The organism is Pacificibacter marinus (genome assembly GCF_018860665.1).
In the GTDB taxonomy this organism is placed as follows: Bacteria; Pseudomonadota; Alphaproteobacteria; order Rhodobacterales; family Rhodobacteraceae; genus Celeribacter; species Celeribacter marinus_A.
This window is the reverse complement of record NZ_JAHKPK010000060.1, coordinates 134,611-191,077: the sequence shown is the minus strand read 5'-3', so window position 1 is coordinate 191,077 and position 56,467 is coordinate 134,611. Positions and strand designations below refer to the sequence as shown.

Here is a 56,467-nt window from a genome sequence, read left to right as displayed (position 1 = left end):
CAAATTGCCCGAAACCATTTTGAACGATCCCGCGTTCTATGCGCGACACCAAGTCACTTCGGTGCGTATCGAACCGCATGATGACATCGACAGCCAATCGTGGATCGCGGGGATCGGCAAGCCCGCTGCTTCCAATATGATTGAACATCGATAACGCGTGACGACAATCCGCTATATGCTGAGCCATAGCAACGCAAAGCGGCTGCATCAAAAAACAAGCCGTTTGCGCGGTGCCACCCCACGATATGCCGCGCCCATGTAATCGGCCAGCAAGGCCATATCCATTTGGCTCAGATTCACTTGGGACCAACCGTCGTCTTGCGCCTCGGTCACGCCAGAGCGACAAAATTCGAACAAAGCCGTATGTTGTGGGACGCCAAGTTTTAGCAGCCCAACGCCCTTGCCGCGCAGAACGGCAAAGTCATTGTCCTCATGCGAAAAGACCTGATCTCCCTTAACGTTTGATTGCGTGACATCTTTATGGGATGCGGCCAATGCCATGAAAATTTTGTCAGGAACGCCCATTAAAACATAAAGTATCGTTGCGCCATCGGAAGCTCCGATGCGGGTTCACAGGTCAAAAGCTCGCCATTCGCGCGCACTTCATAGGTCTCGGGATTGACCTCGATATGCGGTTTGGCCGTGTTCATCACCATATCAGATTTGCCAATATTACGCGTATTTTTCACCGCCAAGGTCGATTTTGCCAAACCGTATTTTGACGCCACATCAGCGGCTTGCGCCGATTCAGACACAAAAATCACAGCAGAACGTTCCACCGCGCGCGCCATCGCGCCAAACATCTGCCGCGTATAAACAGGTTGCGGCGTCGGAATTGACGCATTCGGATCACCCATCTGTGCCACAGCGATGGACCCGCCCAGCACCACCATATCAGGTTTCACCCCAAAGAACGCAGGCGTCCACATCACCAAATCAGCGCGTTTGCCAACGGCGATCGAGCCGATTTCAGCGCTCATACCATGGGCGATGGCGGGATTGATGGTATATTTTGAAATATAGCGTTTGACGCGGACGTTGTCATTCTCGCCAGTTTCATCCGACAAGCGCCCACGCTGTTTTTTCATCTTATCAGCGGTTTGCCATGTGCGGATCAACACCTCGCCCACGCGCCCCATCGCCTGAGAGTCGGACGCGATGATCGAAAACGCGCCCATGTCGTGCAAGATGTCTTCGGCAGCAATGGTTTCTTTGCGGATACGGCTTTCGGCAAAGGCCACGTCTTCGGGGATGGATTTATCGAGGTGGTGACAAACCATCAACATATCGAGATGTTCTTCGAGCGTGTTCACCGTATAGGGCCGCGTCGGGTTGGTGGAACTTGGGATCACATGTTCTTCGCCCACAACTTTGATAATGTCAGGCGCGTGTCCGCCACCTGCGCCCTCTGTGTGAAACGCGTGAATGGTGCGGCCTTTCATCGCCGCGACAGTGTTTTCAACGAAACCGGATTCATTCAACGTATCGGTGTGGATCATCACTTGGACATCCATGTCATCGGCCACAGACAGACAGCAATCAATCGCGGCAGGTGTCGTTCCCCAGTCCTCGTGCAGTTTCATCGCGCACGCGCCCGCGTCAATCATCTCGACCAAGGCTTGCGGTTGCGAGGCGTTGCCTTTGCCTGTCAAACCGATGTTCATCGGCACACCGTCCAGCGCTTGCATCATCCGCTCGATATGCCACGGGCCGGGCGTACACGTGGTGGCCAAAGTGCCATGCGCAGGGCCAGTGCCGCCACCCAGCATGGTGGTCACACCAGAATGTAGAGCGTCATCAATCTGTTGCGGGCAAATGAAGTGGATGTGACTGTCAAAGCCTCCAGCGGTGATGATGCGCCCCTCGCCCGCCAGAATTTCAGTGCCAGGCCCGATGATGATGTCGACACCCGGCTGGGTATCGGGGTTTCCGGCTTTGCCGATCCCAGCAATGCGCCCGCCTTTGAGGCCGATATCTGCTTTATATATGCCAGTGGAATCCACGATCAGCGCATTGGTGATCACGGTGTCAACAGCCCCTTGGGCGCGCGACAATTGCGATTGGCCCATGCCATCGCGGATCACTTTGCCGCCACCGAATTTGACCTCTTCGCCGTAAGGCCCAGTGAGATCGCGTTCGACTTCGATGATCAGATCGGTGTCAGCCAGCCGCAGTTTGTCGCCCGTTGTGGGACCAAACATATCGGCGTAGGTGGCGCGGGAAATTTTTGCAGGCATGTGAGAGGTCCCTCTTCAGTATTCTTCATAGGCGAGGCGCATGTCTTGGGTGCGGCGCTCGGTGAGCGTGGCCATGCACGCATATTCGATCAGCGGGCGAATAGACCCGCCCTCGTAAAGCTGCCCTTCGGCAGTGCAGGCAGCGTCACGGTAAGGAACCCACGCGCGCTGAGCATCACGAAGGGCCAGATCTGCGCCGTTTTCATAGGCTTTGGCTCGCGCCATGGCCCAGGCGTAGACTTCGTTCAAAGCCAAATCGGCAGCCTGAAAGTCTTGATAGGCACAGGTGTTCATGTCGCGCTGCGTCATTGCATTGTCGCAATCAAGATCAGCGTCTTGAGCGATGCAAGCCCCAGCCCACAGAAGACCGCCAAGCAGCGTTATGCCCCAACGCGACTTCAAAGCGCGCCTGAGATTTTAGAATTGAACCCATAGACTTCGCGTTTGCCAGACAGCGCCACCAAATGCACTTCGCGGGTTTGACCGGGTTCGAATCGCACGGCAGTGCCTGCGGCGATATCCAAACGCTGGCCGCGTGCGGCATCACGATCAAAGGACAAAGCGGCGTTGGTTTCATAGAAATGGTAATGCGAACCGACCTGCACAGGACGATCGCCCGTATTGGACACTTCGAGTGTTGTGACGGGCGCGCCTGCGTTCAGTTCGATCTCGCCCTCTGCGATGATATATTCTCCGGGGATCATAGCGTGCTCCTATCGAATGGGGTGATGAACGGTGACCAATTTGGTGCCGTCAGGGAATGTGGCTTCGACCTGCACGTCGTGGATCATTTCGGAAATGCCCTCCATGCACATATCTTTGGTAACAACATGGGCTGCGGTTTCCATCAGTTCGGACACCATTTTGCCGTCGCGTGCGCCTTCGACCACGAAATCGGTGATCAAAGCGATGGCTTCGGGGTGATTGAGTTTCACCCCCCGCGCCAGCCGCCCGCGCGCCACCATCGCAGCAACTGAAATCAGCAGTTTGTCTTTTTCCCGAGGCGTCAGATTCATGATCGGTCCTTATACTTGCCAAACCCGTGGCAGCGTTGTGCCACGAATTTTTGTCAAAACTTGCGCCACATAGCGACGCAGCGGATAGCCGTCTTGGGCCATCGCACGAATGATGAGTTTGCCATTCCAGCCAGAGACACCAGTCTTTACGCCCTGTTGCGACAGTGGCTTGAGCAGGTCAGCTAAGGCTTCGGCCCCTTGATCAAACAGCCCGATGGTGGCGAAGGCCCGCATGTAGCCAAGTGTCACAGCGCTGTCGCGGCCCGCCAAAACATCGGCATTGATTTCAAAAGGATCTAGAAATTCAAGACGCCCTGCGCGGGTCACCCTGCGCGTGTCTTTTAAGTGCAAGGTCTGAATCGTCTCGCCCATCGCGGCACGACCCAGCACTAAGGATTCCACAAACAAAAGCCGCGCATCAGCAGCAATCGTCGCATGGGTTGTACGCGTCAGGCGGGATTTTTCGAACAAAATCGTCTCTTGCGGCAACCATTCCAATGACGCGCCCTGCCCTGCGATCAAATCGACTTTGACCTCGGCGGCCTCAGATGTCGCAGTCGACGCATAAGCACGCTCAGCGGTTTGCGAGGTGCCGATCAAAGTGGTCTGGTCGAGCGCTTCAAGGTGATATTCAAGGCGATCCCCGCCAGTCAGCCCACCAGAGGTATTCAAAAAAACAACCTCAGGCGTGCCTGTGTGAATTTTCGGCATCATCGCTTTGGCAGACCCTGATTGATGCAAATCCCGCAAGCCCTGCGGGCCAAAAATTACACGCCCACGACCACGTACGCGCTGCATCACTGGCGGGTTTTGTGTGGGCATTTGTGGGGCGGGCGCATCAAGCATCAAAGTCTCCGTTCTTTGCGACGCTAACGCTGCGAGGGGGGCTGCTTCAATGCTTGGCGTGGCGAAACGGTGATGCCGCGCATCATTTTATGACCATTCGCTCAAAAAATAGGCGGCCTATGTGCGCAGCCGCCACTAGCACTTTTGCGGGATAAGCGTTATGCGATTTGCATGACCGATACACTCACACTCCGCCGCCCCGATGATTGGCATTTGCACCTGCGCGATGGCGCGATGATGCAAGCCGTCTTGCCCGAAACCGCACGCCACTTTGCGCGCGCCATCATTATGCCGAACCTTGTGCCCCCTGTGGTGCGCAGTGCCGATGCCGCCGCTTACCGCGATCGCATCTTGGCCGCTTTGCCCGAGGGATCAGATTTCGAGCCACTGATGACGCTCTATCTGACGGAAGATACCGACGCGAATGATGTGGCTGCGGCCCATGCCAGTGGGTTGGTGAAGTCAGTGAAATTATACCCTGCGGGGGCAACAACCAATTCCAATTCCGGCGTGCGCAATTTTGACAATGTGCGCCCTGTGCTTGAAAAGATGGCTGAAATTGGCTTGCCGTTGTGTTTGCACGGCGAAGTGACCACCGCAGATGTTGATATTTTTGACCGCGAGGCTGTGTTCATCGACACGGTGCTAGACCCAATTCGGCGCAGCACCCCTGGTCTGAAAGTTGTGATGGAACATATCACGACGAAAGACGGTGTGGATTATGCGCGCTCTGCCGACACGGGACTGGCGGCAACCATCACAACGCATCACTTGGTGATCAACCGCAACCATATTTTGGTCGGCGGCATCAAACCGCATTACTATTGCCTGCCTGTGGCCAAACGCGAAGAACACCGCCTTGCGCTGGTTGAGGCTGCAACCTCTGGCGATCCGCGCTTCTTCCTTGGCACTGATTCCGCGCCGCATCTGGATCATCTCAAAGAAAATGCTTGCGGCTGTGCGGGCTGTTTCACCGCCACCAACACGCTGTCGATCTTGGCTGAAGTGTTCGAGGCCGAGGGCAAGCTGGACAATCTTGAAGGCTTTACCTCGCTCAACGGTCCACGCCACTACGGTTTGCCGCTGAATGACGGCACGATTACCCTGCGCAAAGGGGCAGCCGTTGCATACCCCAAACACATCGCCACACCCGAAGGCCCCGTCACTGTGTTTGACCCGATGATGCCGCTGCATTGGTCGGTTGAGACCTAACAGTTCAAGACCTATTCGCATTTAAGATCCAAAGGACACTGCCATGATCCCGTCTTCCTTTCCTGACTCCACAGAAATCGCCCGCCTGACGGCCCGTATGTTGCTTGAAATCAAAGCCGTTGATTTCAACGCGGCCGATCCCTTCACATTGGCATCAGGCCTGCCAAGCCCGACCTATGTGGATTGCCGCAAGCTGATTTCCTACCCACGCATTCGTTCGACCCTGATGGATTTTCTGTCTGTCACCGTGATGCGCGATGCGGGTTTTGAAGCGTTTGACAATATCGCAGGTGGCGAAACGGCAGGCATTCCCTTTGCGGCGATGGTGGCAGAACGCCTTGCTTTGCCAATGACCTACGTGCGTAAAAAGCCAAAAGGTTATGGTCGCAATGCACGTATCGAGGGCACGATGTCCGAAGGCGAACGGGTGTTGCTGGTCGAAGACCTGACCACAGATGGCGGATCAAAACTGTCCTTTGTCGACGCTATCCGCGATACGGGTGCTACCTGTGGGCATACGGCGGTGATTTTCTACTACGGTATTTTCCCAGAGACAGAAAAAACATTGGGCGATCACGGTATCCAACTGCACTCTCTGTGCACATGGTGGGATGTCTTGGCTGAAGCAAAATTGCAAAAATCCTTTGATGCAGAAACCTTGGCCGAAGTTGAGAAATTCCTCAACGCGCCACGCGACTGGCAAGAGGCCAACAAAAGGGCCTGAGGCCCACGGCTTTTGCAAGCAGGCCCAAGTACGATAATGCTTAAACGCTGCCTCAAATCGGGCGGCGTTTATTTTTTATTGGGCTTGCGATCAAGATATAGCGCCAACATTTCCGCGTCCCCTACATTCTGTGGCACGCAAAGTTATCCACAAAACATACCATTTGAACCTCGCCCCCGAGTCTCGTTACAAGATGCGAACCAAGCCCAAATGGGTAGGCCCATAACATAGGGCACATGACAGGAAGACCACCGGATGAACGACGATTTCGCCACGCTGAACAACTCGCAAGGGTCTGATGATCCAGGTTACACCGACATGCCCGAGACGGCTGAAGCCTTGCCGAGTGTGCCTGAAACGGGCACCGCAGTGACCGCGCAATCCGGTGCGGTGATCTCGTCTTACGCCGACGCACAGCCGCATAATACCGAGGCCGAACAGCAATTGCTGGGCGCGCTTTTGACCAACAATGATGTCTATGACAAAATTGCATCCGTCATTCAGCCTGAGCATTTCTACGACCCTGTGCACCGCGATATTTTCGAAAAAGCCGCCGAACGCATCGCGAAAAACATGCTGGCCTCGCCTGTGACGCTTAAGGCTTACATGGAAGATCACAAAGGCCTGCAAGAATTGGGTGGGCCTGCGTATTTGGCGCGTTTGGCGGCTTCAGCGATTTCGACTTATGCCGTGCGTGACTATGCGCAATTGATCTATGATCTGTTCATTCGCCGCCAGTTGATCGAGCTTGGCAACGAGATCGCAGGCTCTGCGGCCAGCGGGTTGGAAAGCCGCGAACCGACCGAGCAAATCGTCTCAGCCGAACAAAAGCTGTATTCCTTGTCCGAGCAGGGCAAAGTGGATTCTGGGTTTAAATCCTTCCTATCGGCCGTGACCCAAGCGGTTCTCAACGCCAATGCAGCTTACGAGCGCGGGGGCGGCATGGCGGGGATATCGTCAGGTCTGGTGGATCTCGATAAAAAGATGGGCGGCTTGCACAAATCCGACCTTATCATTCTGGCGGGGCGTCCTTCGATGGGCAAAACCTCACTGGCGACCAACATCGCTTACAACGTGGCCAAAGCCTATAAAAAGGGCGTCATGCCCGATGGCAAAGAGGGCGCGATTGAGGGCGGCGTTGTTGGATTTTACTCGCTCGAGATGAGCGCAGAACAGTTGGCGGCACGTATTTTGGCCGAAGCCGCCGAGATTTCATCGCATAAAATTCGCCAAGGGGATATGGAAGAGGACGAGTTTCGCCGCCTGATCGAAGCCGCGAAAACCCTTGAGACCTGTCCCTTGTATATCGATGACACCCCTGCCTTGCCGATTTCGCAATTGGCGGCCCGTGCGCGGCGTTTGAAACGCACCCATGGTTTGGATGTGTTGATCGTCGACTATTTGCAACTGGTACGCGGCACGCCCAGCACCCAAGGCAACCGTGTGCAAGAGATCGGCGAAATTTCCATGGGCCTGAAAGCCATCGCCAAGGAACTGAACATCCCAGTGATTGCGCTGTCTCAGTTGTCGCGGACAGTGGAAAGCCGAGACGACAAACGCCCGCAGCTGTCGGATTTGCGCGAATCTGGATCGATCGAGCAAGACGCCGACGTGGTGATGTTTGTGTACCGCGGCGAATATTACAAAGAGCGCGAGAAACCGGACGACCACAACCACGAAGCCATCGCAGCATGGCAAGAAGAAATGGAACGTCTGCACGCGAAGGCCGAAGTGATCTTGGGCAAGCAACGTCACGGCCCCATCGGCACAGTGACCCTGTCGTTCACCGCCGAATTCACCCGCTTTGGCAACTTGGCCTATGAGCATCATCTGCCTGGCGCAGAAGAGTACTAAGTTAATCTTGTTTTAAGGAGCATTGATCAGCGGTGGTTTTGGGCTTGCGCCGCGCGCCCCAGCTGGTCAAAACACGTTTATGGGCACGTCTACATTACATATCGATCTTAGCGCTTTGGCACGCAATTGGCGGGCATTGGACGCAAAATCTGCGAAAACCGTTGAAACAGCTGCGGTTGTCAAAGCTGACGGCTATGGCATAGGCGCAGGCAAAGCCGCGCGGGCTTTGGCCAAAGCGGGCGCAAAAACCTTTTTTGTCGCCGCCGCTGAAGAAGGTGTGATCCTGCGCGAGGCCTTGGGGCCGAGCCCGCGCATTTGCGTCTTTGGCGGACATATGTCTGGCGACACGGATATGATTGCGGACATGCAATTGACGCCGATGCTCAATTCGCTGGATCAGATCACCCGCCATTTCGAAGCCCTGCCTGGTCATCCCTTTGGCGTGCAACTGGACACAGGCATGAATCGTTTGGGCATGGAAGCCAATGAATGGGACGCCGTGCGCGATCTGGTGATGACAGCGGAACCGATGTTGATCATGTCGCATCTGGCCTGTGCGGATGAGCCGGATCATCCGATGAACGCGCAGCAATTGGCGGAATTTCACAAGATGACCGACGGTTTGAACGCCCCGCGTGCGCTCTCGGCCACGGGTGGAATTTTGCTTGGGCCTGAGTATCATTTCGACCTAACGCGTCCGGGCATTGGTCTTTATGGCGGCTTGCCGTTTGAGGACGCCGAACCTGTGGTGCGGGTGGAATGTCCGATCATCCAAATTCGCGATGTGGCAGCGGGCGAAACCGTGGGCTATGGCAATGCATGGACCGCCGACCTGCCCTCACGTGTGGCGACAGTCTCGGCGGGTTATGCAGACGGGATCACCAGACATATTTCGGGCAAAGCTGTGCTGTTTGACGGCGATACCCCCTGCCCGCTTTTGGGCCGCGTGTCGATGGATTTGATCACAGTCGATGTCACCCATTTGGATCACACGCCGCGTTCGCTTGATCTATTATGCGCCCATCAAACGGTGGATGATTTGGCTGATATTGGCGGGACGATTGGCTATGAAGTGCTGACCTCGTTGGGGCGGCGGTATAACAGGCGGTATCGCGGATGAACCCTGGCGTGATCACACGGCCACTCGCGGTCCTTGGGCGCGCAAGCCTTGGGGCTTTGGCGGGACTTGGGCGCTTGGTGATTTTTGCGCTGGCGACTGTGCGCCATATGGTGACACCGCCGTTTTATTCACGCGAATTTATGTCGGCGCTATTGAATGTCGGCTATCTGTCCTTGCCCGTCGTTGGTCTGACTGCGTTTTTCACTGGTGGCGCTTTGGCCTTGCAGATTTATTCCGGCGGAGCGCGTTTTTCTGCCGAAGCCGTGGTGCCGCAGATCGTGGCCATCGGCATGGTGCGCGAACTTGGGCCTGTTTTGGTCGGCTTGATGATTGCTGCACGGGTGACCGCATCGGTCGCGGCAGAAATCGCCACGATGAAAGTGACCGAACAGATCGACGCATTGGTCACGCTGTCGACACATCCGATGAAATATCTCACAGTGCCACGGGTTTTGGCAGGGCTTTTGACGGTGCCGCTTTTAGTTGGTATTGGCGATATTATTGGCATCTACGGTGGCTGGCTGGTCTCGACGCAATCGCTTGGCTTCAACCCAGCAAGCTATATGCAAAACACGGTCAACTTTTTGCAGCCGATTGATGTGTTATCTTCGCTCGCCAAAGGGGCTGTCTTTGGCTTTATCGCCACGCTTATGGGGTGCTATTACGGTATGCAATCGGGCCGAGGCGCCCAAGGGGTTGGCGCTGCAACCAAGTCGTCAGTTGTGGCGGCTGCGATCCTCATTTTGGCAGCAAACTTCCTTCTGACACAGGCGTTTTTCTCGATATGATAGAGCTTTCAAACGTCCATAAATCCTTTGGATCGAAACAAATCCTGCGCGGTGTTGACCTGAATGTTGCCCGCGGTGAAAGCCTTGTGATCATTGGCGGCTCTGGCACGGGGAAATCCGTGACCCTCAAATGTGTTTTGGGGCTGATTATGCCCGATCAAGGTGTGATCAAGGTCGACGGCGAAGACGTGACGCAAACAGGGGATCGCGACGCCTTTTTGGCCAAATTTGGCATGTTATTCCAAGGCGGCGCGCTGTTTGATTCGATTCCTGTGTGGCAAAACGTGGCTTTTCGATTGTTGCGCGGCACGCTTAAACGTCCGCGATCTGAGGCCCGCGAAATCGCGATTGAAAAACTGCGCCGCGTAGGCCTGTCGCCTGATGTGGCGGATCAACTGCCAGCAGAACTGTCGGGTGGTATGCAAAAACGTGTGGGACTGGCCCGCGCGATTGCTGCTGATCCCGAGATCATTTTCTTTGATGAGCCTACCACGGGTCTTGATCCGATTATGGCGGGCGTTATCAATGATTTGATCCGTGAAATCGTTGTTGAAATGGGCGCGACAGCCATGACGATCACCCATGACATGACCTCGGTACGGGCCATTTCGGACACCGTGGCGATGCTGCACGGCGGAAAGATTCGCTGGAGCGGCCCTGTCACCGAGATGGATTCGGGCGAAGACCCCTATTTGCAGCAGTTCATCACCGGATCGGCGGATGGTCCGATCGAGACTTTGCGATAATCGAGCAACGATATTCAAAAAGACCGTTTGCAACCTGAGCATTAAGGTAACGAACTGGTTAACTTTGTTTCCCGTGGGGACACAATCCCCGAGTTTCCCCATAAAACATTGATTTTTTGTTATTATATTGCTTCATTCTTGGGCAACGAACGTGGGGTAACGATGATGATACAAGATCAAACAGCACCGGCTTGGACGGCTGGGCGCAATTTGCGCAACATTGTCCAGCTTGCAACTCAGGGCCTTCTGATCGCCCTTGCTTTGACAGCGACCATTGCAACTGTTTTGTCGTTTCTAGGCGTCATCCCATGGCTGTCATTGAACCTGATTTCCGCATCCGACGAGAGCCTAGCTATCGGTATTTGGGTGCAATCCTTGGGCACCGCGCTGTTGATCGGGCTTTGCGCCTTTTTACCCGGCGTGCATCACATCCAACGCTTGGAACGGTCGCACCGCGATTTCAAACTGTCGATGGATGATGTGGCCAGAGCGTACCAAATTTCGCACGCAGAAGATCGCAGTGGCGTATTTGCGCTATCCTCGGAATTTGAAGACATGCGGGACCGTTTGGACAGAATGCGCAAGCACCCTGATTTAGGTCATCTGGAGCCTGAAATTTTGGAATTGGCAGCACAGATGTCACATATGACCCGCGACTTGGCTTTGGTTTATTCAGAACCCAAAGTCGCACGGGCCAAAGAATTTTTACGTCATCGCCAAGAGGAACTGGACAGGTTCAACGAGAACCTCAGTCTTGCCTTGACTGTAACACAGGAATTACAGCGCTGGCAAAATGACGTCGAAGCCTCTGAATTGGAGGCCAACCGCCAGATGGATCGCCTTGAGAAAGATCTCAAAGAAATCTTGCCACAACTTGGGTATGAGATGGACGAAGACCGCCGCGATGACAGCGATCTGGTTGAGGCCAAAGTGGATGATGGCAAAGTCGTGCCTTTGTCATCGGGCAGTGCTGCAAAAAGCCTTACAGAAGCAGACAGACAGGGCAGCGGATTTGAGCGACCAAACTAAGCGCGCTTGACAGTTGTGCGCGGTATCGCCACCTCTAGGCCATGACTGTGCCCCGCCTTTTGAACCTCTCGCTGTTGATTTTATTCCCCATCGCTTGGGCGGCCCCCTTGCTGCGCGCGGGTCTTTTGCCGATCTTTGGCATGACAGAAATTTCGGTCCTGTCAGGCGTGCAAAGCTTGTGGAACACCGACATTTTACTGGCCCTCATTGTCGTGATTCTGGCCCTGATCGCCCCTATCGCCAAGGTGATCGCACTTGAGGGGCTGCTCGGAGGCTGGTTGACCGCCCGCGTGAAGCCCTATCTGTTTCATCTGGCGCGTTTGGCCATGGCAGATGTGTTTTTAATCGCCATTTATATCACCGTCATAAAGGGTCTAGGCATCGGGCGCGTGGATGTCGGCTGGGGGCTGTATCTGTTCACGGGCTGCGTTTTGGCCTCGCTGGGTTTAAGTATTTTCGCCCATAAAAACAAAGCCGCTTGATCGCAGCCGCTGATTAACGCTACAACGGACAAAAGAGAACATAGCACGAACACACCGTGCGATTGACCCGAGCGGAGCACCACATGGCCAAAGCCCAAACCAATTTCACCTGTAGTGCCTGTGCGGCTGTGTACACCAAATGGTCGGGGCGCTGCGACAGTTGCGGCGATTGGAACACGATTGTCGAAGAAAAACCTTTGTCCAAATCCGGTCCGTCCAAGAAAACACTCGGTGGCATGCGCGGCAAGACGGTGCCGTTGAGCGATCTGTCCACCAAAGAAGCCCCGCCCCCCCGCACAGAATGTGGTTTGGGCGAATTGGACCGCGTCTTGGGTGGCGGGCTTGTGCCAGCTTCAGCGATTTTGGTGGGCGGTGATCCAGGCATCGGCAAATCCACCTTGATGTTGCAAGCGGCTGCTAAATTCGCGCAGGCGGGCCTGAAGACGATCTATGTCTCGGGCGAGGAATCTTCGGCCCAAGTGCGGATGCGCGCCCAAAGGCTTGGCCTTGGCGATGCCCCCGTGAAACTGGCCGCTGAAACCAATCTGCGCGATATTTTGACCACATTGGAAGCCGAAGAACCTGATCTGGTGGTCATCGATTCCATTCAAACCATGTGGGCGGACAACGTCGAAAGCGCGCCGGGGTCTGTCAGCCAAGTGCGCGCGGCGGCGCATGAAATCGTGACCTTTGCCAAATCGCGCAACGTGGCGGTGATCATTGTTGGCCATGTCACCAAAGACGGACAACTTGCTGGTCCGCGCGTGGTTGAACATATGGTCGATACGGTTTTGTATTTTGAAGGCGAGCGCGGGCATCATTTCCGTTTGTTGCGCGCAGTGAAAAACCGCTTTGGGCCAGCGCAAGAAATCGGCGTGTTTGAAATGACCGGCGATGGCTTATGCGAAGTGACCAATCCATCGGCGTTGTTTTTGTCGGAACGCGACAAGCCCACGGCGGGGTCTGTGGTTTTTGCAGGCATTGAAGGCACGCGACCTGTCTTGGTTGAGTTCCAAGCACTGGTGGCTCCATCGCCAAATGCCCAAGCGCGGCGCACGGTTGTGGGCTGGGATGGCGGGCGGTTGTCGATGATTTTGGCGGTGCTCGAATCGCGTTGCGGCATCCCATTCGCGGGGTTGGATGTGTACTTGAATGTCGCAGGCGGCATGAAAGTCACCGAACCTGCCGCCGATTTGGCCGTGGCTGCGGCTTTATTATCTGCGCGCGAAGACACGGCAATTCCCAAAGACTGTGTGGTTTTCGGGGAACTGTCGCTGTCTGGAGGGCTGCGTCCGGTCAATCAGACCGAAAACAGGTTGAAAGAAGCGCAAAAACTTGGTTTTTCATCTGCAATCGCACCATCCCGTTCGAAAGCAGGGGATGGAACTGGCATGCAGATTCGTTATATGGACGATCTTGTCGGCTTTGTTGGCGACGTTTTTGGTGCGGGCTAATAGCGCGCATTTTGGTGCGGGCTAAATCAGCACGTGAGAGATCAACGGGTGATGTACACACCCGACATATAGAAAGGCAAAGCATCCATGGAAGGCTTTACCATCGTCGACGCAATCGTGGCCCTCGTGATCATCGTATCCGCGCTTTTGGCCTATTCACGCGGTTTTGTCCGTGAAGGCATGGCCATCGCAGGTTGGATCGTCGCCGCGATTTTAGGTTACATTTTTGCTCCGCAAGCCATGCCATTGGTCAAAGAAATCCCAGTTTTGGGTGGCTATATTTCTGACAGCTGCGAATTGGGCGTCATCGGCGGATTTTTTGCGGTCTTCGCACTGGCGTTGATTGTCGTGTCCGTGTTTACGCCGCTGCTGTCCTCAGCCGTGCAGCGATCGGCGCTTGGCGGTATCGATCAGGGGCTTGGCTTTTTCTTTGGCGTCATTCGCGGCATTCTTTTGGTGGCCATCGCATTGGTGATCGTGGATCGCGTGTCCACGGGGGACCGCATCGCGGTTTTGGAAGATTCGCGCACTGTCAAAGTCTTTGACCGCTCACAATCGCGCATTGACGAAAGCATCCCCGCGGATGCACCAGGCTGGATCACCCAGCGCTATGAGGGCTTGGTTGGCGTCTGCACAGAATAAACGGCGGCTTTTGTCACGTTAAAAGACAGATGAAGGCGGCGCTTGCTTGAATAGCAGGGCCGCCTTTCCCATGTATGCAAGGTCTCTTACACCTTGATCCCAGAAAGCGCAGCATGAAACCTATCGCGACACCATCGCCCACCTTTTGGAATCTCATTGCCAAGAAATACATTGCTGGCGATGTCGCGGATCAGGCGACCTATGAACGTAAACTGGCGCAAACCCAAAGCTTGCTCAAACCTGAGTGGTCTATTTTGGAGGTTGGCTGCGGATCGGGCAACACGGCCATGACGCACGCGCCCTTTGTGACGCAGGTCACGGGGATCGATTTCGCGCATAAAATGGTCGAACATGCACAGTCACAAGCCAAAGCACGCGGCATTGCAAATGTGGTGTTTGAACATAAGGGCTTGGACGATCTTGGCACAGATCAGAGCTATGACGCCGTGTTGATGCTGTCCGTGTTGCATCTGCAACCCGATTGGAAACACGCCATTCGTAAGGCCTACGCGCTGACATCTGCGGGCGGGGTTTTCATTTCATCGACCGCTTGTATCAAAGATATGTCGCCCATGATCGCCAAATTGGCCCCCTTATTCCGAGCCGTTCCGATTTTGCCAAGCTTGGTCAGCTTCACGCAGGATAATCTTTTGGATGAAATGCGATCCGCCGGATTTGAAATCGAAGATTATTGGCGCGCAAATCCCAAAGATGCGACCTTTATTGTGGCCCGCAAGCCTGCCTGAGGTCCATTTTGACCAAATGATTCGAATTCTTTTGTGATCCTTTCGTGACATGGCTGCCGTAAGGGACTAAACGAAAGACGAAATGCAGCCCTTGGATTCGGAGCCTGATGCCATGCGCCAGATGCCCCCTGCTCACCCGTTTGACGACGATAAACTCAAAGAAGAATGCGGCGTCTTTGGCGTTGTTGGTGTTGCAGATGCAGCCAACTTTATCGCACTCGGATTACACGCGCTTCAACACCGCGGCCAAGAAGCAGGCGGGATCGTAACACACGATGCAGACGCCGGCTTTCAATCGGCACGTCGTTTCGGATACGTCCGCGATACATTCACCAGCCAGAAAGTCATGGAAACGCTGCCCGGACCCATCGGGATCGGCCATGTGCGCTATTCCACCGCTGGTTCAAAAGGCTCCACCGCGATCCGCGATGTGCAGCCTTTCTTTGGCGAATTCTCAATGGGTGGTGCAGCCATAGCCCATAACGGCAATATCACCAACGCCGATGCGCTCAAACGCGAGTTGATCGACCGCGGGTCTATTTTTCAATCTTCATCAGATTCAGAATGCATCATTCACTTGATGGCGCGATCTTTGCAGCGCAACATTCCAGAAAGAATGAAAGATGCCTTGCGCCGGGTCGAGGGCGCTTTTTCTGTGGTCGCTATGACCCGCACCAAATTGATCGGTGTGCGCGATCCACGCGGCGTGCGTCCGTTGGTTTTGGGCAAGCTTGGCGACGGCGGCTATGCTTTGTCATCTGAAACCTGCGCGCTGGATATCATCGGTGCAGAGTTCGTACGCGAAATTGAACCCGGTGAAATGGTTGTCATCTCGCAAGGCAAAGTTGAAAGCTTTCACCCGTTCGAACGCACAGACTCGCGCTTTTGCATTTTCGAACACGTTTACTTCTCACGCCCAGACAGTATTTTGGAAGGCCGATCAGTCTATGAGACGCGCCGCCAAATCGGTGTTGAACTGGCCCGTGAAGCGCCTGTGGAGGCCGATCTCGTTTGCCCTGTGCCAGATTCAGGTACACCGGCGGCCATTGGTTATGCGCATGAAAGTGGCATTCCCTACGGCATGGGCATCATCCGCAACCAATACATGGGACGGACGTTTATTGAACCTTCAGAGCAGATCCGAAACATGGGTGTGCGCCTGAAACTCAACGTGAACCGCGCCCTGATCAAAGGTAAACGCATCATCTTGGTTGACGATTCTGTTGTACGCGGCACGACATCACAAAAGATCAAAGACATGTTGCTGGATGCGGGAGCAGCCGAAGTGCATTTCCGCATCGCTTCACCGCCCACCATGTGGCCCTGTTTCTACGGTGTGGACACACCCGACCGTGACAAGCTTTTGGCCGCCAACATGACCGTGGACGAAATGTGTAAGCATTTGGACGTGGACAGCTTGCAGTTTATCTCAATCGATGGGCTGTACCGTGCCGCTGGCGTGGCCTCAGGTCGCGACGCCGCCGCACCACGGTATTGCGACGCCTGTTTCACCGGCGACTACCCTGTGAAACCGACAGACATGATTTCCAAAGGTTTCGAGTTGAAAACAGCCGCTGAATAAGCGCTGATAGACAAAACCTATAAAGCCGCCGCACCATTGATTTGGCGCGGCGGTTTCTTTATGAAACGCATTTATACCCCCATTTTTTAAGGCCTGTTCATGACCTCAATTCTAGACCTCGATCCGCGTTGGCGTGCTTTGCAAGATATGGGCGGGGTTATGGATATCGGCTTTGATCACCCTGCCGCTTGGACCCACGCGCCCCGCAATGAGACGCCTTTTGTCAAAGAGGGTGATGATCAATTGGCCTCAGAGCTGTGCCGTTTTGGCGATCAGCGGTTCATTTGTGCCACGCTGAGCCTGCCCATCCGCGGATCAGACGATCATGTGGTGCTGGCGCTTTGGGTCAAAGTTCAAGACGCGAGCTTTTACGCCTATATCGAAACCTTTGATGGTGGGGATTTACCTGCGGCTTGCGATGGCCAACTGTCATCAGATTTGGGGCCGCTCGCAGCTTTGGGCAGCGCAGTATCGTTGAGCTTTACAGATGCAGCGGCTCGCCCGACCGCGACGCTTGATAATGGTGCAAAAGACATCTCAGTTGACCAGCTGCTTGATCTCTATGAAGCCACAGGGACATTAAGCCGCGACGATTTATCGAAGTCCTAAGGTTTTGCCCTCTTGACCATGCGCCCAATTGATCGCACATCTTGCTTATGACAGATCACCCCAAAACCGCACCGAAAATTGCATTGGTCACTGGCGCCTCACGCGGCCTTGGTTTCCATTTGGCCGAAAGCTTGGCCCCTGAGTATCACGTTGTTGCCGTGGCCAAGACCACGGGCGCGCTTGAAGAGCTTGATGATCGCATCAAAGCCAAGGGGGGCGACGCGACGCTGGCACCGATGGATATCACCAATCCTGACGCTATGGCGCATCTGTGTCGCGGCATTTACGACCGTTGGGGCTATTTGGATTTTTGGGCGCATACCGCGGTTTACGCGCAACTGTTGTCCCCAGCGGATCATTTGGACCCCAAAGATTTGGACCGTACTATCGGCACCAATATCACCGCCACGGGCAAGCTGATCCCCATGGTTGGTCCTTTGCTCAACATGGGGCCACGACGTTCTGACGTGATGTTCTTTGACGATCCGCATGCGGGCGAAAAATTCTATGGTGGCTATGGTGCGTCAAAGGCCGCGCAGATCGCTATGGCGAAAAGCTGGCAAGCGGAAACGCAGAACTCGGACAAAGCGCCGCGCATTCATATCGTGCAACCGAACCCCATGCCCACAGGCACACGGGCGCGGTTCCATCCGGGGGAAGGCAAAGAGGCGCTTGTGCATCCACGGGACGAAGCTCCACGTTTGCTGGCTTTGGCAGGTCTGCTTTAAGCCACTTAGCCCTCTAGCGGCGCAAATAGATCGATGCGGTAGCCATCCGCATCGGCCACAGTCGCATAGCGCTGCCCCCAAAAGGCATCCCAAGGCGCGGTCAAAACCGCAAACCCTGCCGCTTTAATCTGCGCCACGCAGGCATCGACTTCAGCGGGGCTGTCGCAGAGCATGGCAAATACCGAATGGTTCGGCGCACGCGGTGCCTCGCCGTTGAGTTTTTCCATCAAAGCCGCGCTGTCGATCATCAAACGTGGCTCGCCGGATCGGCGTATTGGCTCGATATGGTCATCACTAACGAACCCGCCGTCGAACTCAAACCCAAGCAACGTGTAGAAGGTTTTGGCGCGCGTCATGTCTGTCGCACTAACAGCAACGGCATCTAAGATCGGTTTTGGCATAAAACTCTCCATTCTTTGCCTAAGAGTGCCCACAAACGCTCAAAGGCTACAACCCTGCCTTGCCGTGATTCGCGACCTGCTTTATGGAAGAGGGAACAGACGGGCAAAAGGCAGCGAAATCATGCGCATTCTCATCACCAATGACGACGGTATCAACGCACCGGGACTTGTGACTTTGGAAAGCATCGCAGCCGAGCTGGCAGGCCCCGACGGCGAGGTTTGGGTCGTGGCGCCCGCGTTCGAGCAATCCGGCGTTGGCCACTGCATTTCCTACGCCCATCCCACGATGATTTCCGAACTTGCACCGCGCCGCTGGGCCGCAGAAGGCTCCCCTGCCGATTGCGTTTTGGCCGCTTTGCACGACGTGATGCCCGAACGCCCTGATTTGGTGTTATCCGGCGTCAATCGCGGCAACAACGCGGGCGAAAATGTCATGTATTCCGGCACCATCGGTGGTGCGATGGAAGCGGCCTTGCAAGGCGTTAAAGCCATCGCCATGAGCCAGTTTTTTGGCGCAGACAACAACGATTTAGACGATCCGTTTGAAAGTGCTGCCAAACACGGTGCCACGGTTGTGCGTCGTCTTTTGGCCAAGGCGCCTTGGGATGGGGCGGATTACAATCTGTTTTACAACGTCAACTTTCCGCCTGTGTCAGCAGATGAGACAGGTGAAATTGCGGTGACACGCCAAGGGCGGCGTCAGGGATCGGGCTTTGCGGTTGAGGCGCAGTTGTCCCCGTCAGGTCGGCGGTTTTTATGGGTCACTGGCTCTGCGCAAAATGTGGAAACGGGTGCGGGTACCGATGTCTCGGCGAATTTGGCGGGCGAAATTTCTGTCACACCAATGCGTGCCGATTTAACAGCCCATGATGCACTTTCCGATGTCGAGGCCGCGCTGCAATGACGCCAGCTGACGAACGTAAAATGCAATTTCTCTACACGCTGCGCTCAAAAGGCGTCACCGACAGCCGCACTCTGTCTGCGATGGAGAAAGTCGATCGTGGTCGTTTCGTCCGCGGGCTGTTTGCTGAACGCGCTTATGAAGACATGCCTTTGCCGATTGCTTGCGGCCAGACGATTTCGCAGCCCTCAGTCGTAGGGCTGATGACCCAGGCTTTGAACGTGCAACCGCGCGATAAAGTATTAGAGGTGGGCACTGGATCTGGCTATCAAGCGGCGGTGCTCAGCCAATTGGCGCGGCGCGTCTATACTGTCGATCGGTTTTCGCGTTTGGTGCGCGAGGCCCAAGAGGTGTTCGACGGGCTTGGCATCGTCAATATCACTGCGTTTTCTGCCGATGGCAGCCATGGTTTACCCGAGCAGGCCCCCTTTGATCGCATTATCGTGACCGCTGCCGCCGAAGACCCGCCAGGGCCCCTCTTGGCTCAGCTGCGTGTTGGCGGTATCATGGTGGTGCCTGTGGGTCAGTCTGATACAGTGCAAAGCCTGATCAAGGTCACACGCCTTGAAAAAGGATTTGATTACGAAGAACTGCGCGCCGTGCGTTTTGTGCCCCTGCTTGAGGGAATAGGTCAAGAGTAACCGCCCTCTGTTGGGCCAATTTTTCGGGGCAACACCCCCGCGGGCAACGACCCGAAGATTTGAGGATCGAGCAATGACATATATCCAGTTGGCACCCGTCCGCCCCCGTAAACCACGCCGTTTGGCCCTGCATCGTTTGGCCATGTATGGCTGCGCTGCCTTGGCGTTGAGCGCCTGTGACAAACCACTAGATTTCGATCTGCGCGGCTTAACGGACGCGTTTTCAACCGCGCCAGCAGCCCTTGAGGCCAATACCGCCGCAAAGCCAAAAGCCGATGAAAATGGCGTCATTTCCTATCCAAATTACCAAGTGGCGGTTGCGCGCAAAGGCGATACCATCGACACGCTCGCCAATCGCATCGGAATGTCCCCTGCTGAATTGGCGCAGTACAACGGCATTCCAGACGGTGTAGAATTGCGCAGCGGCGAAGTGATCGCCTTGCCCCGCCGCATCGGAACATCGACGGCAGTGGCCACGGGCACGATTGCATCAGGTGAACGCATTGACGTGAGCTCACTGGCCAATGAGGTTTTGACCGAAACGCCTCTGGATGCCCCTGCGGCGACGTCTTCAATGTCGAAACCAAATACCTCGGATATTTCGACAGAACCCGTGCGCCACCAAGTGCAACGCGGCGAAACCGCCTATTCCATCGCGCGCCAATACGGTGTGTCTGTGCGCGCGCTATCTGACTGGAACGGCCTTGGCTCTGACCTTGCCGTACAAGAAGGCCGCTATGTTTTGATCCCTGTGAAAACAGCACAAAGCACCGCCGCTCCCGTGGCAGACACAGCAACACCCGGAAGCGGCACAGCGACGCCAACACCGACACCGCCTTCGGCGGCAACCCCATTGCCCGACCCCGCAGAGGCGACAGCAGAACCGGTAAAACCAAGTACGCCAGCGCCCAACTTGGGCTCAACACAATCAACATCAAACTCAGAGATGACCAAGCCAGTGTCAGGCCCGATCATTCGTGACTATGATAAAACGAAATCCAAATTCGTGCTGTTCTCTGCCCCCGCCGGCACCACGGTGAAAGCGGCCAAAGCGGGCACTGTGAAACTGGTGTCCACCAATGCGGACGGTGTTCAGATCATGGTGATCGACCACGGTGACGGGTTGCAAACGGCCTATAGCTTTATCGATTCACTGACTGTCAAAAAAGGCGATACGGTCTCGAAAGGCCAAAGCATCGCCAAGGTAACCGCCAATGAATTCAACGCCTTGCAGTTTATGGTGTTCAAAGGCACGCAAACGGTCGACCCAACGCCTTACTTGAACTAAGCACTGTTTCAATCACAGAAAAAAGCCGCTCCAAATTGGGGCGGCTTTTTTGATTGTTATGTTTTGAAACCTGATAAGCAGGGCTGCCCCTACCCCAGAGCCACGCTCTTGCGTCCCGCCAGATCGACAAAGAACTGCCATGCCACACGGCCAGAACGCGAGCCTCGGGTCGCTTGCCATTCGATCGCCTCGGCGCGCAGGGTCTCGTCGTCGATCTCGATCCCGTAGGTGGTACAGTAGCCACGGATCATTGCCAAATAATCATCTTGGCTGCACGGGTGGAAGCCAAGCCACAGACCGAAACGATCTGACAGAGATACTTTTTCCTCGACTGCCTCAGATGGGTTGATGCCCGACGAGCGCTCGTTTTCGATCATATCGCGCGGCATTAAATGGCGGCGATTGGATGTGGCGTAGAACAGCACGTTCTCAGGTCGCCCTTCGATCCCGCCATCCAGAACCGCTTTGAGCGATTTGTAATGTTCGTCATCATGGCCAAAAGACAGATCATCGCAAAACAACACAAAACGATGCTTTGAGGCCCGCAAGTGATCCAGCAAACGCCCCACAGTGGGCAGGTCTTCGCGCTGTAACTCAACCACTTTCAACGCAAATCCCTCAGCACAAACAGCGCCATGAACAGCTTTGACCAGTGATGATTTACCCATGCCCCGCGCGCCCCATAAAAGTGCGTTGTTCGCAGGCAAACCACGGGCAAATTGCAGCGTATTAGCCAGCAAGGTATCGCGCGACCGATTGATGCCGATCAACAGCGACAGATCAACCTTTGAGACCTGTGCGACAGGCACCAAACGGTCCGGTCCTGTGTGCCACACAAAAGCGTCTGCAGCGTCGAAATCAGGGGCAGCCTCAGGTGCCGGCGCCATGCGGTCCAATGCATTTGCAATGCGTTTTAATGTCTTACTGGCCATGTCCTACCCTTACTTATCGTCGTCATCGAAGTCGCCATACAGCTCTTCGTCTTCGTCCAAAATACCAGCCGCACGCAATTCTGCTGTACGCTTTTTCTCGACTTGCGCCACAAGGAAGATCGAAATCTCGTAGAGGCCATAGACCACAACGAATAAAATCAACTGCGTTGTCACATCAGGCGGCGTTACCAAAGCGGCGACCAATAGAATGCCAACAACGGCGTATTTGCGCGTCGAGCGCAGCCCGTGCGCTGTGGCCAAGCCCGCTTTGCCCATGAGCGTCAATAATACAGGCAATTGAAAACACAGCCCGAAAGCCACGATCATTTTCAAAGTGATATCAAGCGTCTCGTTGACCTTGCCGTTGAACACAATATCGATGCCCGTGCTGGCAGTGGCCGCGCTCGTATCCCCACCTGAGGCCACGAGTGCAGCCATGAAAGACGGCAAGTCAGCAAAGCCAAGAAAGAACGCCATCGCCAATGGCACGACGATGTAATGGGCAAAAGCCGCCCCCAGTAAAAACAACACAGGCGAGGCAATCAAAAACGGTAGAAACGCATTCTTTTCATTACGGTATAGGCCCGGCGCAATAAAGCGCCACAACTGATGTCCGATCACGGGGAACGACAGCATCAGCCCGCCAACCATAGAAATGCGGATCAACGTAAAGAAGTATTCTTGCGGCGCTGTGTACTGCATAACAGGATTTGGGTTGCCCAAAGAGCGCATGGTTTTCTCAATCGGCATGAGCAAGAAATCCAAAATCGCGCCGCCAAAGGAAAAACAAATCACCATCGCCACGAAAAAGGCCAACACGGCCCGAATAAGCCGCGTGCGCAATTCTGCCAAATGTTCGATCAAAGGGGCAGTGCTGTCTTCGACCTCGTCTTGGGCTGTGTCTGTTTGGCTCATGCGTCGCCTTCTTTCTTGGTCTTAGCAGGCTTGGTTTTGGGGGGCGTTTTCTTGGCGGCTGCAGTCTTGGTTGCTGCGGTCTTGGTTGCTGTAGTCTTTGCCGGTGCGGTTTTGCGAGCTGTCGCTTTAGCCGCAGTTGCTTTCGCAGAGGTTTTGGCTGGGGTTTTCGAGGCCCGAGCCTTTTTAGCAGGGGCTTTCTTGACTGGCGTTTTCACCACATCTGCGGTCTCTGCATCCGCCGTTTCAACCGCTTTGCGCGCCGTGGCAGATTTCGCAGTGGCGTCACTGATTTTCTTGGCCGCGGCTGCGCGTTCTTCGGTCATTTCAGGCTTGGGGGGCGCTTTGGTGTCCTCCGATTTCATCGGATCCCAATTTTCAAAATCGCTCGCGGCCTCTTTCAGCTTGTCCAACCCAAATTTCTTGGGGTTGGCTGCGGCGTTCAGGCTGCTTTTGATCTCGTTGACCCCCGCCTCATCGGCGGCATTTTCCATCGCACGCGAAAATTCGCGCCCCATAGCCTTGATCTTGGCGGTGAAGCGACCAAGCGTGCGAAACATCCCCGGCAGATCTTTTGGGCCCACCACAATAAGAGCCACAATCCCGATGATCAGGAGTTCGGACATACCGATGTCAAACATGTGGAATCGCCTTTCAATGCGTCACAAAACAGCAGGGGCGATCTGGCAAACCAGTCCCGCCCCGAAATCCAACAGCCAGCGAATTAGACTTTGTCTTTTTCAACTGTCTCAGTGACGTCTTTTGCTGCCTCTGCAGTTTCGTCTTCGATCTCTTTGGTGCCGTCATTGACGCCCTTTTTGAACGCTGTGATGCCTTTGCCCACTTCGCCCATAAGACCCGACACTTTGCCGCGACCAAAAAGAACCAAAACCACGACAGCGATCAGCAGAAGGCCCGGAATACCGATATTGTTAAGCATAGTCTTTCTCCTGTTCGCGGACACCCTGCGTCCGCCTAAAAATTCATCTGATATAGACTTAACGTGGAATTTGCCGAGGAAAAGCACCAAATTTACAAAATCTGATGGATGCACAACATTGGCGCGTTCCATTCGTCTAGAATTTCCATACTGACAGGTATATGTCAGTTGAGAAAGCACAAAACTGAGGTCCTTCAGTCGAATCGGAGCGCATGATGGAAAATATTCAAATTATTGAAACTGTTGGTTTTCGTGCCAACATGCGCCCCGCCCCCTTTGCGCGCGCCCAAGCGATATAAACTGTGGCAAAGGGCAAACAATCAAGAATACAGCGCAGCGACCGCCTGTTTGATATCATTCAAATCATGCGCGATGGTGCATTGCACACAGCGGGCGATTTGGCCAAACATTTGGACGTGTCTGAACGCACAATCTGGCGCGATATGGCAACTTTGCGGGCCTCTGGTGTGCCTGTAGAGGGCGAACGTGGCGTTGGGTATACAATCACAGCGCCGATCACCTTGCCGCCAATGAACCTGACCATGGGCGAATTGGAAGCGCTGCATTTGGCCGTGGCGATTTTGGGAGAGGCCACCGATCCTGATCTGTCGACATCGGCGCAAAGTTTAGCGGCCAAAATCGATGCGGTTCTGCCAGAAAACGCAGGTCCACCCGGCACAGGCTGGGGGTTCGCGGTCTATCCCTTTGCGGATGCCGCCGCTGGATTTAAGCATATGCCGCTGTTGCGCGACGCCGTGCGCGAGAAAAAACTCATCCGTATGAATTACTTAGATCTGGATGATACGACTTCAACACGTCTTATCCGCCCGTTACAATTGGAATATTGGGGACGGGTTTGGACCATGACGGCTTGGTGCGCATTACGACATGGCTTTCAGGTGTTTCGGGTGGACCGCATCGAGGCGCTGATCGACACTGGCGCAACGTTTACAGATGAAGCGGGGCAAAGCTTGCAAGATTACTTGGCTCAGGTTGACGAAATCAAAGCGAAAAAACGCCTCTGAATCCCCCAGCGCTTAAGTCACGGGGAATACAAAACACCGCTCGCGGCGCAGCATCAACCACAATGGCGTGCCAACTTTGGGCAAGAACACCGAGGGCACCGTGGCGCGCAAAATGGACCCATCAAAATCCATGCGAAATTCGACCAGACTTTCACGCCCCATAAAACGCGCGCGCTCCACGATACCACGCGCAGGCGTGCCATCTTGCGGCGTTGGATTTGGGCCGCGCCCTGCACGATCAAAGTCGATGCGCAAGTGCTGTGGGCGGATAACGATGTCTACAGGCGTACCATCGGCGTGACCGGGGCAAAGAAACTCGCCAAAAGCGGTGGACACCAATGCCCCCTCAACCTTTCCACCTATCACATTGATATCGCTAAAAAAGGCTGCAGATTTTTTGTCCTTTGGCGCATTGTAAATATTATAGGGCGCGCCTTGCTGGACAATTTTTCCGTCCCGCATCAACGCAATCTCATCGGCCATGCGCATAGCCTCGTCAGGTTCATGCGTCACCAAAAGCACCGCCGTGCCTTCGGCTTTCAGCACTTCCAAAGTGCTGTCACGAATTTCATCTTTTAGCCGTTCATCAAGGCCGGAAAACGGTTCGTCCATCAACATCACAGAGGGACGCGGCGCAAGAGCGCGCGCCAAAGCCACGCGCTGTTGTTCGCCACCTGAGAGTTCATGCGGGAATTTGTTGAGGGCAGACAACAGCCCCACTTTGTTCAAAAGCTCTTCGACGCGGGTGCGTTTTTCGTCCTTTGATCCCTTCAGGCCAAATGCGACATTGGCCGCAACTGACAAATGTGGAAAGAGCGCAAAATCTTGGAACATCAAACCAATAGAGCGCCCTTCGGGCGGCACGCGGTGTAAGGTATCGCAGACCAAATCGCCATCGACGTAAATTTCACCAGAATCTTGCATATCAACGCCAGCGATCATCCGCAGGGTCGTAGATTTGCCGCAGCCCGATGGCCCCAAAAGGCAAGTCACCTGCCCCGGCATCACTTTAAGCGAGACATCACTCACGACATCTCTGCCTTGAAATCTGCGACGCAAATTGCGGATTTCCAAACGCGGATGCGCAGGCGTCGTCTGAGCTGGGGTGTGGGCGTTCACAAGATGTATCCGACAAAAACTCTAAGGCCAGTTCGTCCTAACAGCCTAAACCGGCCTTAGCAACTGCTTGGCATTTTACAGCAGGGCCGCTCTTCAAACGTGTAACAGGCAATGGTTATACATCAGCCTAGGCATCAAGGTCGTACCGTAGTCGTCGTACACATCAGCATGGCGCATCGCGGGATGCAGCCGAAAGCGCAAGGCAACAGGGATCACTTGCCGGTTGCCTTGCGCGAGCTTAATTGACTGGATCAGGACCCAGTGTCCGAACCCGATTACATGGTAGAGACTGTTGCGCCACCATCCAGCAACACGTTTTGACCAACCATAAAGCCCGCATGTTGAGAACACATGAACGCGCATGTCGCGCCAAATTCGGCGGCCGATCCGTAACGCCCCGCGGGAATACTCGCATATTTCTCCGCACGTATGTCGTCAAAGCTTTTGCCTGTTGTCTCGACGGCCATTTTGTCAAGCGACACCATACGATCCGTGTCATGCAAACCCGGCAAGAGGTTGTTGATGGTCACACCGCTGCCAGCCACTTGACGCGAGGTGCCCGCCACATAACCGGTCAACCCAGTGCGCGCAGCATTGGACAGGCCCAGTACAGGAATCGGCGCTTTTACGGACACAGAGGTGATATTAACCACACGCCCCCAGCCACGGTCCATCATCGACGGCACCAAGGCTTTAATCAATGCAATCGGCGTGAGCATATTGGCATCAAGCGCATCAATAAAGTCGTCGCGATCCCAATCGGTCCACATGCCAGGAGGTGGGCCACCTGCATTGGTCACAAGAATGTCCACTTGGCCCGCGATTTCCAAAACTTCAGCGCGCCCCTCTTCTGACGTGATATCCGCCGCCACTGTTTCGACGTTAACCTTATAAAGGGACCGAATTTCAGCGGCTGTTGCCTCTAACGCTTCAGCCCCACGAGCATTGAGTACCAAATCCACACCGGCTTCGGCCAAAGCGAATGCGCATCCACGCCCCAACCCTTTGGATGAGGCACATACCAGCGCGCGTTTTCCACTAATTCCAAGGTCCATCACGTATCCTCCTGAAGAATCGATCAATTTTGTCTGTTTATTCCTAAGTCTTGCGGCAAGGTGACGCCAATACCGCCCCCGTGCAAGCCCATCCTGTCTGTGTGGGTTTCAGACTGTCTAAGTTTTATCGGTCGATAGTCAGACACCCCAAAGTCAGGCATGCATTGACATTTCTTGTCCTGCCTCTTGTCCTGACGTTGCAGAGACCGCGCACGAAAACGACTTGAAACTGAGCGGATTTGTGGGAAATGTGGCAAAAACTGTGCTTAAAAAACCTGCATCATTACCAATCTTGCCCAATTCCCGCCATTGTTGGCAACTAATCCTAATGGGAACGGTAATCGGTAAAGGTATTGCGATGTCTCGTAGCGTAACAGTATACAATCACGCCATTTTCTGGCATAATATAGGTTATGTGACTGCATATTTTGTGAATGACTGCGATTCCTTTGGGGGAAAAAGCCAACCTATCCGCAAGATCAATGCCAAGACACGGAAACTGCAACCAAATGATTGAATCCATGCACAACTCGCCTTCTCAGATCAGCCTCAACACAGGTGCCGTACCGACACAGGTTTTGCCTGCCTATCGTGCGGAGTCTTTTCGCGTGATCAATGGGGCCAACTTTGGCGATGCAATGTCCCATGCTGACGAGATCGAGTTGGCCGATATCTATCGACTTGAAAACGATGCGCCCCGCGTGCACCTGTCTGTTGCTGTGCATGACAATGCGATCACCATCGCGGAGGGCTCCGAAATGGGCACAGTGGGGGCCAATGTTCACCTTGATTGCGTTGTGACATTGATGGCGCCGGATGGATCAACAGTTGAGGTTATGATCCTTATCGAGTTGGATGATACTGGCATGGTCGAGGATACATATTTACTGCCGCTTGCAGCCCTGTACGAGAAACAAGACTACGCCGCTATCACGTTGGATCGCGAAAGTCCGCGCACCCGCTTGGCCGAGGTGGCCTGCGTGTCCTTCACCCGTGGCACATTGATTACGCTGGCAAATGGCATGCAAAAGCCCATTGAGCAGCTCAACATCGGTGATCGCGTATTGACCAGAGACCACGGCCCACGCGAGATCCGCTGGATTGGCCATCAAACGATGCGCGCCACGGGATCTTTTGCACCGATCATCATAAAAAAAGGCACGCTGAACAACGAAAATGACCTGACTGTCAGCCCTAACCACCGTCTTTTCATCTATCAACGCAAAGACCGCCTGCGGGCGGGGCGCGCCGAGATTTTGGTCAAGGCGAAGCTTTTGGTCAATGGTATAAATGTTGTGCAATCTGACGGCGGCTTTGTCGAATATTACCAACTTTTGTTCGACAACCATGAGATCATCTATGCGGAAGGCATCGCGGCCGAAAGCATGTTTGTCGACACCCAAGTCAAGCCCTACCTGCCCGCAGACATTCAAGCGCGCCTGTCAAATGTCACCGATTTTCAGGACGTCCCACGGGCCTATGAAATTGTTGATGGCGCACTTGCCCCCGAAGATGCAGCGCATTTGTTGCGGATCGCGCCAGCCAGCTAGCTGATGTTAGACCCAATGCGTTAGGTCTCATCACGGACGAAAGCAAAAACGCGCCTGTCATTAGGGGCGTTTTTCTCATTTTTAGCTTCAGATTTGTGCAGCCGCGTCTTGGCAGTTGCTCGCCCCACGCCGCACAGCTATAGACAGCCCCATGTCAAACGCATCACATACCGCCCTTGATCTGCCCGACGAAATCGCACGTCGGCGCACTTTTGCGATCATTTCGCACCCTGACGCTGGGAAAACCACACTGACCGAGAAATTTCTTCTCTACGGTGGGGCGATTCAAATGGCCGGTCAGGTGCGCGCCAAAGGCGAAGCGCGCCGCACACGATCCGATTTTATGCAGATGGAAAAAGACCGCGGGATTTCCGTGTCTGCTTCTGCCATGTCGTTTGATTTTGGCCGTTACCGCTTCAATCTTGTGGACACGCCCGGTCACTCGGATTTCTCGGAAGACACTTACCGCACGCTCACAGCCGTGGACGCCGCGATCATGGTGATCGACGGGGCCAAAGGTGTTGAAAGCCAAACACAGAAACTGTTCGAAGTCTGCCGAATGCGCGACTTACCGATATTGACATTCTGTAACAAAATGGACCGCGAAAGCCGCGATACATTTGAAATTATTGACGAAATTCAAGAAAACTTGGCGATTGATGTGACGCCCGCCTCCTGGCCCATCGGCGTAGGCCGCGACTTTTTGGGCTGTTACGATATCTTGAATGACCGCCTTGAATTGATGGACCGCGCCGACCGCAATAAAGTGTCTGAAAGCGTAAAAATCAACGGCCTTGATGACCCAAAGCTTGCCGAACATGTACCTGCGGACTTGCTGGAACAGCTGAAAGAAGAGCTGGAAATGGTGCGCGAATTGCTGCCAGAATTTGACCGCGAGGCCTTCTTAGAGGGTTCAATGACGCCGATTTGGTTCGGCTCTGCGATCAATTCCTTTGGCGTGAAGGAATTGATGGATGGCATGGGCGATTACGGCCCTGTGCCCCAAGTGCAAACAGCACAACCGCGCCCTATTTCACCTGACGAGAAAAAAGTCATGGGCTTTGTGTTCAAGGTGCAAGCCAATATGGACCCCAAACACCGTGACCGCGTCGCGTTTGTACGTTTGGCCTCAGGGCACTTTAAACGTGGCATGAAGTTGACCCATGTAAGGTCGAAAAAACCGATGGCGATCTCAAACCCTGTGCTGTTTTTGGCCTCTGACCGCGAATTGGCTGAAGAAGCTTGGGCTGGCGACATCATCGGCATCCCGAACCACGGCCAATTGCGCATCGGCGACACATTGACCGAGGGCGAAGACATCCGCGTCACCGGTATTCCGTCATTCGCGCCAGAACTGCTGCAATCCGTGCGCGCAGGCGATCCGATGAAGTCCAAGCACTTAGAGAAAGCCCTGATGCAATTCGCCGAAGAGGGGGCGGCCAAAGTGTTCAAACCGGCCATTGGATCGGGCTTTATCGTCGGCGTTGTCGGCGCATTGCAGTTTGAAGTTCTGGCCTCACGCATCGAGTTGGAATACGGACTGCCCGTCAGCTTTAGCCCATCGCAGTTCACCTCTGCGCGCTGGGTCACAGGGCCAAAAGCCAAGGTCGATGCCTTTGTCAGCGTCAACCAGCAGCACATCTCGCATGACCATAACGGTGACATCGTTTACATGACGCGCCTGCAATGGGACATTGATCGGATTGAACGCGACTATCCCGATTTGACCTTGGCCTCGACACGCGAATTGATGGTTTAACCCCTGCAATCACGCGTAATCTTTTACCGAGATTAGCAAAGACCCGCTCACTTTGGCGCGGGTCTTTTTTCTGTCTGGACGCTCATCGAAAATTTCGTCAAATTAGCCGCAAATCATTGAATACAGTCTTGAAAGGCTCCTAAATGCGTACCATCCCTGTTTCGGTTTTCTCTGCTGTTTTTGGCGCGACCACGGTGGCTACACTTCCTGCCTTTGGACAGACTGATGTTTGGGCCTTGCTGGGCGAAGTCAGCATCGACGAGATTGTCACGGACAACAGCTATGAGGTGAAAAAGTCTTTTCCCAAGCAGCTTGAAAACGGGATCAAGGATCTGACAATCACTGGATACGCGATGCCCTTGACGCCAGGAAGCTTGATCCACGAACTGATTTTGGTCTCTGATATGGGCACTTGCCCACTTTGTGGCAGCCCTGACCATGGCACATCTTTGCAGGTGACATTGGCCGAGCCTCTAGCCAATTTCGAAGACGGGGCGCGCATTACTGTGCGCGGTAATTTGTCGGCGGTGACCGACACGACCACATGGCAGAGTGCCGTGCTGGAAAACGCGGTGCGCGTCGACCTGTAAGCTGTGCAAAAGACCGGTGTTGCGGGTATCTGCGGCACCGTTTTACCTTTTGCCAAGACTGGTTTGAACTATTTAAGCATATTTGAGACCAATAGAGCTATTTTAGTGATATTGGTTCGCACTCCAGCATAAATCAGGCAACATTTTGGACTGCCACGGCCCCACGGTTAGGGTTTGATTGACCTTTACCCCATATCGGAGTAGAGAAGGCGACGATTTAGGGACCTCGAAGCGCGAGGTGGCCATCAGGCCGGTGACCCCATTTGACGCCGCGGGCTTTGATATGTCCGTGAGAACACGGATATACATGATAAAATTCACTGATCTAAACCTTGATAAAAAGGTTCTCAAAGCGATTGAAGATGCTGGCTATACTGAGCCAACACCAATTCAAGCAGGTGCGATTCCTCCTGCGCTTGAGGGCAAAGATGTCTTGGGCATTGCGCAAACGGGGACAGGCAAAACCGCCTCTTTCACTTTGCCGATGATCACACGCCTAGCTCGCGGACGCGCGCGCGCCCGTATGCCCCGCTCGTTGGTGTTATGCCCGACACGCGAACTGGCTGCGCAAGTTGCTGAAAACTTTGACACTTACACCAAATATCACAAGCTGACCAAAGCCTTGTTGATTGGTGGCGTGTCGTTCAAAGAACAAGATCGCCTGATCGACAAAGGCGTCGATGTTTTGATTGCGACGCCGGGTCGTTTGCTTGATCATTTTGAACGCGGTAAATTGATTTTGACGGATGTGAAAATCATGGTGGTGGACGAAGCCGACCGTATGCTCGACATGGGGTTCATCCCTGACATTGAACGCATCTTTGGCCTCACGCCTTTCACGCGCCAGACGCTGTTTTTCTCGGCCACGATGGCCCCTGAAATTGAGCGAATCACAAATACATTCTTGTCTGCACCGGCTCGTATTGAGATCGCGCGTCAGGCCTCAGCATCCGAGAAAATCGAACAGCACGTTGTGATGCTCAAAGGTTCGCGCCGCGATCGTACAGCAACCGAAAAGCGCAAGCTTTTGCGGGCATTGATCGAAAATGAAGGCGAAAGCCTTGATAACGCGATTATTTTTTGCAACCGCAAAACAGATGTGGATATCGTGTCCAAGTCGATGCAGAAATACGGTTTTGACACTGCGCCAATTCACGGCGATTTGGATCAATCCCAACGCAACACAACGCTTGAACGGTTCCGCAATGGCGAGATTAAAATTCTCGTGGCCTCTGATGTGGCCGCACGCGGTCTTGACGTGCCATCTGTGACCCACGTGTTCAACTTTGACGTGCCGGGCCACCCAGAGGACTATGTGCACCGCATTGGCCGTACGGGGCGAGCGGGCCGTGACGGCAAAGCGATCATGCTGTGTGAACCGCGTGACGAGAAAAACTTTGAAGCAGTCGAGACTCTCTTGGGTAACAAAATCCCACGTCTCGACAACCCGTTTGGCAATCCTGTTGATGAAACGGCTGCCCCTGCAGACGCTGCTAAGCCTGAGGCTAAAAAAGCTGACACTGCTGAAAAGCCACAAGAGGCTGTTGCAGCATCGGGCGATACCCCAGCCGACAAACCAAAGCGCACACGCACACGGTCACGCCGCAAACCAGCCGCGGACAAAGCGGCGGAACTCGCAGCGGTTGAGACACCTGTTGTTGATGCCGTAGTGGAAACGGCCCCTGCCCCAACGCCAGTTGCAGAGGCCGTACAGGCCGAGCCAGTTGTGGAGGCGCAAGCTGAGCAGCAATCGTCTCAGCGCAGTCGTGGTGGTCGCTCAAATGACCGCAACGCGAACGATCGCAATGGCGCTCAAGAGCGGTCAAGCTATGACCGCAACAACAACTCTGGCGGACGTGGTCGCGGGCGCTATGGTCGTGAAGAGAAAAATACAGTTGTCGGTCTTGGCGATCATTTGCCAACCTTTATTGCATTGAGCTTTGAAGATCGTCTTACCAGCTAAGCCATTGTTAAAATTATAGAGTTTACAACCCCGCATCCAATTTGGTGCGGGGTTTTCTTTTGGTACATGGATAAAAGGCATCATCACGACACGCATCACGAAAAACAAAAGGGCCGACAGATCTCTCTGCCAGCCCCTTCTAAAACATGCTGCGGTGTGCCGTGTTTTATCAGCTCGACAGGCGCGAAATCACCACTTGGACTTCGGGCTTTTTACCGACTTCTTGTTGGGTAGAGCGACGAATGATGCGACGCATTTCTTCTTCGAGTTTATCATCATCGCTCAGCGTTTTCTTATTGGCACGCATGAGGAACTGGTTGAGGTCTTCTTCCAACACATCCACAAGGGGCGCTTTTGAGCGGCCCGTTTCTGGCAAGCCTTTGACTTCACACCAGCATTCGCCCAAAGGCGCATCATCTTCGATGATCACTGTCGACACAACCATACCGTTGAGCGCCATACGAATACGGTCGCGCACAACACCATCCATTGCGCCGATATGCACGGAGCCGTCCAAGTAAGTGCGGCCAGTTTCAACGAACTCCACGACTTTCATCTGACCACCCGCAAGGTTCACTCCGGTGCCATTTGGCGCGATGATGGACTTGTAGCCGTTTTCTTCGGCCAATTTCGCATGGGCACGCAGGTGACGATGCTCCCCGTGCATAGGTATGACCAAATTTGGCTTCACAACCTTATGCACATGGGCAATGTCGGGACGATTGGCGTGACCGGAGACGTGGTAAAGACCATCTGCATCCGTCACAACATCCACACCCATTTCAGAAAATGAGTTAACTATACGGCTGACGGAATTCTCATTGCCCGGAATGGTTTTGGACGAAAAGATGACCGTGTCACCCTCGTTGAGCTTCATCCCGAGGTATTTGCCGCGTGACAGCTGAGCAGTCGCAGCGCGACGTTCGCCTTGCGATCCAGTGGTCAGCAAAAGCAAGTTTTCACGTGGTACGTCAAAGGCTTTGTCGGGTGACAAGGTCGGTGGAAAATCGGAGATGATCCCTGTCTCGATACCGGCTGTGATCATGCGGCGCATCGCGCGCCCCATCAGCACAACAGAACGGCCCGCTTTGGTGCCTGCATCCGCCAGTGTTTTCACACGGGCAACGTTCGAAGCAAAGGTGGTCGCAGCGACCAGACCCGGAAGATCTTTCATCAGCTGTGTTAGGGGCTCAACAACTTCCGCCTCAGACCGGCCAGCGTTCGGGCTGAACACGTTGGTGGAATCGCACACAAGCGCGATCACACCGTCTTTGGACACATCGGCCCAAAGATCGTCGTCAAAGGCTTCGCCCACAAGCGGGGTGCGGTCCACTTTGAAATCGCCCGTGTGGATGATGCGGCCTTCTGGCGTGTCGATGACCAAAGCAGAGCTTTCAGGGATCGAATGCGATACAGGCAAGAAGCCCACGTTGAACGGACCGGTTTGGGTCTGCTCAGGCCATGCGCCAACGGTTTTGATTTGCAACTCGTCGTGACCGTGCTCTTCAAATTTGAGACGCGCCAAATGGGCCGTGAATTTGCGCGCATAGATCGGCGCGCCAAGGCGTGGCCAAAGGTGACCAACAGCGCCCACGTGATCTTCATGCGCGTGGGTGATGTAGATGGCATCGATGCGCTCTTTGCGCTCTTCAAGCCATGCGATATCTGCGAAAATCAGATCGACGCCAGGGGTGCCATCCATATCGGGGAATGTCACGCCAAGATCGACAACGATCAAACGTTCTTTGCCAACGGGGCCGTAACCGTAGACATAGCAGTTCATGCCGATTTCGCCAGCGCCGCCGAGCGGCAGGTACAAAAGACGATTGGTGCTCATAATGTGCCTTGGTCCTTGTTATAATTGTGGATGACCACGAGGCCATGAATGGTTAGGAATTCATCGAATTCGTCAAAGAGCTTGTGGCCCTGATTGAAGAGCGGCGCAAGCCCGCCAGTGGCAATCACCCGCATAGGGCGACCATATTCGTCTTTGATGCGGCTACATGTCTCGCGCACAAGGCCGACATAGCCCCAAAAGACACCAGATTGCATACAAGCCACAGTGTTGGTGCCGATCACTTTATCAGGCATGGTCACGTCAACATGGGGCAAGGCAGCAGCTTTGAGGTGCAGGCTTTCCAACGAAGTGTTAACGCCCGGCGAAATCACCCCACCAACATAAGCCCCGTCATGGGCCACAACATCAAAAGTGGTGGCTGTGCCAAAATCAACCACGATCAGATCACCACCAAATTTGTCGAAAGCCGCAGCGGAATTGACCAAGCGATCAGGGCCTACTGTCGTGCCTGCATCAACCCGTGAGGCAATAGGCAAAAGACACTCGGGTTTGCCGACCACCATGGGTCTGCAGTCGAAATAGCGATTGGCAAAGACGCGCAGGTTGAACACAACACGCGGCACGGTGGACGAGATAATCACTTCGGTGATATTGGCCTCGATCTTTTGGAAATTCATCAAGGTCGACAGCCAAACGTAATATTGATCCGCCGTGCGTTGGACCTCGGTCGAGGTGCGCCACGTGGCGATAAACGCAGAGCCGTCCCAAATAGAAAACACCGTGTTTGTGTTGCCGGTATCGATACAAAGAAGCATTAGAAAAAGACCTCAGCTGCTGGAATGGACAGCGCGCCGGACGACTGGCGCAGCACAAGATTGCCATGCGCATCCACATCCTCAAACGTGCCGTGATGTTCATCAAGGGTCGTGCGCGCACGGATCGGTTCACCAAGCTTGGCGGCACGTGCAAGCCATGCGGTACGGATCGGTTCAAACCCATAAGTGGTGAACTGATGTTCCCAGTTGGCATAGGCTGGGGCCAACACATCAAGAAATTCTTCGGGGGTGACCAATGCGCTTGTTTCATGAGCCAAAGACACCGGTGGGAATGGGCTGGATTCGACATGTGACACATCGGGCGTTGCCGCCAAATTGGCGCCAATGCCGATGGACAGATGATTGGCGCCACGTTCCAAAAGAATGCCCGCGAACTTCCCACCACTGAGCAAGACATCGTTGGGCCATTTAAGCGCCAGCGTATCAGGGCGGCCAGTGACCGTCGCGACAGCGTCAAACAAAGCCAATGAGGCCACGAAAGACCGCAAGGCGATCCTGTCGGCGGGCTCATCAGGGAACATCAAAAGCGTGGCGGCAAAATTGCCCTTGGGCATGGACCAAGGTCTGCCGCGACGGCCATGACCTGAGGTTTGATCAAGCGTCAAAATCCATTGCGGAAACGACGAGGAGGCCGCGACACGCGCGGCCTCCTTCATTGTGCTGTCCGTTTGCGGCAAGACGATGCGCCCTACCCCAGTCGGCCAGATGTTCACATTAGCGGACAAGGGCCTCAGCCGCTGTCATTGCCATTGTGTCCACACCGAATAGGTTAACGATACCCACCAACATGACCAACCCGACGATCAAAACAACCACGTTGGCGATGCCACCTTTGGTGTTGTCGAGCGGTTCAACTTCGGAACCAAAGAACATGTAATAGACGACACGCAGGTAGTAGAAGGCGCCTATAACGGATGCGATAACACCCGCCGTGGCCAACCATGTCATGTTGGCTTCCACGGCGGCTTGCAACACGGCCAATTTACCAAAGAAACCAACCATTGGCGGCACGCCAGCCATTGAGAACATCAAGAACAATACCGCCAAGGCTTTGGTCGGGTTGACCTGCCAGTAACGGTTGAGCGCTTTGATTTCAGTGACCGGTTTGCCATCACGTTCCATCGTCATGATGAAAGCAAATGTACCGATGTTCATCACAACGTAGATCGCCATGTAGATCAGTGCGGCCTGAACGCCACCCACGGTACCGGAGGCAACGCCGATCAAAGCAAAACCCATGTGTGAAATAGACGAGTAAGCCATCAGACGTTTGATATTTGTTTGGCCGATACCTGCAATAGCGCCAAGGAACATAGACGCCACTGCGATCAAAGCAACGATCTGCGACCAATCGCTTGAAATGCCACCGAATGCGTCATGCAAAACCCGTGCAAACAAAGCCATCGCTGCCAATTTTGGCGCTGTGGCAAAGAAAGCTGTGACAGGCGTTGGCGCGCCCTCGTAAACGTCTGGCGTCCACATGTGGAACGGTACGGCAGAGACTTTGAACGCCATACCTGTGATCATAAAGACAAGACCAAAGAGCACACCCAAAGGCGCACCGTCATGAACGACGGACAAGATACCCGCAAAGTTTGTTGTGCCAGCAAAGCCATAGGTCAGCGATGCACCGTACAAAAGCAAACCTGAAGACAAAGACCCAAGCACGAAATATTTAAGACCCGCCTCGGATGAGCGTACAGAGTCGCGACGGAAGGATGCGATGACATAGAGCGCCAAGGACATCAACTCCAAGCCCATGTAGAGCGCCATCAAATCACCCGCCGAAACCATCACCATCATACCGATGGTCGAAAGGGCGACGATGATCGGGAACTCAAATTTGAGCATGTCGTATTTTTTCATATAGTCTTGCGACATCACCAAAACAGTCGCAGCCGAAAGCAAGATGCCCACTTTGGCAAAACGCGCAAAGGCGTCATCAACGAACATACCGTTGAAAGCAATGTTTGCGCCCGCAGACCGTGTGGCCAAAATCACAGCTGCCAAGACGAAGGCACCAGCGGTGGCCCAAGTGACGAGGCCTGCAACCTTATCTTTGCTCGTGTAGACCGCAAACAACAGTGCAGCGAGGCTGTAGACGGCCAGAAGGAACTCTGGAAGGACGATCGAAAAATCGGCAGAGGTCATAATCAGATCCCCTCCTTAGTGGGTTACGGCAGCGGTGACGACTTCCATCGGCACAGCGGCATTATAGTTGTGAAGAAGCGCCTCAACTGAGGGCCCAATGATATCTGTGACCAAAGACGGGTAAATCCCCAAGAGCAAGGTCATGGCCACGAGCGGCGCGATGATCCATTTCTCGCGAGGAGACAGGTCTTTGATGGTCTTGAGGCTTTCTTTGATCAGCTCGCCCATAACAACGCGGCGGTAAAGCCACAAAGCGTAAGCGGCGGACAAAATCACACCGGTTGTGGCGACCATAGCGACCCAAGTGTTGGCTTGGAACATGCCCATCAGCGTCAAAAATTCGCCAACAAAGCCAGAGGTGCCCGGCAAACCAACGTTGGCCATGGTGAAGAACATGAAGACAAGCGCATAGGCAGGCATCCGGTTCACAAGACCACCATAGGCGTCGATTTCACGGGTGTGCATGCGGTCATAGATCACACCAACGCTCAAGAAGAGCGCGCCAGAAATGAACCCGTGCGAGATCATCTGAAAGATCGCGCCATCAACACCTTGTTGGTTGAGCGAGAAAATACCAGCGGTCACATAGCCCATATGCGCAACGGATGAATAGGCGATGAGCTTTTTCATGTCAGATTGCACCAAGGCCACCAAAGATGTGTACACAATCGCGATGGCTGACATCCAAAGGATGATATCGGCCATCATATGCGAGGCAACAGGGAACATCGGGATCGAGAAGCGCAAGAACCCGTAACCGCCCATTTTCAACAAGATCGCAGCCAGAACAACGGAACCTGCTGTCGGCGCTTGAACGTGGGCATCTGGCAACCAAGTGTGCACTGGCCACATTGGCATCTTCACCGCGAAGGAGGCGAAGAAGGCCAAGAACGCCAGCATCTGCATGCCGCCGACCACTTGCACCCCCAAAACCGAGAATGTGTCAGTCGAGAACTCATGCGCCATCAAAGTGGCGATATCTGTTGTGCCTGCGTCCATATACATGGCGATCATCGCGACCAGCATAAGAACGGAACCGATAAAGGTGTAGAGGAAGAATTTGAACGATGCATAGATGCGGTTCGCCCCGCCCCAAATGCCGATGATCAAGAACATCGGGATTAGGCCTGCTTCAAAGAAGACATAGAACAGCATCAGATCAAGCGCACAGAACACGCCGAGCATCAGTGTTTCCAACAGCAAGAAGGCGATCATATATTCTTTTACACGCACCTTCATGTCCCATGTCGACCAGATCACCAGCGGCATGAGGAAGGTTGTGAGCATAACAAACAGAACCGAAATTCCGTCAACGCCCATTTTGTACTGCAGACCCATAATCCATTCGGCCTGTTCGACCATTTGGAACCCTGTGTTCGATGGATCGAATTCAGCGATCACAAACAGCGAGATCAAAAAGGTGATCACCGTCGCGAACAGCGCAAGCCGTTTGGCGTTAAGCTGGGCGATTTCATCGTCCCCGCGCAAGAACAGCGCCAGAACCAAAGCCGCAACCGTCGGCAGAAAGATAATAAAGGACAGGACGTAATCCATTAGTGAGCCCCTCCGCCGATCGACATCCAGGTAATCAGAACTACGATCCCCAGAACCATCGCGAACGCATAAGTAAAGATAAAGCCAGACTGCATACGACCCGCAAGCCGTGTGAAGAAGGGCACGATGCCAAGGGCAAGGCCATTGATCGCGCCATCGATGGTTTTAACATCGCCGCGCTGCCACAAAAAGCGGCCCAATCCCAAGGCAGGTTTGATAAAGATCACGTTGTACAGCTCGTCAAAGTACCATTTGTTCAACAAGAACTGATACAAAGGCTGCTGGTCTTCGGACAAACGGCGCGGCAGATCAGGCTTCTTGATGTAGAACATCCAAGCTGTGACAAAGCCGATCAGCATCGCAACAAACGGTGACAATTTCACCCAAGCCGGCACATGGTGTGCATCGTCCAAGATGGTGTTGTCTGCTGCGATAAAGATGGCACCTTGTGGCGCTTCATGCACCATCATGTCTGCCCCGTGATCCGCGGCCATGCCGTGATCATCCGCAGCCATTTCAGTTGCATGCGTATCCGCAGGTGTTGCGTGATCGTCCGTCGCGGCATGATCATCGTCATGTTCTGCCTCAGCGCCGTGATCTCCTTCAGCGGCGGCATGATGCTCAGGAATACCAAAGAACGCATTGTGCTTATGGTGATCGCCAAAGAAAGACCCGTACCAAACCATGCCAGAGAACACAGCTCCAAGTGCCAAGACACCAAGAGGGATCAACATCACTTTCGGGCTTTCATGCGCGTGGTCATGCGTATGCTTGTCGCCGCGTGCCTTGCCGTAGAAGGTCAAGAATATCAAACGCCAAGAATAGAATGACGTGAACAATGCCGCGATAACCAGCATCCAGAAGGCATAGCTGATACCAGAGGCATAAGCGCTTTCGATAATCGCATCTTTCGAGAAGAAGCCAGCAAAGCCAAGATGCGTGAACGGGATACCCACACCGGTGATCGCCAAGGTGCCGATCATCATGGCCCAGTAGGTGGCTGGAATTTTTTTGCGCAGACCGCCGTAGTTGCGCATGTCTTGTTCGTGGTGCATCGCATGGATCACAGAACCCGCACCCAAGAACAACATCGCTTTAAAGAAAGCATGCGTCAAAAGGTGGAACATCGCCGGACCGTAGGCGCCGACACCAACAGCAACAAACATGTAGCCGAGCTGTGAACAGGTTGAATAGGCGATAACGCGTTTGATGTCAGTTTGCACCAAACCGACTGTCGCCGCAAAGAAGGCCGTCGATGCGCCGATGTAGACGATGAATGTCTGGGCTTGTGGCGCGTATTCGAACAAAGGCGACATGCGAGACACCAAGAAGACACCCGCCGTCACCATGGTCGCCGCGTGGATCAAGGCAGACACAGGTGTCGGGCCTTCCATCGCGTCTGGCAACCACGTGTGCAAGAACAATTGCGCTGATTTACCCATCGCACCGACGAACAACAAGAAGGCCAGCAAGTTCGCCGCGTTCCAGTCTGTCCACAAGAAATGCAATTGCGTGTTCGCCAATTCAGGCGCTTTCGCGAAAACCACGTCCAGATCGATTGAGCCTGTGAGGTAGAACAGGCCAAAGATACCAAGCGCGAAGCCAAAGTCGCCAACGCGGTTGACGATAAAGGCCTTCATCGCCGCAGCCCCCGCAGATGGTTTCTTAAAGTAGAAGCCGATCAACAAGTATGAAGCGACGCCCACGCCTTCCCAACCAAAGAACATCTGCACCAAATTGTCAGAAGTCACCAGCATCAGCATGGAGAAGGTAAAGAACGACAGGTAGGCAAAGAAACGCGCACGGTAAGGTTCCGCGTCCGAGAAGTTCTCGTCATGCGCCATGTAGCCGAAAGAATACAAGTGAACCAAGGCCGATACCGTATTGATCACAATGAACATAATCGCAGTCAGGCGATCAAGGCGGATGCCCCAAGTCGTCGACAGCTCGCCACTTTCGATCCAACGGAACAACGTAATGTGCTGCACTTGACCATCAAAGCTAAGGAACACGATCCAAGACAAGAATGCCGCCAGCATCAACAGACCTGTCGTCAAGTACTGCGCGTTGCGTTCGCCAATAATGCGCCAGCCGAAACCGGCCAAAAGTGCGCCCAACAAGGGGGCAAAGAGAATAATCTGAGCCATGTGAGCTTACCCTTTCATCACGTTGATGTCTTCTACATCAATCGTGCCACGGTTGCGGAAGAAGCCGACCAGAATAGCCAAACCGATCGCAGCCTCTGCGGCGGCGACTGTGAGAACCAGCATGGTGAAAATCTGCCCTACCAAATCGCCAGCAAAGGACGAAAAGGCCACGAGATTGATGTTGACCGACAACAGGATCAATTCAACGGACATCAAAATGATGATCACATTCTTCCGGTTCAAAAAGAGACCGAAAATCCCGATGACAAACAGCGCTCCTGCGACTGCTAGGTAATGTTCAAGTCCGACCATGTCGTCCCTCAGTTCTTTGTCTCGCGCCTTTTTGGCGGCTTTTCAGTTCAGGGCAGAAAACTGCCCATTGGTGTTATGTGTTCGGGCGAAAGGCTTACAGCCCCTGCCCTGATTTGACGTCTTTAAGTTCCATAGCTTTCGCTGGATCTCGGTGCATCTGGGTGATGACGTTTTGGCGTTTGACGTTCGGGTTGTGACGCAATGTCAAAACAATCGCCCCGATCATGGCGGTCAACAGGATCAAGCCAGCCAGTTGGAACAACATCAAGAAGTCATCGTACATCAACATGCCCAAAGCGGCGGTGTTGTGGATCTCATTGGCATCAGGCGCCACAGCAGCACGCAAAGCATCAGACCCTTCAGCGACATGCCAATCACCGAATGCAGCCCCAAGCTGGATCAAAACAACCATGCCGATCAGCAGTGCGAAAGGCATGAACTTGGCCATACCGCCGCGCAGCTGGGCAAAGTCGACATCCAACATCATCACCACAAAGAGGAAGAGCACCATCACAGCGCCCACATAGACGATGATCAACAGCATGGCGACGAATTCCGCGCCCAAAAGCACGAACAATCCTGACGCTGAAAGAAAGGTCAAAATGAGCCAGAGCACAGAGTGGACGGGGTTGCGTGCCACCACTGTGAACAGACCCGATGCCACCAATAGAATGGCGAAAAGGTAAAATGCGTAATCCGCGACAGTCATGCACTGTCCTCCTGCTGTTCGGCGAAGACTTGAGTTGCCAAGCCAAGCGCCTTTGACATTGCGGGCAAACCGCCCAGCATCGACATTTGATAGATCGTTTGCGCGATCTGCTGTTGTGTGGCCCCCGCGTCAAGCGCGTGACGGACCGTGACCTTAAAGGGCTCTTCGGCTTGAGCCCCCAGAACTGTTTGACCCGCAAGGATCACCAAAAAACGAGTTTTGGCATCCAAACCGTCTTTGTTGAATCCGGTGCCCCAGAAAATCTCCATCTGTTCTGCCGTCATAGTCGGCATCAGTTTTGAAAAATCAGGCATCTGAAATGTTTCAAGCGCAGGGTTGAGCGACTTGGCCATTTTGGTGCCCTGCTCCATCATCTGCTCAAGATACTTCGCGAAATCATTCATGATGTTTCCTCTTCTGTGGCAAAGACTTCCATCGCGGCGTTCAAAGCGTTGAACATCGCGGGCATGCCTCCGTAGAGTGACATTTGATAGATCGCTTCCGAAATTTCCTGTGGCGTGAGACCCAATTTGCGGGCTGCTGCGACGTGAATTTTCAACTGAGGTTTTGTTTGCCCCCCAAGCGCGGTCAGCGCTGATATGGTCAAAAGTTCGCGTGTTTTCTCGTCCAAAACACCTCGTGGATAAATACGGCCATTCAGTTCCACCAAATCACGCGCAAGACCCGGCAAGACCGCGTCATAACGATTGGCCAAAGCGTCTTCCATTCCGGGGTTTGTGGCCTCGGTGAACGCTTTGCCCTTTGTGTAGGCGTCAGAAACTGGCGACACAGTAGTCATCGGTAAGGCGCATCCAATTCGAGATTGCGAGCGATTTCTGCTTCCCAACGGGCGCCGTTATCCAAAAGCTTGTCCTTATCGTAGAACAGCTCTTCACGGGTTTCCGTTGCGAATTCGAAATTCGGCCCTTCGACAATGGCATCCACAGGACAGGCTTCTTGGCAGAAACCACAGTAGATGCATTTCGTCATATCAATATCGTAACGCGTTGTGCGGCGAGATCCGTCATCGCGCGGTTCCGCATCGATGGTGATCGCTTGCGCGGGGCAGACGGCCTCGCACAATTTACACGCGATGCAGCGCTCTTCGCCATTCGGGTAACGGCGCAGCGCATGTTCACCACGGAAACGTGGCGACAAAGGCCCCTTTTCGTGTGGATAATTGATCGTTGCTTTAGGGCTAAAGAAATACCGCAAACCGATTTTGAAACCGGCGATGACATCTGTCATCAAGAAATATTTCACAGCACGGGTGTAGTCGAAGTCTGATTTTGCCTGAGCCATGATTTAGCCTCCAATCGCCCAGCGAGCATAGGACCCGCCGAAAGCACCGAATTGTGCGAAGAATGCCACCAAAACGACCCAACCGAGTGACAACGGCAAGAAGACTTTCCAACCGATGCGCATCAATTGGTCGTAGCGATAGCGGGGTGTGATCGCTTTGACCATCGAGAAGATAAAGAAGAAGAAACCCATCTTGGCGATCATCCAGAAGATACCGTCAGGAATACCGGGCACAGGTGACAACCAACCGCCGAAGAACATCAGCGTGATCAAGGCACACATCAACACGACCGCCATCAATTCGCCCATCATGAACAAAAGGAACGGCGTTGATGAATATTCCACTTGGTAACCCGCCACCAATTCAGATTCAGCTTCGGGCAAATCGAATGGGGGACGGTTTGTTTCAGCCAAGGCAGAAACAAAGAACAACACGACCATTGGGAAATGCGGGATCCAGTACCATGAGAACAGACCAAAGCGTCCGTCTTGGGCGGCAACGATATCACCGAAGTTCATAGACCCCGATGAGATGATCACACCGATGATGATCAAACCGATTGAGACCTCGTAAGAAATCATCTGCGCCGCAGAGCGAAGCGCGCCAAGGAAAGGGTATTTCGAGTTGGATGCCCAACCGCCCATGATCACGCCGTAAACCTCAAGCGATGAAATCGCGAAGATGTACAAGATCGCGACGTTGAGATCAGAGATCACCCAACCGTCGTTCCAAGGGATCGCAACCCAAGCAATGGTCGCCATCACAAAGGTAATCATTGGTGCGAGATAAAAGACAAATTTGTCAGCCCCCGCAGGCACAACCACCTCTTTGACCACATATTTCAACAAGTCTGCAAAAGACTGCAGCAAGCCAAAGACGCCAACCACGTTGGGGCCTTTGCGCATCTGGACAGCAGCCCAGATTTTGCGATCGCCATACATCAAGAAGGCAAGAGCAACGAACAAAGGCAAAAGAACCAGCAGACATTGTCCGAGGATCAAGAGCGCTATGCCCAGATTTGTTGTCGTGAAAAATTCGACCATTTCGTAGTCCTTCACACCGTCGGTATTCTAAATTCGCGGCAGTTTGAAACGATGACCTCAGCGTCAATCGTTCGCAATCCATCGGGCAGCGCTGACGAGATGGTGTAAACAGCATCCGCGCGCCAAATTCCAGCCTCTTGTGAGACATTTGTTCGTAAGTGACGCGCAAATCCGAAACCACGGATCAACGCGTATTGTGCAGCGGCACATTCAGAATAGGCCGCCACGTCGTTTTCAGTCGCCGCATCTGTCATAGACACGATGAAATTCACCAAATCCCCGTCCAAAAGACGGGTTTCAACACCCAAATAGGTCGGCGCGCTTGCGGCGCGACTGACCTCAGGGGTGGCTTGCACACAGCCCATCACAGTGACCGACAAAACACACCCAAGAGCGAATTTTGCGACACTTTGCGATGCGCGTTTGTATGTGTGCAAAGCTGTCATTTTTATTCGGCAGCCAATGCGTCTTGGCTGCGCGCTTTTGCGGCGGCAGACAATTCGGCCATCAAGGTCGAGGCCCGTGCGATTGGGTTGGTCAGGTAGAAATCTTTAACCGTGTAACGTACAGAGGCTTTGGCTGGTTTGCGCAATGGAACGCGGTTCCATGCGTTTTCAGCCACAACATCAAGATCGGCGAAATGCGGTGCAATTTCCATCATCTCAGACCGCAGGCCTGCGATTGTGGAATAGGCCAATGTCGCATCAAGTTCCGCAGACAAAGCACGCAAGATCGCCCAGTTTTCTTTCGCGTCACCTGGAGGGAAGGAAGCGCGATTCGCAAGTTGCGGGCGCCCTTCTGTGTTGACGAAGAGACCGGATTCTTCGGTATAGGCCGCCCCTGGCAAAATCACGTCTGCGCGGTGAGCACCACGATCGCCGTGTGAGCCTTGGTAAACCACGAAAGCATCGCCTGAGATTTCGACTTCGTCGGCGCCCAAGTTATAGATCGCTTCTGCACCATCAAGCGCCGCGTCCAAACCGCCCTCAGTCACAGCCCCAATGTCCATCGCACCAACGCGTGACGCGGCAGTGTGCAGGATCATCAATTTGGAGCCCGTGTTTTCAGCGAGTTTCATCGCTTGTGACAAAACAGCTTCGCCGTCAGCCTCCATCAATGCGCCTTGGCCGACGATCACGAGTGTATTTTTCTCGTCGCGGGTCTCTTTGGAAATTTCTTTGGCAGCCAGTTCAACCAGCGCCGCACGATCTGTACCGATGTGAGCATAGTCATATGTCAAATCAACAGCTTCACCGATCAAACCGATGTCAGCGCCACGGGCCCATGCCGCGCGAATACGCGCATTAAGCACCGGTGCTTCTTCACGCGGGTTGGTGCCGATCAACTGGATCATATCAGCAGAATCGATATCTTCGATGGTTGCGGTACCAACGTAAGCCGAACGATTGCCCATCGGAAGTTTCGCCCCGTCAACGCGGGCTTCGACATGACCACCGAGGCTTGTGATCAATTGTTTAAGCGCGAAAGCGGCCTCAACAGAAACAAGATCGCCCACAAGACCGGCAACTTTCTTGCCTTTCATGCCTTTGGCAGCAGCGGCCAAGGCCTCGCCCCAAGTGGCTTTGCGCAGCTTGCCGTTTTCACGGATGTAGGGTGTGTCCAAACGCTGGCGACGCAAGCCGTCCCAAACGAAACGGGTTTTGTCGGAAATCCACTCTTCGTTCACGCCGTCATGGTTGCGTGGCAAAATGCGCATCACTTCGCGGCCTTTGGTGTCCACACGGATATTCGATCCAAGCGCGTCCATCACATCGATGGTTTCGGTCTTGGTCAATTCCCAAGGGCGTGCAGTAAAGGCGTAGGGCTTGGACGTCAAAGCGCCAACAGGGCACAGATCGATGATATTGCCTTGCAGGTTTGAGACCAAAGTTTCGTTCAAATAGCTTGTGATCTCGGAATCTTCACCGCGACCTGTTTGGCCCATTTGCGTGATGCCTGCGACCTCAGTCGTGAAACGCACACAGCGCGTACAAGAAATACACCGCGTCATAGTTGTCGCCACGAGTGGGCCAAGATCGAGATCTTCTGTCGCGCGTTTTGGTTCGCGGAAGCGCGAGAAATCAACACCGTAAGCCATGGCTTGGTCTTGCAAATCGCATTCGCCGCCTTGGTCACAGATTGGGCAATCCAGCGGGTGGTTGATGAGCAAGAATTCCATCACCCCTTCGCGCGCCTTTTTCACCATAGGTGACGTGGTTTTCACAACGGGTGGCGCGCCCTCTGGTCCGGGGCGCAAATCTTTGACCTGCATCGCGCAAGAGGCAGTGGGTTTGGGCGGGCCACCAACGACCTCAACCAGACACATCCGGCAGTTGCCAGCGATTGAAAGACGTTCATGGTAGCAAAAGCGCGGCACTTCGACCCCAGCCACTTCGCAAGCCTGTAGGATCGTCATGGCCGGATCGACCTCGACTTCTTTTCCGTCAATGATAAGTTTGCGCGTATCTGCCATATCACGTCACCTGTGTTTCATGAAAGTGCCGCACGCAACATGCGCCGCACCTTCGGTATTTCAATACGCCTTTGACAGCGCCCATTTGATCTCACCCACGAAAACCGTGGAACCTTAAAAGAGGCCCTAGCCCCTCGTTACCTATTGCGCAACAAAGAACCTGTCAGGCTATTTGCAGCGATTTCTTGTTGTCCCAACGCGCATAAATCTGCATCGCTGGTTGGGTCAAAACCTTTGCTGCGCACATAGGATTCGCCCAAAGCACGCATGCGGGATTTTTCAGCTTTGCTGTCCACGTAGGCTTTGATTTCATCATCAGAATAGCCGAGTTTTTTGGCAGCAGTTTTAAGCCCCCATAAAAAATTCAGCCCTTTAAGCTTGCGGGCCTCGATGCTGGAACATTTGTCGGAAATTTCAATCGCGATCGCCACTTTCAACATTGGCCCATCGATAGAGGGCTCGTCGCGCAAGGCTTTGGCCGAAACCGCCCCCACGCCCGCAAAAGGGATGATCAGTAGCGTCGCAAGGATAACGGTTTTAAACTTATACATTTAGGGACTCCATAACATTTGGCGCGCATGATTTCGTGACATGCAATTGCGCCTCTTTCAGATACGACCAGCCGAAGGCATAGTCGCTGTCCCCATGTTTTTCGTAATAGGCAAGGCGTTCAAGCGCCTCGTCCAATTTGGGCTTATGCCCTTGTTCAACGTACCACATCACAAAGTGCTGGCCAGTCAAGATTTGGAACCAGTCTGCACGGCGGTCGTAGAATTTTTTGTGAACCGTATTGAAAACGAAACGCTCAAGGCTTTGTACGTCTTCCCAAACGGTCATATTGGCGACGAACTGTGGATCATCGCCAATTGAATTTTCGGTGTTTCCAGTGCCCGGCTCGCCTGAGCCTTCCATCATCCACACAAAGCCCGGCATGCGTTGGCCAAGCCCATTCACCATATCCAATGCATTCATGAATTCAGCCACGCGCGGATCATCGGTCGGCGCGATAAGCCGTCCGATGTTCAATTCCGCAATATGTGTGTCTGACGCATGCATTGCTGTGACTTACTCCGCCGCCATCGCGCCCATACGGCCCGATTTTTGTGCTTTGATACGGTCTTCGATTTCTTCGCGGAAGTTGCGGATCAGACCTTGAATTGGCCAAGCCGCCGCATCGCCGAGCGCACAGATTGTGTGGCCCTCGACCTGTTTGGTCACATCCCAAAGCATGTCGATTTCTTCTAGCTCAGCTTCGCCTTTCACCAGACGATCCATCACGCGCATCATCCAGCCGGTGCCTTCACGACATGGGGTACATTGGCCGCAGGACTCGTGCTTGTAGAACATAGACAAGCGGTGGATGGCTTTGATGATATCGGTGGATTTGTCCATGACGATAACCGCCGCCGTGCCAAGGCCAGAGCCAAGTTCACCGCGCAGATAGTCAAAGTCCATGATCGCGTCTTTCATGTTCTCGCCGCGCACCAATGGCACGGACGATCCACCGGGGATCACAGCCAGCAGGTTGTCCCAACCGCCGCGAATACCACCACAATGTTTTTCAATCAGCTCTTCAAAAGGGATCGACATGGCCTCTTCAACCACACAAGGGTTGTTGACGTGACCAGAGATCGCGAACAATTTCGTGCCCGCGTTGTTTGGACGGCCAAAGCCTGCGAACCATTCAGGACCGCGACGCAAGATGGTCGGGGCCACGGCGATGGATTCGACGTTGTTCACAGTGGTCGGGCAACCGTAAAGACCCGCACCCGCTGGGAACGGAGGCTTCATCCGCGGCATGCCTTTTTTGCCTTCAAGGCTTTCGAGCAATGCGGTTTCTTCGCCGCAGATATACGCCCCTGCCCCGTGGTGCAGATAAAGATCAAAGTCCCAGCCAGATTTGGCGGCGTTTTTGCCCAACAGGCCCGCGTAATAACATTCGTCGATGGCCATCTGCAGCGCTTCGCGTTCGCGAATGTATTCGCCGCGCAGGTAGATGTAACAGGCGTTGGCTTGCATCGCGAAAGAGGCGATCAACGCGCCCTCGATCAGCGTATGCGGATCGTGGCGCATGATTTCACGGTCTTTACAGGTACCCGGCTCGGATTCATCGGCATTGATGACCAAGTAAGAGGGGCGACCATCAGATTCTTTGGGCATAAAGGACCATTTCAGACCCGTTGGGAACCCCGCGCCGCCACGTCCACGCAGGCCAGAGGCTTTCATCTGGTCGATGATCCAGTCACGGCCCTTTTTAATAATGCCGGCGGTGCCGTCCCAATGTCCACGTGCCAACGCGCCTTTGAGGCTGCGATCATGCATCCCGTAGATATTGGTAAAGATCCGATCTTGATCTTTGAGCATAGCTTTATTCCTTCAGCCTTTCTGACGCGCGCGCCAGATCTGATACACCACGATAAGCGCCCACACAAAGGCAGCGAGCGCCAAGAGGTCCAACAACAAAGCGTATCGTGTAGAAATACCCACTTTGCTGCCGATCCATTGAGCCACAATCCAAAGAACCATTGTCCCTGCAATCACCAGCGAAACCATGCGCGCCTTCTTTGCCTGCAATGCGTCTTTGTCAGGAGCCATATTTATGTCCCATCAACGCGCCCTATTTCTTAGAGCGTTTTGAAAATTCAGTCTCACCACCTTTGGCAAGAATTTTTGCTTGTGCCACCCAGCCATCACGTTCGATCCGGCCTTTGAACTTCAGGTTGTTATCGACCCATTCAATTTCTTTTTTGCGCCAAGCAGCAACCTGATCAAAATGATAGAACCCCAAAGAGTTGAGCGTTTCCTCAAGCTTTGGCCCCACGCCTTTGAGCAACTTCAAATTATCAGCGCCACCATCACGTGGTTGTGTCAATACCGGTGGTTTGCCATCGGCTGCCACAGGTGCTTTGGCCGGAGCTTTCGCTTTTGGTGCGGCTTTTGCTTTGGTTGACGCTGCTGGTTTCGCAGTGGCTTTTTTAGCTGCCGCTTTAGGCGCAGCAGGCTTTTTGGCGGCGGGTTTCTTCGCGGCAGGTTTTGCAGTTGACGTATCGTCAACAACATCCACGTCAACCACCTCTACGTCAGCAGATGTTGTCGCAGCAGCCGGCGCGTCAATCGCGGCACTTGGCATCGGCGCGGGGGACGTCTTCCCTCCCTCAGCCTCAACACCCTCAGCTGCAGTATCCTGTGCGTCGCTGTTATCCTCAGATGTCGCAACAATATCAGCGGCCGTCGCGTCAGAAGCCGCTGTTACAGCCGCTTTTTGCTCAGCTTCGCGCTCATTCAACCGTGTTTGCGCCTCAGGATCTTCATACCAGCCGATCCAAAGCAAAATACCGACCAAAAGCGCCACAAGAACGCCAACAATAAGTGAAGCCACAGTCGAATAGTCAGCGACATATAGCAGCGCCAAAAACGCAACGATCCCAGCTATGGCAGATATCAGCCATATCTTTTGTGTCTTTCCCGATGTTGTCTCACTCATTGCCTTACTCCTTAACTATCCCTGTTGAACTTAGGCGCGGCTTTTATAGCCTTATGTGCCCTTAGCGGTCGTAGAAAGTCAGTATTTCGCGCGTTTAGAGAACTCTGTGGTGCCACCAGCGGCAAGCGTCGTGGCCTGATCGATCCAGCCGTCGCGTTCGATACGACCTTTGAATTTCAGGTTATCATCGACCCAAGCGATTTCTTCAGGCGTCCATTTGGCCACCTGATCGAAATGCCAGAACCCAAGAGCGTTGAGCGTTTCTTCTAGTTTCGGTCCCACACCTTTGATCATTTTAAGATCGTCAGCACCGGCTTTGCGCGGCGCTTTCATGGTGCGTGGTTTTTTCTGTGCGCTTGCAGGAACATCAGCGGCGGTAGCTGTCGCTTTTTCAGCGGCCTTTGGGGCAGCCGTTTTCGCAACGGCCTTTTTAGCTGCGGTTTTTTTCGCAGGCGCTCTTGTTTCAGCCGCTTGTTGCACCGCAGATTTGGCAGGGGCAGCTGGCTTTGGTGGTTTTGCTCCTGTGCGCTTGCCGCCATTGAGCCAAGGCGTCAACAATGGCACTTCGGTGCCGTCAATACGCTTGAGCGTATCGCCAATGTCAGACGCCAAAGCCACGGAAGCATTGTATTGGTTTTTCTCTGTGTCGCCATCCGCCAAAGATGTGAGGCCAGACAGAGGTTCAGCCGCAAAACGACCGTTTTGTGGACCAGGAAGCGGCACATTGCCTGCGGCCATATCGTCGATCAATTTGCCGAAGTTTTCAGCAGACAGATCCTCGTAATAGTCTTTGCCGATTTGCGCCATTGGTGCATTGGAACAGGCCCCAAGACATTCGACTTCTTCCCAAGAAAACTTGCCATCCGCCGACACAGTATGTGGCGTCGGCGAAATTTTTTCGCGTGCCACGGCCATCAGGTCTTCGGCGCCACAAATCATGCAAGACAAGGTGCCACAGATTTGGATATGCGCCACTTTGCCCACAGGCTGAAGTTGGAACATAAAGTAAAATGTCGCCACCTCAAGCACGCGAATATAAGGCATGCCCAGCATGTCGCCGATATGTTCGATCGCAGGCTTGGTCAGCCAGCTTTCCTGTTCCTGCGCGCGCCACAACAGCGGGATCACTGCAGATTGTTGACGCCCTTCAGGGTATTTGGTGATTTGCGCTTCTGCCCATGCCTGATTGGCTGGGGTGAATGCAAAAGATGCGGGTTGTTCGCTGTGTAGACGGCGTAGCATTAGCGGTCCACCTCCCCAAATACGATATCCATAGTGCCGATGAGCGCCGCAACGTCAGCCAACTGGTGGCCTTTGGCGACGTGATCCATCGATTGAAGATGCAAGAACCCCGGAGCGCGGAGTTTTGCACGGTAAGGTTTGTTGGTCCCGTCAGAGACCATGTAGACGCCGAACTCGCCCTTAGGCGCTTCCACAGCGGCGTAAACTTCGCCCTCGGGCAGTTTGAAGCCTTCTGTGTAGAGCTTAAAGTGGTGGATCAGAGCTTCCATCGAGGTTTTCATATCGCCACGTTTTGGCGGTGTGATTTTACCCCGGGCAAGAATGTCACCTTGGCCCTCAGGGGCACGCAGTTTTTCAATCGCTTGCAGAATGATCTTAGTGGATTCTTCCATTTCCGCCATGCGTACGAGGTAGCGATCATAGCAATCGCCATTCTTGCCCACTGGAATTTTGAAATCGAATTCGTCGTAGAGTTCGTAAGGCTGCGAACGACGCAAATCCCACGCCAAGCCAGAGCCGCGCACCATGACGCCAGAATAGCCCCAATCGAGGATCTCTTGTTCGGAAATAATGCCGATATCCGCATTACGCTGTTTGAAAATCCGGTTTTCGGTCAAAAGCGTGTGAATATCCGCGATCATTTTCGGGAATTCATTGGCCCATGTTTCGATATCGTCAATCAGCTTTGGCGGCAGGTCTTGGTGCACACCACCAGGGCGGAAATAGGCCGCGTGCAAGCGCGCGCCGCAAGCCCGTTCATAGAAAATCATCAGCTTTTCACGCTCTTCAAAGCCCCAAAGCGGCGGTGTGAGCGCGCCCACGTCCATCGCTTGCGTGGTGACGTTCAAGAGGTGGTTCAAGACGCGGCCAATTTCAGAGAACAGCACGCGGATCAAAGACGCACGACGCGGCACCTCAACACCGGCAAGGCGTTCAATCGCAAGGCACCATGCGTGTTCTTGGTTCATCGGCGCCACGTAATCGAGGCGGTCGAGATAGGGCAAGTTTTGCAGATAAGTGCGGCTTTCCATCAGCTTTTCAGTGCCACGATGCAACAGACCGATATGCGGGTCAGCCCGCTCTACGATCTCGCCGTCGAGTTCCAACACCATACGCAAAACGCCGTGCGCCGCGGGGTGTTGAGGCCCAAAGTTGATGTTAAAGTTGCGGATCTTTTGTTCGCCCGTCAGTACGTCGCTCACGTTGCCATCCATCTAGTTGACCCTCGCCATATTGGATTGCCACCGATCAGGCAGCGCACCGAAGGTTTCTTTCACAAAGGCATAGTGCGGCGCGGTAAACTCAGCCGCCCAGCCTCGCATTTCATCGTCCATCTTCAGGCTTTTGCCCTCATGAACTTTCTTATCAGTATTCGCAGGCACATAAGATATGCCAAGGAAATCACATAGGTCGCGAATGCCGTCCTCTGTCAAAAGGCGTTCGAAAAATTCGAAATGCAATTTGTCTTTGGGCACTGCGGTTTTAAGTTTGGCAACAATCGCAGGGTAATCCCCGCGCGATGTCACATGGTCTTGGCCGCCTTCCAGTGTCACAGATTTCAGCACCGCACGGGATTTGGTCACAAAGCCTTCGGGCGTGTCCGTGGTGCGCTTGGCGATCATCCGCACATGGGACCACAACCGATCAACAGGGTCGCGCATCAAGAACACGAATTTAGTATCCTCAGACAGCGACAGCATTTGTTCCAAACGGCCCTGATCGAGCAGCGCATAGGCGGGTGTGATATCGCCCACAAGCATCGCATCGCCTGCGCCCGCATAGATGTATTCAAGATAGGCAGGGATGCCTTCGTCGCGTTTGCGTACAGCTTTGATCAAAGATGAGATGTCATCGATCTGTGTTTGCAAACGCTGAACGCGCAACGCCTCGCCCGCGATTTTCGCCGCGTCACGACGGTCACGTAACAGATCGCGTTGTGCTTTCCACTGGTCGATCTGTGGCTTCATCCGTGGTTTTGATATCGTGTCGAAAAAGTGGGATTCTTTCACGCTTTGCAGCACACAATCGTCACGCCCATGCAAATAGCTGTACAGCCAAGACGTGCCCGCCTTGGTTGCTCCAACACAAAACATGAGGGTCGGCTGCGTCAAACGTTAAGCCTCCTGCTTCTCGTCACCAGGAAGGATATACTTGGCCCCTTCCCAAGGAGAGAGATTGTCGAACTGGCGGTATTCTTGCGTCAAGGACACAGGTTCATAGACGACGCGCTTAAGCTCTTCGTCGTAACGCACTTCTGTGTAGCCTGTTGTCGGGAAATCTTTGCGCAAGGGAAAGCCACGGAACCCGTAATCCGTCAGCAAACGACGCAAATCAGGGTGGCCCGAGAAAATGATTCCGAACATGTCAAAGACTTCACGCTCGAACCAGTTGGCCGAGGGGTGAATGTCAACGATAGAGGCGATCATTTCATCTTCGCGCACAGCCGTTTTGATACGGATGCGGTGATTTTGGTACATCGACAAGAAATGATAGACCACATCAAAACGCTCAGGGCGCGTCGGGTAATCGATCGCGGTGATATCCACCAAGCTTGAAAACTTGCAGGTCGCATCGGTTTTCAAAAACTCGACGAAATCCACGATGCCAGCGGGGGTGACAGTGACCGTCAATTCGCCAAAAGTGATCTCATGTGAGACGACATCATCAGGGCGCTTGAGCTCAAGGTGAGCTGCCAGAATTTCAAGAGCTTCGCTCATAGGTCCGTCTCCTTAGCGGGCAATCGTGCCAGTGCGGCGCATTTTGCGTTGCAATTGCATGATGCCGTATAGCAAGGCTTCTGCTGTTGGGGGGCACCCGGGCACATAGATATCGACAGGAACGATCCGGTCACATCCACGCACGACAGAGTAAGAATAGTGGTAATACCCACCGCCGTTGGCGCAAGACCCCATCGAGATCACGTAACGTGGCTCTGGCATTTGGTCATAGACTTTGCGCAAGGCAGGCGCCATTTTATTGGTCAGCGTACCCGCCACGATCATCAAGTCCGACTGACGTGGGGAGGCACGCGGCGCTGTGCCAAACCGTTCAAGGTCATAGCGCGGCATAGAGGTGTGCATCATTTCAACCGCGCAGCACGCCAGACCAAAGGTCATCCAGTGCAGTGACCCTGTGCGCGCCCAGTTGATGATGTCTTCTGTCGACGTGAGCAAAAAGCCCTTGTCTTGCAATTCTGAGTTCAAAGCCTGTGTCGCGACTTCTTTGTCTGCGCCAGCTGTGTTGGCTGAAGTGATCACGCCCATTCCAAGGCTCCTTTTTTCCACTCGTAGGCAAAGCCCACGGTGAGTACGCCCAAGAACACCATCATAGACCAGAACCCGACGATCCCCACATCCTTGAACGCGACAGCCCAAGGGAAGAGGAAAGCGATTTCCAGATCGAAGATGATAAAGAGGATCGACACCAAATAGAACCGAACGTCGAATTTCATCCGCGCGTCGTCGAAGGCGTTAAAGCCACATTCATACGCTGAGAGTTTCTCAGGATCAGGATTGCGAACGGCAATGATCAATGCTGCGAAGATGAAGACAAGACCAAGCGCGATGGCGAGGCCGAGGAAAATGATGACTGGGAGAAAATCCCGAAGCAGGTCTTCCACGTGCGGCTCCTTGATGATGGGCCCGCGAAAAGCGGGCGCGCGTGTGCTAAAGCTACTTGGTGGTTTAGCCCTCTGTGACAGTATGGTCAACAAGCGCAGGCGCATCAAAAGCCTTTGTTTCAAGGGAAGTACAAAGTTTTTTTCTGCAGGTGCACGCGGATGATTAACCCTTAATCAACAACTCTGATTCGAAACTATTACCTGATTTTTTTAGTCTGATTTGACATACTTGAAGCCCTACATTACCTGACTTTTTCGGTCTGATTTAGCCGATCCCGACCAGTTGAAGTCATTTGAATAGCCCTGCAAACCCCTAGGCGCTTGAACACACTTCCTCTTTCACAATCCGCGCCAAGAGCGCACAGTCTTCAACCGAAAACGTCAACGGCAGGCGCATGTCTATGATGGCGCCCAAAACGCGATCACTGTCGGGCAAAGGCTGCGGATCGGCATAGCGCCAACTGTCATAGCGCGACGTAAACGCGACAGGCTCAGGCGCGCCGAACCATTTCAACTCGACACCGCGTTTCAAACAGCGCGCAACAAAACCTTCGATCGCTGCATCGCCCCAATCCAGCAAAAGAAACTGAAACGATGAACCAACAAAGCCCTCGGCCTGCGGGCGGTAGATCACGGTTAGCCCGTCAATGTCACGCAAGCCCGCTTCAAACGTCCGATAGCGCGCGTTCCACTGTTCGACTTGTTCAGGCAAGTTTTTCAACTGCACCCGCAAGATCGCAGCCCGCAAATGGTCCATACGGCCAGACACATTGGGCGTATCATATTTGATGTTTTCGAACATTTCAGCGGGCGGTCCGGCGATATGTTTGCCATATAGCATGTAAGATCCCGACAGCATGATCGCTTTTGCGGCAATTTCGGCATCATCGGTGATGATCAAACCG

62 protein-coding genes (2 of these 62 running past the window's edge) are annotated in these 56,467 nt (G+C 53.9%); 23 read left to right on the top strand and 39 right to left on the bottom strand.

Going from position 1 to position 56,467, the window contains the following annotated elements:
• Positions 1-154 carry the 3' end of a DUF4315 family protein gene (locus KO497_RS16900; protein WP_215945127.1) on the top strand. Its footprint begins 182 nt before the window's first position, so the window shows 154 of its 336 coding nt (coding positions 183-336); its start codon lies off the left edge, out of view; it ends in the stop codon at positions 152-154.
• Positions 155-207: 53 nt separating this feature from the next.
• Here the strand turns inward: KO497_RS16900 and KO497_RS16895 are convergent, their stop codons facing one another.
• From KO497_RS16895 to KO497_RS16870, 6 genes are read right to left on the bottom strand one after another with little or no spacing between them, the layout of a single operon-like run.
• A complete protein-coding gene (locus tag KO497_RS16895; RefSeq protein ID WP_215945126.1) occupies positions 208-525 on the bottom strand; it encodes a hypothetical protein in 318 nt (105 codons plus the stop codon).
• Positions 525-2,237: an urease subunit alpha gene (gene ureC / locus KO497_RS16890; RefSeq protein WP_215945125.1), complete on the bottom strand. Its 1,713-nt coding sequence runs from the start codon at positions 2,235-2,237 to the stop codon at positions 525-527. Before ureC ends, KO497_RS16895 begins: the two co-directional genes overlap by 1 nt.
• Before the next feature lie 15 nt (positions 2,238-2,252).
• Positions 2,253-2,639: a lysozyme inhibitor LprI family protein gene (locus KO497_RS16885; protein WP_215945124.1), complete on the bottom strand. Its 387-nt coding sequence runs from the start codon at positions 2,637-2,639 to the stop codon at positions 2,253-2,255.
• Positions 2,636-2,941: an urease subunit beta gene (locus tag KO497_RS16880; protein WP_215945123.1), complete on the bottom strand. Its 306-nt coding sequence runs from the start codon at positions 2,939-2,941 to the stop codon at positions 2,636-2,638. The genes KO497_RS16885 and KO497_RS16880 overlap by 4 nt, the downstream gene beginning before the upstream one ends.
• Positions 2,942-2,950: 9 nt before the next feature.
• Positions 2,951-3,253, bottom strand: coding sequence for an urease subunit gamma (locus KO497_RS16875; RefSeq protein WP_215945122.1), 303 nt, complete (start codon positions 3,251-3,253; stop codon positions 2,951-2,953).
• 9 nt (positions 3,254-3,262) lie between these two features.
• Entirely contained in the window at positions 3,263-4,099 is an 837-nt protein-coding gene (locus tag KO497_RS16870) for an urease accessory protein UreD (protein WP_215945121.1), read from the bottom strand.
• A gap of 171 nt (positions 4,100-4,270) precedes the next feature.
• Between KO497_RS16870 and pyrC the strand changes: the two genes are divergently transcribed.
• From pyrC to KO497_RS16800, 14 genes are all read left to right on the top strand, one after another.
• Positions 4,271-5,311 (top strand): dihydroorotase, encoded by a 1,041-nt coding sequence (gene pyrC / locus KO497_RS16865; protein ID WP_215945120.1) that lies wholly within the window; start codon positions 4,271-4,273, stop codon positions 5,309-5,311.
• A gap of 43 nt (positions 5,312-5,354) precedes the next feature.
• Complete coding sequence (locus KO497_RS16860; RefSeq protein WP_215945119.1) at positions 5,355-6,035, top strand: orotate phosphoribosyltransferase; 681 nt, start codon at positions 5,355-5,357, stop codon at positions 6,033-6,035.
• 318 nt (positions 6,036-6,353) lie between these two features.
• A complete protein-coding gene (locus KO497_RS16855) occupies positions 6,354-7,889 on the top strand; it encodes a replicative DNA helicase (protein WP_215945154.1) in 1,536 nt (511 codons plus the stop codon).
• A 79-nt stretch (positions 7,890-7,968) separates the two neighbouring features.
• On the top strand, positions 7,969-9,009 hold the full coding sequence (gene alr / locus KO497_RS16850) for an alanine racemase (protein ID WP_215945118.1): 1,041 nt from the start codon (positions 7,969-7,971) through the stop codon (positions 9,007-9,009).
• A complete protein-coding gene (locus tag KO497_RS16845; RefSeq protein ID WP_215945117.1) occupies positions 9,006-9,797 on the top strand; it encodes an MlaE family ABC transporter permease in 792 nt (263 codons plus the stop codon). The genes alr and KO497_RS16845 overlap by 4 nt, the downstream gene beginning before the upstream one ends.
• A complete protein-coding gene (locus tag KO497_RS16840; protein ID WP_215945116.1) occupies positions 9,794-10,543 on the top strand; it encodes an ABC transporter ATP-binding protein in 750 nt (249 codons plus the stop codon). Before KO497_RS16845 ends, KO497_RS16840 begins: the two co-directional genes overlap by 4 nt.
• A gap of 162 nt (positions 10,544-10,705) precedes the next feature.
• A complete protein-coding gene (locus KO497_RS16835) occupies positions 10,706-11,572 on the top strand; it encodes a DNA repair protein (protein ID WP_215945115.1) in 867 nt (288 codons plus the stop codon).
• A 41-nt stretch (positions 11,573-11,613) separates the two neighbouring features.
• The gene (locus KO497_RS16830) at positions 11,614-12,054 is read left to right on the top strand and encodes a paraquat-inducible protein A (RefSeq protein ID WP_215945114.1); all 441 of its coding nucleotides are present in this window, start codon (positions 11,614-11,616) and stop codon (positions 12,052-12,054) included.
• An 83-nt stretch (positions 12,055-12,137) separates the two neighbouring features.
• Positions 12,138-13,508, top strand: a complete 1,371-nt coding sequence (radA, locus tag KO497_RS16825; protein WP_215945113.1) for a DNA repair protein RadA — start codon at positions 12,138-12,140, stop codon at positions 13,506-13,508.
• Between the two features lie 87 nt (positions 13,509-13,595).
• Positions 13,596-14,150, top strand: a complete 555-nt coding sequence (locus KO497_RS16820; protein WP_215945112.1) for a CvpA family protein — start codon at positions 13,596-13,598, stop codon at positions 14,148-14,150.
• 113 nt (positions 14,151-14,263) lie between these two features.
• A complete protein-coding gene (locus KO497_RS16815; protein ID WP_215945111.1) occupies positions 14,264-14,896 on the top strand; it encodes a class I SAM-dependent methyltransferase in 633 nt (210 codons plus the stop codon).
• Between the two features lie 112 nt (positions 14,897-15,008).
• On the top strand, positions 15,009-16,478 hold the full coding sequence (gene purF / locus KO497_RS16810) for an amidophosphoribosyltransferase (protein WP_215945110.1): 1,470 nt from the start codon (positions 15,009-15,011) through the stop codon (positions 16,476-16,478).
• A gap of 99 nt (positions 16,479-16,577) precedes the next feature.
• Entirely contained in the window at positions 16,578-17,087 is a 510-nt protein-coding gene (locus KO497_RS16805) for a DUF2199 domain-containing protein (protein WP_215945109.1), read from the top strand.
• 47 nt (positions 17,088-17,134) lie between these two features.
• Positions 17,135-17,815, top strand: coding sequence for an SDR family NAD(P)-dependent oxidoreductase (locus KO497_RS16800; RefSeq protein ID WP_215945108.1), 681 nt, complete (start codon positions 17,135-17,137; stop codon positions 17,813-17,815).
• Between the two features lie 5 nt (positions 17,816-17,820).
• On the opposite strand, the gene KO497_RS16795 is transcribed toward KO497_RS16800, so the two are convergent.
• Positions 17,821-18,216, bottom strand: coding sequence for a VOC family protein (locus KO497_RS16795; RefSeq protein ID WP_252729752.1), 396 nt, complete (start codon positions 18,214-18,216; stop codon positions 17,821-17,823).
• A 121-nt stretch (positions 18,217-18,337) separates the two neighbouring features.
• Between KO497_RS16795 and surE the strand changes: the two genes are divergently transcribed.
• From surE to KO497_RS16780, 3 genes are all read left to right on the top strand, one after another.
• Entirely contained in the window at positions 18,338-19,120 is a 783-nt protein-coding gene (gene surE / locus KO497_RS16790; RefSeq protein WP_215945106.1) for a 5'/3'-nucleotidase SurE, read from the top strand.
• Positions 19,117-19,758, top strand: coding sequence for a protein-L-isoaspartate(D-aspartate) O-methyltransferase (locus KO497_RS16785; RefSeq protein WP_215945105.1), 642 nt, complete (start codon positions 19,117-19,119; stop codon positions 19,756-19,758). The genes surE and KO497_RS16785 overlap by 4 nt, the downstream gene beginning before the upstream one ends.
• A 73-nt stretch (positions 19,759-19,831) precedes the next feature.
• Complete coding sequence (locus KO497_RS16780; protein ID WP_252729751.1) at positions 19,832-21,046, top strand: LysM peptidoglycan-binding domain-containing protein; 1,215 nt, start codon at positions 19,832-19,834, stop codon at positions 21,044-21,046.
• Between the two features lie 89 nt (positions 21,047-21,135).
• Here the strand turns inward: KO497_RS16780 and KO497_RS16775 are convergent, their stop codons facing one another.
• From KO497_RS16775 to KO497_RS16760, 4 genes are all read right to left on the bottom strand, one after another.
• Positions 21,136-21,978: an ATP-binding protein gene (locus KO497_RS16775; protein ID WP_215945104.1), complete on the bottom strand. Its 843-nt coding sequence runs from the start codon at positions 21,976-21,978 to the stop codon at positions 21,136-21,138.
• A 9-nt stretch (positions 21,979-21,987) separates the two neighbouring features.
• Positions 21,988-22,893, bottom strand: coding sequence for a twin-arginine translocase subunit TatC (gene tatC, locus KO497_RS16770; protein ID WP_215945103.1), 906 nt, complete (start codon positions 22,891-22,893; stop codon positions 21,988-21,990).
• Positions 22,890-23,531 carry a Sec-independent protein translocase protein TatB gene (gene tatB, locus KO497_RS16765; RefSeq protein WP_215945102.1) on the bottom strand — a complete coding sequence of 214 codons (642 nt, stop codon included), beginning with the start codon at positions 23,529-23,531 and terminating at the stop codon, positions 22,890-22,892. Before tatB ends, tatC begins: the two co-directional genes overlap by 4 nt.
• An 83-nt stretch (positions 23,532-23,614) precedes the next feature.
• Positions 23,615-23,830, bottom strand: coding sequence for a twin-arginine translocase TatA/TatE family subunit (locus tag KO497_RS16760; protein ID WP_215945101.1), 216 nt, complete (start codon positions 23,828-23,830; stop codon positions 23,615-23,617).
• Positions 23,831-24,156: 326 nt separating this feature from the next.
• Between KO497_RS16760 and KO497_RS16755 the strand changes: the two genes are divergently transcribed.
• Entirely contained in the window at positions 24,157-24,855 is a 699-nt protein-coding gene (locus tag KO497_RS16755; protein WP_215945152.1) for a helix-turn-helix transcriptional regulator, read from the top strand.
• Positions 24,856-24,867: 12 nt separating this feature from the next.
• Here the strand turns inward: KO497_RS16755 and KO497_RS16750 are convergent, their stop codons facing one another.
• On the bottom strand, positions 24,868-25,974 hold the full coding sequence (locus KO497_RS16750) for an ABC transporter ATP-binding protein (protein WP_215945100.1): 1,107 nt from the start codon (positions 25,972-25,974) through the stop codon (positions 24,868-24,870).
• Positions 25,975-26,249: 275 nt separating this feature from the next.
• Positions 26,250-27,029: an SDR family oxidoreductase gene (locus KO497_RS16745; protein WP_215945099.1), complete on the bottom strand. Its 780-nt coding sequence runs from the start codon at positions 27,027-27,029 to the stop codon at positions 26,250-26,252.
• A 521-nt stretch (positions 27,030-27,550) separates the two neighbouring features.
• Between KO497_RS16745 and KO497_RS16740 the strand changes: the two genes are divergently transcribed.
• The 4 genes from KO497_RS16740 (at position 27,551) to KO497_RS16725 (ending at position 32,891) form a co-directional block, all read left to right on the top strand.
• Positions 27,551-28,579, top strand: a complete 1,029-nt coding sequence (locus tag KO497_RS16740; protein ID WP_252729750.1) for a Hint domain-containing protein — start codon at positions 27,551-27,553, stop codon at positions 28,577-28,579.
• A 151-nt stretch (positions 28,580-28,730) separates the two neighbouring features.
• Positions 28,731-30,338, top strand: a complete 1,608-nt coding sequence (locus tag KO497_RS16735) for a peptide chain release factor 3 (RefSeq protein ID WP_215945097.1) — start codon at positions 28,731-28,733, stop codon at positions 30,336-30,338.
• Between the two features lie 143 nt (positions 30,339-30,481).
• Complete coding sequence (locus tag KO497_RS16730; RefSeq protein WP_215945096.1) at positions 30,482-30,928, top strand: hypothetical protein; 447 nt, start codon at positions 30,482-30,484, stop codon at positions 30,926-30,928.
• Between the two features lie 307 nt (positions 30,929-31,235).
• Positions 31,236-32,891 (top strand): DEAD/DEAH box helicase, encoded by a 1,656-nt coding sequence (locus KO497_RS16725; protein WP_215945095.1) that lies wholly within the window; start codon positions 31,236-31,238, stop codon positions 32,889-32,891.
• A gap of 169 nt (positions 32,892-33,060) precedes the next feature.
• On the opposite strand, the gene KO497_RS16720 is transcribed toward KO497_RS16725, so the two are convergent.
• The 26 genes from KO497_RS16720 to KO497_RS16595 form a co-directional block, all read right to left on the bottom strand.
• The gene (locus tag KO497_RS16720; protein WP_215945094.1) at positions 33,061-34,728 is read right to left on the bottom strand and encodes a ribonuclease J; all 1,668 of its coding nucleotides are present in this window, start codon (positions 34,726-34,728) and stop codon (positions 33,061-33,063) included.
• Positions 34,725-35,504, bottom strand: a complete 780-nt coding sequence (locus KO497_RS16715; RefSeq protein ID WP_215945093.1) for a type III pantothenate kinase — start codon at positions 35,502-35,504, stop codon at positions 34,725-34,727. Before KO497_RS16715 ends, KO497_RS16720 begins: the two co-directional genes overlap by 4 nt.
• Positions 35,504-36,238 carry a biotin--[acetyl-CoA-carboxylase] ligase gene (locus tag KO497_RS16710; protein ID WP_215945151.1) on the bottom strand — a complete coding sequence of 245 codons (735 nt, stop codon included), beginning with the start codon at positions 36,236-36,238 and terminating at the stop codon, positions 35,504-35,506. Before KO497_RS16710 ends, KO497_RS16715 begins: the two co-directional genes overlap by 1 nt.
• 1 nt (position 36,239) lies before the next feature.
• On the bottom strand, positions 36,240-37,676 hold the full coding sequence (gene nuoN / locus KO497_RS16705) for an NADH-quinone oxidoreductase subunit NuoN (RefSeq protein WP_215945092.1): 1,437 nt from the start codon (positions 37,674-37,676) through the stop codon (positions 36,240-36,242).
• A gap of 15 nt (positions 37,677-37,691) precedes the next feature.
• Complete coding sequence (locus KO497_RS16700; protein WP_215945091.1) at positions 37,692-39,230, bottom strand: NADH-quinone oxidoreductase subunit M; 1,539 nt, start codon at positions 39,228-39,230, stop codon at positions 37,692-37,694.
• The gene (gene nuoL / locus KO497_RS16695) at positions 39,230-41,377 is read right to left on the bottom strand and encodes an NADH-quinone oxidoreductase subunit L (RefSeq protein ID WP_215945090.1); all 2,148 of its coding nucleotides are present in this window, start codon (positions 41,375-41,377) and stop codon (positions 39,230-39,232) included. Before nuoL ends, KO497_RS16700 begins: the two co-directional genes overlap by 1 nt.
• Positions 41,378-41,383: 6 nt before the next feature.
• A complete protein-coding gene (gene nuoK / locus KO497_RS16690) occupies positions 41,384-41,689 on the bottom strand; it encodes an NADH-quinone oxidoreductase subunit NuoK (RefSeq protein WP_215945089.1) in 306 nt (101 codons plus the stop codon).
• A gap of 94 nt (positions 41,690-41,783) precedes the next feature.
• Positions 41,784-42,398 (bottom strand): NADH-quinone oxidoreductase subunit J, encoded by a 615-nt coding sequence (locus KO497_RS16685; protein ID WP_215945088.1) that lies wholly within the window; start codon positions 42,396-42,398, stop codon positions 41,784-41,786.
• Positions 42,395-42,802 (bottom strand): carboxymuconolactone decarboxylase family protein, encoded by a 408-nt coding sequence (locus KO497_RS16680; RefSeq protein WP_215945087.1) that lies wholly within the window; start codon positions 42,800-42,802, stop codon positions 42,395-42,397. The genes KO497_RS16685 and KO497_RS16680 overlap by 4 nt, the downstream gene beginning before the upstream one ends.
• Positions 42,799-43,197 carry a carboxymuconolactone decarboxylase family protein gene (locus KO497_RS16675; protein ID WP_215945086.1) on the bottom strand — a complete coding sequence of 133 codons (399 nt, stop codon included), beginning with the start codon at positions 43,195-43,197 and terminating at the stop codon, positions 42,799-42,801. The genes KO497_RS16680 and KO497_RS16675 overlap by 4 nt, the downstream gene beginning before the upstream one ends.
• The gene (gene nuoI, locus KO497_RS16670) at positions 43,194-43,700 is read right to left on the bottom strand and encodes an NADH-quinone oxidoreductase subunit NuoI (protein ID WP_215945085.1); all 507 of its coding nucleotides are present in this window, start codon (positions 43,698-43,700) and stop codon (positions 43,194-43,196) included. Before nuoI ends, KO497_RS16675 begins: the two co-directional genes overlap by 4 nt.
• Before the next feature lie 3 nt (positions 43,701-43,703).
• Entirely contained in the window at positions 43,704-44,744 is a 1,041-nt protein-coding gene (nuoH, locus tag KO497_RS16665) for an NADH-quinone oxidoreductase subunit NuoH (protein WP_215945084.1), read from the bottom strand.
• A gap of 11 nt (positions 44,745-44,755) precedes the next feature.
• Positions 44,756-45,190 carry a hypothetical protein gene (locus tag KO497_RS16660; protein WP_436799299.1) on the bottom strand — a complete coding sequence of 145 codons (435 nt, stop codon included), beginning with the start codon at positions 45,188-45,190 and terminating at the stop codon, positions 44,756-44,758.
• 2 nt (positions 45,191-45,192) lie between these two features.
• A complete protein-coding gene (nuoG, locus tag KO497_RS16655; protein ID WP_215945083.1) occupies positions 45,193-47,217 on the bottom strand; it encodes an NADH-quinone oxidoreductase subunit NuoG in 2,025 nt (674 codons plus the stop codon).
• 137 nt (positions 47,218-47,354) lie between these two features.
• Positions 47,355-47,768, bottom strand: coding sequence for a DUF5333 domain-containing protein (locus KO497_RS16650; protein WP_215945082.1), 414 nt, complete (start codon positions 47,766-47,768; stop codon positions 47,355-47,357).
• A complete protein-coding gene (locus tag KO497_RS16645) occupies positions 47,761-48,273 on the bottom strand; it encodes a DUF3291 domain-containing protein (RefSeq protein WP_215945081.1) in 513 nt (170 codons plus the stop codon). The genes KO497_RS16650 and KO497_RS16645 overlap by 8 nt, the downstream gene beginning before the upstream one ends.
• 9 nt (positions 48,274-48,282) lie before the next feature.
• Positions 48,283-49,581 (bottom strand): NADH-quinone oxidoreductase subunit NuoF, encoded by a 1,299-nt coding sequence (gene nuoF, locus KO497_RS16640; RefSeq protein WP_215945080.1) that lies wholly within the window; start codon positions 49,579-49,581, stop codon positions 48,283-48,285.
• A 12-nt stretch (positions 49,582-49,593) separates the two neighbouring features.
• Positions 49,594-49,812, bottom strand: coding sequence for a DUF5337 domain-containing protein (locus tag KO497_RS16635; RefSeq protein ID WP_215945079.1), 219 nt, complete (start codon positions 49,810-49,812; stop codon positions 49,594-49,596).
• Between the two features lie 22 nt (positions 49,813-49,834).
• Positions 49,835-50,701 carry an NADH:quinone oxidoreductase gene (locus tag KO497_RS16630; protein WP_215945078.1) on the bottom strand — a complete coding sequence of 289 codons (867 nt, stop codon included), beginning with the start codon at positions 50,699-50,701 and terminating at the stop codon, positions 49,835-49,837.
• Positions 50,702-50,779: 78 nt separating this feature from the next.
• Positions 50,780-51,943 (bottom strand): NADH-quinone oxidoreductase subunit E, encoded by a 1,164-nt coding sequence (locus KO497_RS16625; protein ID WP_215945077.1) that lies wholly within the window; start codon positions 51,941-51,943, stop codon positions 50,780-50,782.
• Positions 51,943-53,157, bottom strand: a complete 1,215-nt coding sequence (locus KO497_RS16620; protein ID WP_215945076.1) for an NADH-quinone oxidoreductase subunit D — start codon at positions 53,155-53,157, stop codon at positions 51,943-51,945. The genes KO497_RS16625 and KO497_RS16620 overlap by 1 nt, the downstream gene beginning before the upstream one ends.
• Positions 53,158-54,054, bottom strand: coding sequence for a sulfotransferase (locus KO497_RS16615; protein ID WP_215945075.1), 897 nt, complete (start codon positions 54,052-54,054; stop codon positions 53,158-53,160).
• Positions 54,055-54,057: 3 nt separating this feature from the next.
• Positions 54,058-54,660 carry an NADH-quinone oxidoreductase subunit C gene (locus KO497_RS16610; RefSeq protein ID WP_215945074.1) on the bottom strand — a complete coding sequence of 201 codons (603 nt, stop codon included), beginning with the start codon at positions 54,658-54,660 and terminating at the stop codon, positions 54,058-54,060.
• Positions 54,661-54,672: 12 nt separating this feature from the next.
• Entirely contained in the window at positions 54,673-55,206 is a 534-nt protein-coding gene (locus tag KO497_RS16605) for a NuoB/complex I 20 kDa subunit family protein (RefSeq protein WP_085849297.1), read from the bottom strand.
• The gene (locus KO497_RS16600) at positions 55,197-55,562 is read right to left on the bottom strand and encodes an NADH-quinone oxidoreductase subunit A (RefSeq protein ID WP_215945073.1); all 366 of its coding nucleotides are present in this window, start codon (positions 55,560-55,562) and stop codon (positions 55,197-55,199) included. The genes KO497_RS16605 and KO497_RS16600 overlap by 10 nt, the downstream gene beginning before the upstream one ends.
• A 313-nt stretch (positions 55,563-55,875) precedes the next feature.
• A protein-coding gene (locus KO497_RS16595) for a DegT/DnrJ/EryC1/StrS family aminotransferase (protein ID WP_215945072.1) crosses the window boundary here: on the bottom strand, positions 55,876-56,467 show its end. Its footprint extends 599 nt past the window's final position; the window shows 592 of its 1,191 coding nt (coding positions 600-1,191); the start codon falls outside the window, past its right edge; the stop codon is at positions 55,876-55,878.

Excerpts from the sequence above, each read along its gene's own strand:
- KO497_RS16895 (WP_215945126.1), bottom strand. The coding sequence starts at position 525 with ATGGGCGTTCCTGACAAAATTTTCATGGCATTGGCCGCATCCCATAAA.
- ureC (WP_215945125.1), bottom strand. The coding sequence starts at position 2,237 with ATGCCTGCAAAAATTTCCCGCGCCACCTACGCCGATATGTTTGGTCCC.
- KO497_RS16880 (WP_215945123.1), bottom strand. The coding sequence starts at position 2,941 with ATGATCCCCGGAGAATATATCATCGCAGAGGGCGAGATCGAACTGAAC.
- KO497_RS16875 (WP_215945122.1), bottom strand. The coding sequence starts at position 3,253 with ATGAATCTGACGCCTCGGGAAAAAGACAAACTGCTGATTTCAGTTGCT.
- KO497_RS16870 (WP_215945121.1), bottom strand. The coding sequence starts at position 4,099 with ATGCTTGATGCGCCCGCCCCACAAATGCCCACACAAAACCCGCCAGTG.
- pyrC (WP_215945120.1), top strand. The coding sequence starts at position 4,271 with ATGACCGATACACTCACACTCCGCCGCCCCGATGATTGGCATTTGCAC.
- KO497_RS16860 (WP_215945119.1), top strand. The coding sequence starts at position 5,355 with ATGATCCCGTCTTCCTTTCCTGACTCCACAGAAATCGCCCGCCTGACG.
- KO497_RS16855 (WP_215945154.1), top strand. The coding sequence starts at position 6,354 with ATGCCCGAGACGGCTGAAGCCTTGCCGAGTGTGCCTGAAACGGGCACC.
- alr (WP_215945118.1), top strand. The coding sequence starts at position 7,969 with ATGGGCACGTCTACATTACATATCGATCTTAGCGCTTTGGCACGCAAT.
- KO497_RS16845 (WP_215945117.1), top strand. The coding sequence starts at position 9,006 with ATGAACCCTGGCGTGATCACACGGCCACTCGCGGTCCTTGGGCGCGCA.
- KO497_RS16840 (WP_215945116.1), top strand. The coding sequence starts at position 9,794 with ATGATAGAGCTTTCAAACGTCCATAAATCCTTTGGATCGAAACAAATC.
- KO497_RS16835 (WP_215945115.1), top strand. The coding sequence starts at position 10,706 with ATGATGATACAAGATCAAACAGCACCGGCTTGGACGGCTGGGCGCAAT.
- KO497_RS16830 (WP_215945114.1), top strand. The coding sequence starts at position 11,614 with ATGACTGTGCCCCGCCTTTTGAACCTCTCGCTGTTGATTTTATTCCCC.
- radA (WP_215945113.1), top strand. The coding sequence starts at position 12,138 with ATGGCCAAAGCCCAAACCAATTTCACCTGTAGTGCCTGTGCGGCTGTG.
- KO497_RS16820 (WP_215945112.1), top strand. The coding sequence starts at position 13,596 with ATGGAAGGCTTTACCATCGTCGACGCAATCGTGGCCCTCGTGATCATC.
- KO497_RS16815 (WP_215945111.1), top strand. The coding sequence starts at position 14,264 with ATGAAACCTATCGCGACACCATCGCCCACCTTTTGGAATCTCATTGCC.
- purF (WP_215945110.1), top strand. The coding sequence starts at position 15,009 with ATGCGCCAGATGCCCCCTGCTCACCCGTTTGACGACGATAAACTCAAA.
- KO497_RS16805 (WP_215945109.1), top strand. The coding sequence starts at position 16,578 with ATGACCTCAATTCTAGACCTCGATCCGCGTTGGCGTGCTTTGCAAGAT.
- KO497_RS16800 (WP_215945108.1), top strand. The coding sequence starts at position 17,135 with ATGACAGATCACCCCAAAACCGCACCGAAAATTGCATTGGTCACTGGC.
- KO497_RS16795 (WP_252729752.1), bottom strand. The coding sequence starts at position 18,216 with ATGCCAAAACCGATCTTAGATGCCGTTGCTGTTAGTGCGACAGACATG.
- surE (WP_215945106.1), top strand. The coding sequence starts at position 18,338 with ATGCGCATTCTCATCACCAATGACGACGGTATCAACGCACCGGGACTT.
- KO497_RS16785 (WP_215945105.1), top strand. The coding sequence starts at position 19,117 with ATGACGCCAGCTGACGAACGTAAAATGCAATTTCTCTACACGCTGCGC.
- KO497_RS16780 (WP_252729751.1), top strand. The coding sequence starts at position 19,832 with ATGACATATATCCAGTTGGCACCCGTCCGCCCCCGTAAACCACGCCGT.
- KO497_RS16775 (WP_215945104.1), bottom strand. The coding sequence starts at position 21,978 with ATGGCCAGTAAGACATTAAAACGCATTGCAAATGCATTGGACCGCATG.
- tatC (WP_215945103.1), bottom strand. The coding sequence starts at position 22,893 with ATGAGCCAAACAGACACAGCCCAAGACGAGGTCGAAGACAGCACTGCC.
- tatB (WP_215945102.1), bottom strand. The coding sequence starts at position 23,531 with ATGTTTGACATCGGTATGTCCGAACTCCTGATCATCGGGATTGTGGCT.
- KO497_RS16760 (WP_215945101.1), bottom strand. The coding sequence starts at position 23,830 with ATGCTTAACAATATCGGTATTCCGGGCCTTCTGCTGATCGCTGTCGTG.
- KO497_RS16745 (WP_215945099.1), bottom strand. The coding sequence starts at position 27,029 with ATGGACCTTGGAATTAGTGGAAAACGCGCGCTGGTATGTGCCTCATCC.
- KO497_RS16740 (WP_252729750.1), top strand. The coding sequence starts at position 27,551 with ATGCACAACTCGCCTTCTCAGATCAGCCTCAACACAGGTGCCGTACCG.
- KO497_RS16735 (WP_215945097.1), top strand. The coding sequence starts at position 28,731 with ATGTCAAACGCATCACATACCGCCCTTGATCTGCCCGACGAAATCGCA.
- KO497_RS16730 (WP_215945096.1), top strand. The coding sequence starts at position 30,482 with ATGCGTACCATCCCTGTTTCGGTTTTCTCTGCTGTTTTTGGCGCGACC.
- KO497_RS16725 (WP_215945095.1), top strand. The coding sequence starts at position 31,236 with ATGATAAAATTCACTGATCTAAACCTTGATAAAAAGGTTCTCAAAGCG.
- KO497_RS16720 (WP_215945094.1), bottom strand. The coding sequence starts at position 34,728 with ATGAGCACCAATCGTCTTTTGTACCTGCCGCTCGGCGGCGCTGGCGAA.
- KO497_RS16715 (WP_215945093.1), bottom strand. The coding sequence starts at position 35,504 with ATGCTTCTTTGTATCGATACCGGCAACACAAACACGGTGTTTTCTATT.
- nuoN (WP_215945092.1), bottom strand. The coding sequence starts at position 37,676 with ATGACCTCTGCCGATTTTTCGATCGTCCTTCCAGAGTTCCTTCTGGCC.
- KO497_RS16700 (WP_215945091.1), bottom strand. The coding sequence starts at position 39,230 with ATGGATTACGTCCTGTCCTTTATTATCTTTCTGCCGACGGTTGCGGCT.
- nuoL (WP_215945090.1), bottom strand. The coding sequence starts at position 41,377 with ATGGCTCAGATTATTCTCTTTGCCCCCTTGTTGGGCGCACTTTTGGCC.
- nuoK (WP_215945089.1), bottom strand. The coding sequence starts at position 41,689 with ATGGTCGGACTTGAACATTACCTAGCAGTCGCAGGAGCGCTGTTTGTC.
- KO497_RS16685 (WP_215945088.1), bottom strand. The coding sequence starts at position 42,398 with ATGACTGTCGCGGATTACGCATTTTACCTTTTCGCCATTCTATTGGTG.
- KO497_RS16680 (WP_215945087.1), bottom strand. The coding sequence starts at position 42,802 with ATGAATGATTTCGCGAAGTATCTTGAGCAGATGATGGAGCAGGGCACC.
- KO497_RS16675 (WP_215945086.1), bottom strand. The coding sequence starts at position 43,197 with ATGACTACTGTGTCGCCAGTTTCTGACGCCTACACAAAGGGCAAAGCG.
- nuoI (WP_215945085.1), bottom strand. The coding sequence starts at position 43,700 with ATGGCTCAGGCAAAATCAGACTTCGACTACACCCGTGCTGTGAAATAT.
- nuoH (WP_215945084.1), bottom strand. The coding sequence starts at position 44,744 with ATGGTCGAATTTTTCACGACAACAAATCTGGGCATAGCGCTCTTGATC.
- KO497_RS16660 (WP_436799299.1), bottom strand. The coding sequence starts at position 45,190 with ATGACAGCTTTGCACACATACAAACGCGCATCGCAAAGTGTCGCAAAA.
- nuoG (WP_215945083.1), bottom strand. The coding sequence starts at position 47,217 with ATGGCAGATACGCGCAAACTTATCATTGACGGAAAAGAAGTCGAGGTC.
- KO497_RS16650 (WP_215945082.1), bottom strand. The coding sequence starts at position 47,768 with ATGTATAAGTTTAAAACCGTTATCCTTGCGACGCTACTGATCATCCCT.
- KO497_RS16645 (WP_215945081.1), bottom strand. The coding sequence starts at position 48,273 with ATGCATGCGTCAGACACACATATTGCGGAATTGAACATCGGACGGCTT.
- nuoF (WP_215945080.1), bottom strand. The coding sequence starts at position 49,581 with ATGCTCAAAGATCAAGATCGGATCTTTACCAATATCTACGGGATGCAT.
- KO497_RS16635 (WP_215945079.1), bottom strand. The coding sequence starts at position 49,812 with ATGGCTCCTGACAAAGACGCATTGCAGGCAAAGAAGGCGCGCATGGTT.
- KO497_RS16630 (WP_215945078.1), bottom strand. The coding sequence starts at position 50,701 with ATGAGTGAGACAACATCGGGAAAGACACAAAAGATATGGCTGATATCT.
- KO497_RS16625 (WP_215945077.1), bottom strand. The coding sequence starts at position 51,943 with ATGCTACGCCGTCTACACAGCGAACAACCCGCATCTTTTGCATTCACC.
- KO497_RS16620 (WP_215945076.1), bottom strand. The coding sequence starts at position 53,157 with ATGGATGGCAACGTGAGCGACGTACTGACGGGCGAACAAAAGATCCGC.
- KO497_RS16610 (WP_215945074.1), bottom strand. The coding sequence starts at position 54,660 with ATGAGCGAAGCTCTTGAAATTCTGGCAGCTCACCTTGAGCTCAAGCGC.
- KO497_RS16605 (WP_085849297.1), bottom strand. The coding sequence starts at position 55,206 with ATGGGCGTGATCACTTCAGCCAACACAGCTGGCGCAGACAAAGAAGTC.